The 57,671-nt window shown below is 47.3% G+C and carries 45 protein-coding genes (1 of these 45 running past the window's edge); 9 read left to right on the plus strand and 36 right to left on the minus strand.

Features of this window, described 5'->3' with window-relative positions; all coding sequences use genetic code 11:
- Positions 1–274: 274 nt before the first annotated feature.
- The 13 genes from AC3WRW_RS14235 to AC3WRW_RS14295 form a co-directional block, all read right to left on the minus strand.
- A complete protein-coding gene (locus AC3WRW_RS14235; RefSeq protein ID WP_492546966.1) occupies positions 275–847 on the minus strand; it encodes a DJ-1/PfpI family protein in 573 nt (190 codons plus the stop codon).
- Between the two features lie 171 nt (positions 848–1,018).
- Positions 1,019–1,954, minus strand: a complete 936-nt coding sequence (locus tag AC3WRW_RS14240; RefSeq protein ID WP_492546967.1) for a C40 family peptidase — start codon at positions 1,952–1,954, stop codon at positions 1,019–1,021.
- Between the two features lie 2 nt (positions 1,955–1,956).
- Positions 1,957–3,060 carry a dipeptide epimerase gene (locus AC3WRW_RS14245; RefSeq protein ID WP_492546968.1) on the minus strand — a complete coding sequence of 368 codons (1,104 nt, stop codon included), beginning with the start codon at positions 3,058–3,060 and terminating at the stop codon, positions 1,957–1,959.
- An 87-nt stretch (positions 3,061–3,147) separates the two neighbouring features.
- Positions 3,148–4,080: a S66 peptidase family protein gene (locus AC3WRW_RS14250; RefSeq protein WP_492546969.1), complete on the minus strand. Its 933-nt coding sequence runs from the start codon at positions 4,078–4,080 to the stop codon at positions 3,148–3,150.
- A 69-nt stretch (positions 4,081–4,149) separates the two neighbouring features.
- Positions 4,150–5,793 (minus strand): peptide ABC transporter substrate-binding protein, encoded by a 1,644-nt coding sequence (locus AC3WRW_RS14255; protein ID WP_492546970.1) that lies wholly within the window; start codon positions 5,791–5,793, stop codon positions 4,150–4,152.
- 31 nt (positions 5,794–5,824) lie between these two features.
- Positions 5,825–6,871 carry an ABC transporter ATP-binding protein gene (locus AC3WRW_RS14260; protein WP_492546971.1) on the minus strand — a complete coding sequence of 349 codons (1,047 nt, stop codon included), beginning with the start codon at positions 6,869–6,871 and terminating at the stop codon, positions 5,825–5,827.
- A 5-nt stretch (positions 6,872–6,876) separates the two neighbouring features.
- Complete coding sequence (locus tag AC3WRW_RS14265; RefSeq protein ID WP_492546972.1) at positions 6,877–7,794, minus strand: ABC transporter permease; 918 nt, start codon at positions 7,792–7,794, stop codon at positions 6,877–6,879.
- A gap of 3 nt (positions 7,795–7,797) precedes the next feature.
- Positions 7,798–8,730 (minus strand): ABC transporter permease, encoded by a 933-nt coding sequence (locus AC3WRW_RS14270; RefSeq protein ID WP_492546973.1) that lies wholly within the window; start codon positions 8,728–8,730, stop codon positions 7,798–7,800.
- 21 nt (positions 8,731–8,751) lie between these two features.
- On the minus strand, positions 8,752–9,576 hold the full coding sequence (dppA, locus tag AC3WRW_RS14275; RefSeq protein WP_492546974.1) for a D-aminopeptidase DppA: 825 nt from the start codon (positions 9,574–9,576) through the stop codon (positions 8,752–8,754).
- 123 nt (positions 9,577–9,699) lie between these two features.
- A complete protein-coding gene (locus AC3WRW_RS14280; protein ID WP_492546975.1) occupies positions 9,700–10,056 on the minus strand; it encodes a DUF3870 domain-containing protein in 357 nt (118 codons plus the stop codon).
- Positions 10,057–10,554: 498 nt separating this feature from the next.
- Entirely contained in the window at positions 10,555–13,419 is a 2,865-nt protein-coding gene (locus AC3WRW_RS14285) for an RCC1 domain-containing protein (RefSeq protein WP_492546976.1), read from the minus strand.
- Positions 13,420–13,466: 47 nt separating this feature from the next.
- Positions 13,467–16,616: an efflux RND transporter permease subunit gene (locus tag AC3WRW_RS14290; protein WP_492546977.1), complete on the minus strand. Its 3,150-nt coding sequence runs from the start codon at positions 16,614–16,616 to the stop codon at positions 13,467–13,469.
- Positions 16,613–18,613 carry an efflux RND transporter periplasmic adaptor subunit gene (locus AC3WRW_RS14295; RefSeq protein ID WP_492546978.1) on the minus strand — a complete coding sequence of 667 codons (2,001 nt, stop codon included), beginning with the start codon at positions 18,611–18,613 and terminating at the stop codon, positions 16,613–16,615. Before AC3WRW_RS14295 ends, AC3WRW_RS14290 begins: the two co-directional genes overlap by 4 nt.
- Before the next feature lie 220 nt (positions 18,614–18,833).
- Between AC3WRW_RS14295 and AC3WRW_RS14300 the strand changes: the two genes are divergently transcribed.
- From AC3WRW_RS14300 to AC3WRW_RS14315, 4 genes are all read left to right on the plus strand, one after another.
- A complete protein-coding gene (locus tag AC3WRW_RS14300) occupies positions 18,834–19,331 on the plus strand; it encodes a MerR family transcriptional regulator (protein WP_492546979.1) in 498 nt (165 codons plus the stop codon).
- 5 nt (positions 19,332–19,336) lie between these two features.
- Positions 19,337–19,777: an SRPBCC family protein gene (locus AC3WRW_RS14305; RefSeq protein WP_492546980.1), complete on the plus strand. Its 441-nt coding sequence runs from the start codon at positions 19,337–19,339 to the stop codon at positions 19,775–19,777.
- A gap of 36 nt (positions 19,778–19,813) precedes the next feature.
- Positions 19,814–20,284, plus strand: a complete 471-nt coding sequence (locus AC3WRW_RS14310; RefSeq protein WP_492546981.1) for an SRPBCC family protein — start codon at positions 19,814–19,816, stop codon at positions 20,282–20,284.
- Between the two features lie 529 nt (positions 20,285–20,813).
- Positions 20,814–21,041: a hypothetical protein gene (locus tag AC3WRW_RS14315; RefSeq protein WP_492546982.1), complete on the plus strand. Its 228-nt coding sequence runs from the start codon at positions 20,814–20,816 to the stop codon at positions 21,039–21,041.
- A 72-nt stretch (positions 21,042–21,113) separates the two neighbouring features.
- On the opposite strand, the gene AC3WRW_RS14320 is transcribed toward AC3WRW_RS14315, so the two are convergent.
- Complete coding sequence (locus AC3WRW_RS14320) at positions 21,114–21,872, minus strand: SDR family oxidoreductase (RefSeq protein WP_492546983.1); 759 nt, start codon at positions 21,870–21,872, stop codon at positions 21,114–21,116.
- 172 nt (positions 21,873–22,044) lie between these two features.
- Here AC3WRW_RS14320 and AC3WRW_RS14325 point away from each other — a divergent pair, with 172 nt between their 5' ends.
- Positions 22,045–22,647, plus strand: coding sequence for a TetR/AcrR family transcriptional regulator (locus AC3WRW_RS14325; protein ID WP_492546984.1), 603 nt, complete (start codon positions 22,045–22,047; stop codon positions 22,645–22,647).
- A 45-nt stretch (positions 22,648–22,692) separates the two neighbouring features.
- Here the strand turns inward: AC3WRW_RS14325 and AC3WRW_RS14330 are convergent, their stop codons facing one another.
- From AC3WRW_RS14330 to AC3WRW_RS14370, 9 genes are all read right to left on the minus strand, one after another.
- The gene (locus tag AC3WRW_RS14330) at positions 22,693–24,435 is read right to left on the minus strand and encodes a methyl-accepting chemotaxis protein (RefSeq protein WP_492546985.1); all 1,743 of its coding nucleotides are present in this window, start codon (positions 24,433–24,435) and stop codon (positions 22,693–22,695) included.
- 204 nt (positions 24,436–24,639) lie between these two features.
- Complete coding sequence (locus AC3WRW_RS14335; RefSeq protein ID WP_492546986.1) at positions 24,640–25,659, minus strand: LacI family DNA-binding transcriptional regulator; 1,020 nt, start codon at positions 25,657–25,659, stop codon at positions 24,640–24,642.
- Positions 25,660–25,733: 74 nt separating this feature from the next.
- Positions 25,734–27,341 carry a DUF3502 domain-containing protein gene (locus AC3WRW_RS14340; RefSeq protein ID WP_492546987.1) on the minus strand — a complete coding sequence of 536 codons (1,608 nt, stop codon included), beginning with the start codon at positions 27,339–27,341 and terminating at the stop codon, positions 25,734–25,736.
- 42 nt (positions 27,342–27,383) lie between these two features.
- A complete protein-coding gene (locus AC3WRW_RS14345) occupies positions 27,384–28,292 on the minus strand; it encodes a carbohydrate ABC transporter permease (RefSeq protein ID WP_492546988.1) in 909 nt (302 codons plus the stop codon).
- Positions 28,293–28,339: 47 nt separating this feature from the next.
- The gene (locus AC3WRW_RS14350; protein WP_492547035.1) at positions 28,340–29,272 is read right to left on the minus strand and encodes an ABC transporter permease; all 933 of its coding nucleotides are present in this window, start codon (positions 29,270–29,272) and stop codon (positions 28,340–28,342) included.
- A 60-nt stretch (positions 29,273–29,332) separates the two neighbouring features.
- The gene (locus tag AC3WRW_RS14355; protein WP_492546989.1) at positions 29,333–32,113 is read right to left on the minus strand and encodes a beta-galactosidase; all 2,781 of its coding nucleotides are present in this window, start codon (positions 32,111–32,113) and stop codon (positions 29,333–29,335) included.
- A gap of 274 nt (positions 32,114–32,387) precedes the next feature.
- On the minus strand, positions 32,388–33,920 hold the full coding sequence (locus AC3WRW_RS14360; RefSeq protein ID WP_492546990.1) for a response regulator transcription factor: 1,533 nt from the start codon (positions 33,918–33,920) through the stop codon (positions 32,388–32,390).
- 4 nt (positions 33,921–33,924) lie between these two features.
- A complete protein-coding gene (locus AC3WRW_RS14365; RefSeq protein WP_492546991.1) occupies positions 33,925–35,733 on the minus strand; it encodes a sensor histidine kinase in 1,809 nt (602 codons plus the stop codon).
- 20 nt (positions 35,734–35,753) lie between these two features.
- Positions 35,754–37,049, minus strand: a complete 1,296-nt coding sequence (locus tag AC3WRW_RS14370) for an ABC transporter substrate-binding protein (RefSeq protein ID WP_492546992.1) — start codon at positions 37,047–37,049, stop codon at positions 35,754–35,756.
- 171 nt (positions 37,050–37,220) lie between these two features.
- Here AC3WRW_RS14370 and AC3WRW_RS14375 point away from each other — a divergent pair, with 171 nt between their 5' ends.
- The 4 genes from AC3WRW_RS14375 to AC3WRW_RS14390 are packed head-to-tail and all read left to right on the plus strand — an operon-like array spanning position 37,221 to position 41,308.
- Positions 37,221–38,723, plus strand: coding sequence for a spore germination protein (locus AC3WRW_RS14375; protein WP_492546993.1), 1,503 nt, complete (start codon positions 37,221–37,223; stop codon positions 38,721–38,723).
- A gap of 13 nt (positions 38,724–38,736) precedes the next feature.
- Entirely contained in the window at positions 38,737–39,939 is a 1,203-nt protein-coding gene (locus AC3WRW_RS14380) for a Ger(x)C family spore germination protein (protein ID WP_492546994.1), read from the plus strand.
- A gap of 10 nt (positions 39,940–39,949) precedes the next feature.
- On the plus strand, positions 39,950–40,183 hold the full coding sequence (locus AC3WRW_RS14385; protein WP_492546995.1) for a hypothetical protein: 234 nt from the start codon (positions 39,950–39,952) through the stop codon (positions 40,181–40,183).
- Positions 40,184–40,198: 15 nt separating this feature from the next.
- Positions 40,199–41,308, plus strand: a complete 1,110-nt coding sequence (locus AC3WRW_RS14390; protein ID WP_492546996.1) for a GerAB/ArcD/ProY family transporter — start codon at positions 40,199–40,201, stop codon at positions 41,306–41,308.
- Here the strand turns inward: AC3WRW_RS14390 and AC3WRW_RS14395 are convergent.
- The 13 genes from AC3WRW_RS14395 to AC3WRW_RS14455 form a co-directional block, all read right to left on the minus strand.
- Positions 41,234–42,022 (minus strand): RnfABCDGE type electron transport complex subunit D, encoded by a 789-nt coding sequence (locus AC3WRW_RS14395; RefSeq protein WP_492546997.1) that lies wholly within the window; start codon positions 42,020–42,022, stop codon positions 41,234–41,236. The genes AC3WRW_RS14390 and AC3WRW_RS14395 overlap by 75 nt on opposite strands.
- A 1-nt stretch (position 42,023) precedes the next feature.
- Positions 42,024–42,905 carry an FAD:protein FMN transferase gene (locus tag AC3WRW_RS14400; protein WP_492546998.1) on the minus strand — a complete coding sequence of 294 codons (882 nt, stop codon included), beginning with the start codon at positions 42,903–42,905 and terminating at the stop codon, positions 42,024–42,026.
- Between the two features lie 11 nt (positions 42,906–42,916).
- Positions 42,917–43,351 (minus strand): FMN-binding protein, encoded by a 435-nt coding sequence (locus AC3WRW_RS14405; protein WP_492546999.1) that lies wholly within the window; start codon positions 43,349–43,351, stop codon positions 42,917–42,919.
- An 88-nt stretch (positions 43,352–43,439) separates the two neighbouring features.
- Complete coding sequence (locus tag AC3WRW_RS14410) at positions 43,440–44,699, minus strand: sensor histidine kinase (RefSeq protein WP_492547000.1); 1,260 nt, start codon at positions 44,697–44,699, stop codon at positions 43,440–43,442.
- On the minus strand, positions 44,689–45,375 hold the full coding sequence (locus AC3WRW_RS14415; protein WP_492547036.1) for a response regulator transcription factor: 687 nt from the start codon (positions 45,373–45,375) through the stop codon (positions 44,689–44,691). The genes AC3WRW_RS14410 and AC3WRW_RS14415 overlap by 11 nt, the downstream gene beginning before the upstream one ends.
- Before the next feature lie 147 nt (positions 45,376–45,522).
- On the minus strand, positions 45,523–46,563 hold the full coding sequence (locus tag AC3WRW_RS14420; protein WP_492547001.1) for a LacI family DNA-binding transcriptional regulator: 1,041 nt from the start codon (positions 46,561–46,563) through the stop codon (positions 45,523–45,525).
- A gap of 196 nt (positions 46,564–46,759) precedes the next feature.
- Positions 46,760–48,457, minus strand: coding sequence for a methyl-accepting chemotaxis protein (locus AC3WRW_RS14425; protein ID WP_492547002.1), 1,698 nt, complete (start codon positions 48,455–48,457; stop codon positions 46,760–46,762).
- 122 nt (positions 48,458–48,579) lie between these two features.
- Positions 48,580–49,653 (minus strand): Gfo/Idh/MocA family protein, encoded by a 1,074-nt coding sequence (locus AC3WRW_RS14430; RefSeq protein WP_492547003.1) that lies wholly within the window; start codon positions 49,651–49,653, stop codon positions 48,580–48,582.
- A gap of 80 nt (positions 49,654–49,733) precedes the next feature.
- Complete coding sequence (locus AC3WRW_RS14435; protein ID WP_492547004.1) at positions 49,734–51,248, minus strand: tripartite tricarboxylate transporter permease; 1,515 nt, start codon at positions 51,246–51,248, stop codon at positions 49,734–49,736.
- A gap of 18 nt (positions 51,249–51,266) precedes the next feature.
- A complete protein-coding gene (locus tag AC3WRW_RS14440) occupies positions 51,267–51,770 on the minus strand; it encodes a tripartite tricarboxylate transporter TctB family protein (protein ID WP_492547005.1) in 504 nt (167 codons plus the stop codon).
- Between the two features lie 27 nt (positions 51,771–51,797).
- Positions 51,798–52,841 carry a Bug family tripartite tricarboxylate transporter substrate binding protein gene (locus AC3WRW_RS14445; protein ID WP_492547006.1) on the minus strand — a complete coding sequence of 348 codons (1,044 nt, stop codon included), beginning with the start codon at positions 52,839–52,841 and terminating at the stop codon, positions 51,798–51,800.
- Between the two features lie 414 nt (positions 52,842–53,255).
- Complete coding sequence (locus AC3WRW_RS14450) at positions 53,256–56,552, minus strand: leucine-rich repeat protein (RefSeq protein WP_492547007.1); 3,297 nt, start codon at positions 56,550–56,552, stop codon at positions 53,256–53,258.
- Between the two features lie 461 nt (positions 56,553–57,013).
- Positions 57,014–57,671, minus strand: the end of a protein-coding gene (locus AC3WRW_RS14455) for an immunoglobulin-like domain-containing protein (RefSeq protein ID WP_492547008.1). It continues 8,006 nt past the right edge of the window; the window shows 658 of its 8,664 coding nt (coding positions 8,007–8,664); its start codon lies off the right edge, out of view; its stop codon occupies positions 57,014–57,016.

Consider the following 57,671-nt stretch of genomic DNA (forward strand, 5'->3'; position numbering starts at 1 on the left):
GTAATCCCGAGAATACCCTACTTTTTTGTCGTTTGCCTATACTCCAAATGTTGGTACACAAATTATTTTACTTCATCTGTCAGATTCATTTAACAGGAAAAACTCCCACTATTTGCGCCGATTTCATCAGAATTCTCGGAATCCGGTCTAATCAAAGGGAGTTTTTCCTTCTATTTCCCTGCGAGGTCATCTTTCGAGCCATTTAGAGGGAGAATTTCCCGTTATTTTCCTATTCCTTCTTCTTAATGCTGGGATTTGAAAACTACTTAATGCGTCATCTGTCCATAATATCTTTAAATAATTGTTCGCTTTCCTCATACTGATCTTGATAAACCCCAAGATAATCAAATATCTCAAAAGAGAAATCAACAAAGGCACGACCAATGGCCGTAATGACATGACCGTCCCGGACAACACGCTTATTTAAATAATTTTCACGCGGAAAAGGATCTATCACACCTAATTTGTTTATTCTTTCTATCGAGCATGAAGTGGTAAAATTTCTTGTATTTAAAATACCAGCTCTACCTAGATATTGAGGACCATGACATATGGCTGCTAGCATTTTCTCTTTTTGATCCAGTTTTATGATGAGTTCGGTTAACTCATTCTGTTGATTTCGAATCGGTCCGCCAGGGATGATCAATCCCTCTATGTCGTCCAGTTCCAACGCATCAGAAACTGTCAAATTAGGCTTATAATATAGACCAGACTCACTAATTACAGACTCCAGATTGTATCCCATCGATAATACTTCTTTTTTGCCAACATTTTTAATCTTATGGAATGCTAAAGTAATCTCAAAATCAGCAAAATCTTCTGATATAAAACAAATGATCTTCCCCATTTATTACACCTCAATGCATCAGTTTCGATGGGCTCTTGTGCCCCGTTAGACCAACGGCACTCCCAGTATGGTATATTATACCACCAATAACGGCAGCCTTGGACAAGAAGAAGTCCCAGACTGCCGCTATGAGTGAGCTATCATGGCGCCTTGCGCGCTTTTCCAATACCGTTACTTCCAATAACGCCTTGATACGCAATGCTCCTTGGCCAGCTTCATCGTGCTCAAATCCACAATTTCAATACTTTTTATAGTTTCAGGGGAATGGATCATGAGATTGTCTCCGGCGTAAATCCCAACATGGTGAATAGCTCCCTTTCCTTCTTCATGAGCGAAAAAGAGCAAATCCCCCGGCTCCAGCTGATCCTTCTCAACGAAAGTCCCCTGCATCGCTTGATCCGAGGCGTCTCTAGGAATCAAAATCCCAAAATATTTGTGCATGGCATAAGCAAAACCGGAACAGTCATAGCCGAAGGAGGACATTCCTCCCCACAGATAGGGCAGATCGAGGAACCTCTTCCCCTGATCTACAATCCCCCGTCCGATATGGACTTCTCCAACTCCGGATGCCAGGAGGCCATCGACCAAGCGAACGTCATCCGCGCTTAGATACCCGGCTCCCTCTGGAGTCTGCACGATCACCCATCGTTCCGTTACCTTCAACACAGGCAAACAAGTCAGATAGCTCAATTCGATCGACCGCTCGGTCGGATGCTTATACAGCCATGCTTTATCGGCGATTACTTCGGCTCGCTTGGAGCCGGCAGGAGCTTCCTCCGCAGCAGCTAACTGGCAGCTTGGCACCCAACCAGGGTAGCCCAAGGCCTCCTTGCGCGTTCCCTGCTGTGGGATAAGCACCTTGCTCCAACCCTCGCCTTCTTTCATAACCTCTTCGACGACAAGTACTACGGAGCCATAAAGAATTTGTGTTTGAACCCGGTTCGCTATGCACAAGTCCAGCTTGTCATTCAGCGTCATTTGCCCAAGCCATTCTCTTATTCGGGCCGGATACTTCAAGGCAGGCTTATCCATTGGCCTTGGAGATTCCGGCTTCGTCCATACCGTGGCGACAGAAACAACGACCGTCATTCGTTTCGGCATGCTCATGCTCATGACCCCACTACACTTTGGCTGTGAATCACGTCGATAATGCCAAGTCCCGCTGTTTTGGGGAAGGTCATGACCCTTCCGTCATACTGCACGCCGCCAACCACAATATCTTGGAGCATTAACAGCGGCGCATCGAAATCGCAGCGCGTAATATTTTTCTTGCTGGCAGCTAAATGCGCCGCGGCTGTTACGGCCACACGGGATTCGATCATGCTGCCCACCATGCATTCGACACCGAATTCTTCCGCGATCTGATTAATGATTTGCGCTTTGTAAATACCGCCGGATTTCATCAATTTGATATTAATCAGGTCGGCTGCGCGGTTTTTCAGCACCTCAAACGCTTGAACGGGCGTAAACACGCTCTCATCCGCCATAATGGGAGTTTCCACGTGATCGGTAACCATTTTCAACCCTTCGATATCTCCTGCTTTCACGGGCTGTTCAACCAGCTCAATATCAAGCCCTAAGTCCTCCATGCGGCGGATCGCGCGAATAGCATCCTTTACCTGCCATCCCTGATTCGCATCGATGCGAATTTTCACGCTGCTGCCCACGCACCTGCGGATTTCCTTCATCCGTTCGATATCCTCTTGCAAATCATCCTTACCGACTTTAATCTTCAGTACATTGAAGCCTTCCTGCACAGAACGAATCGCATCTTCTCCCATTTCCTTAGCCGAATTGACGCTGACCGTAAAATCAGTTTCAATCTGATCCTTATATCCCCCAAGGAACTGGTACAAGGGCAAACCGCAATTCTGTGCGACAAGATCGTAGACAGCCATATCCACAGCCGCTTTAGCGCTGCTGCTTCCGATCATCGCTTGATGAACTTCCTGCAGAATGCGTTCGTAAGCCAGTAAGCTTTTGCCAATTAATAAAGGAGTGAACGTATTGACGATAGCCGAATGAATGCTATCCAAGCTGTCGCCTGTGATGACGATGGTCGCCGGTGCCTCCCCCCAACCCGCTCTGCCGTCGTCCGTCCCAATTCGAACAATGATGGATTCCGTGCTGTACACGGTACGCAGTGCTGTTTTGAACGGCTTCTTAAGCGGAGTCGACTGCCGCATGACTTCAACACTTTGAATAATGTTCATATTTGTTGCCTCCTGAAAGTTTTGTGCAGTTATGCAGACGAATCGGACTTATGCCACAAAACTACTTCGGAAGCATAAGCTTGGAGCCTATGCCTCTACACCGGGTTCCATACACTCCAGCAGCTTCTCGCGGGTGCTCATTCTTGCCTCAATACCGAGTGGAACCGCAATATTCGGAGAGCAGTGGCCGATTTTGAATCCCGAGAGCGTCGGCTTCCCGGCGGAAACGATGTGAGCGTGAAAAATCTCTTCTAAAGTAAGCGACACTTTCCGTTTGCTCGGCACACAATTATGAAAGTCACAGAGCAGAATGCCGGCAGCATCCGCAAATTTTCCAGCCAGTCTGAGCTGATTCAACATCCGGTCCAACCTGTAGGGCTCCTCATCGATATCTTCAATAAAAAATAGCTTCCCGCACGTATCCAGCTCATAAGCCGTTCCCAGTGTACTTACGATTAAAGAAAGGTTCCCTCCCACAAGCGGTCCGAAGGCTTCCCCTTCCACCAACGTTTGCAGAGGGGAAATCTCTTCTGTGTAGCGGAGTACGGCTGGATGAAGCAGCGACTCATAATTTTGAAGGGTTAGCGGGTGAACCTCATCTTTTCCCAGATCAACCAACATAGGTCCATGAAAAGTAACCAAACCCGCAAATCGTCTCATCGCCGCATGCAAAAAGGTAATATCGCTATAGCCCCAAAAAATTTTCGGATTCGCGCGAATAAGGTCATAGTCCAGAAGATCGGCTATTCGCCCCGTACCGTATCCGCCGCGCGCACAAATGATCGCTTTAACCGCAGGATCGGCGAACATGGCGTTCAACTCCCCGGCCCGCGCCTCATCCGTTCCCGCAAGATAGCCGTATTGCATGGATAAGGTATCTCCAAATCGAACATGCAGCCCCATTTTTTGCAAAAAGATTGAATCCGCTTTCACCTGTTCCGTGTCTACCCAACTTGCCGGGGCCGTAATCGCTACCGTATCGCCAGGGCTTAACCGCCGAGGCTTAATAAGCTCAACCATGGAAAATCTCCTTTCCGGCAGGCCAAAAGGGAGAGGCACCCCTGACAGGTGCTTCCCTCGCCCTTCTTTTTATTTCAAATCCGCCCACTTAAAGTCCAAGAAGCCGAAAGCGTGTCTAACGACGCCTTCCAATTTATCGCTTTGCAGGTAAGTAGAGTTATAGAAGTAAAGCGGCAGAATAGGAGCTTCGTCCATCAAAATCTTTTCCGCATCATGCATCAATTTGTATCGTTTGGCCTCATCCGATTCTGCATAGGCATCTTTGATCAATTTATCATAGGAAGCGTTCACCCAACCTGTGCGGCTGAACGGATTCGTCGATTGGAAACCGTCCAGGAAGTTGATCGGATCGGCGAAGTCCGGAAGGAACGAAGAACGCGACAATTGCAGCTGCAGCGCTTTTTGTTCGGTCGTCAACACTTTGCCTTCTTTGTTGGCCAGCTTCACATCGATGCCCAAGTTGTCTTTGAGCATAGCTTGCAGCGTTTGGGCAATGCGTTGAGAGACATCATTCGTGTTATAAGTCAAAGTTACTTCCGGCAGCGTCGTATAGCCGGCTTCCTGCATCCCTTTGGCCAAAAGCTGCTTCGCTTCCGCCGCATCAAACTTAATCAGACTGCCGCCAACCTGGCGGAAATCTCCCCCGGCAGCATCCTTAAGACCTGGCGATACATAGCCGTCTGCTGGCTTCTGCTTTTGCTTCAGAACCAAATCCACAAGCTTCTGTCTGTCTACCGCTGCAACGAAAGCTTTGCGGATGTTTACGTTATTGAATGGCGCCATTTTTACATTAAAGCGGTAAAATGCCGATCCTGCGGCGTCCTCCACTTTCACTTTGTTTTCTGCGAACAATTTATCGCTCATGTCGGCCGGAATGGAACCGGTTGTGTGCAGCTCGCCGGTAGTAAAGAGTTGATACGCGGTGTTCGTATCATTGATCATTTTGAACGTAACGCCCGTCAATTTTACGTTTGCGGCATCCCAGTACTGATCGTTCTTCACCATTTTCAGCTCGCTGTCATGCTTCCATTCCGTAATTTTGAACGGCCCGTTGCTTACAATCGTGGATGCTTCGCCGGCCCATTTGGCATTGCCTTCCACAGTAGCCTTATGCACGGGGAAGAAGGCCGGGCTCGAAACCATGCCGACAAGCCAAGAAGCCGGCTGTATCAAAGTGACCTCTAAGGTCTTGTCGTCCAAAGCCTTAATTTTCACACCATCCGCTGTTCCCTTGCCGGAGTTGAAAGCTTCCGCTCCCTCAATAGGATATGCGAGAAAAGCCGCATCAGAAGCTGTTTTTGGATCTAACAGACGCTTCCAGGCATACTCAAAATCGGCCGCTTTGACCGGGTCTCCGTTGGACCACTTAATGCCGTCCCGAAGCGTAAACGTGTACTTTTTCCCATCAGGAGTAACTTTCCACTCTTTGGCCATCGCCGGCTCCGGCGCCTGATTCTTGCCAAGGCGCGTCAATCCCTCAAACGCATTGTTGACAACGTCATAAGAAACTTGGTCAAATCCTTTCGGAGGATCGAGGGAAGTCGGTTCTTTCAAATTGTTGTAAAGGAGGATTTTGGATTTCGTTTCTTTGGCTGCTTCCGTCTGCTTGGCTCCGGACTCTGAGGTTCCGGCCCCTGGATCTTTGCTGCATCCGGCTAGTAACGTACCGATGACCAATACGGAGCTGATTAGCAATGCTGAAACTTTTTTCATGAGCATTTCTCCCCTTCGTTCATTGTCTTATTTATCCTAGAGCCGTCATGATATTTCGCTTGATCGGCGGCTGGAATACAAGTTGTGATCGCGGATCCTGAAGCCAGCAGGACACGGAATGGCTGCTCGATACGGCCGTCTGCTCCGGCTGGTAGGCCCCGCATACTTCCATGGCATACCTGCATCGCGCTGCAAAAGCGCAGCCTGCCGGCGGAGCAAACAGATCCGGCGGCGTTCCCGCAATCGGCGTAAGCGGCAGCGACTTGTCTGTGTCCAAGCGCGGCATGGAAGCCAGCAGCCCTTTGGTGTAGGGGTGCTGCGGATGGCGGAACAGCTCGTCCACCGTCCCGGCTTCGACGATTTTGCCGGCATACATCACATGGATCCGGTCGGCCATATTCGCAACAACACCAAGGTCATGCGTGATGATGATGATGGAAACGCCGGTTTTCTTCTGCAGCATTTTGAACAGCTCGATGATTTGCGCTTGGATGGTCACATCCAGCGCCGTAGTCGGCTCATCGGCAATCAGCACCGAAGGCTTGCACACCGCTGCGATGGCAATCATGATCCGTTGTCTCATGCCTCCGCTGCATTCGTGCAAATATTGCTTCAAGCGCGTCTCAGGATTGGAAATGCCAACCAGCTCAAGCATTTCCATTGCTTGCTTGCGTGCTTCCGCACGCGATATTTTCTGATGGCGAATGATCCCTTCCATAATCTGCTCTCCGATGGAGATGGTGGGATTCAGTGCCGTCATGGCATCTTGGAAAATCATTGACAGCTCCGAGCCTCTCAGCTCCCGCAGCTGTTTTTCGCTAAGCTGGGTCAGTTCCCTGCCCTTGTAACGGATGCTGCCTTGGCTGATTTTCGAACTGTGCTCGGGCAGAAGACGCATCATGCTGCGTGCTGTTACACTTTTGCCACAGCCGGATTCACCGACGATCGCCAGTGTCTCTCCTTTGCCTAACGTAAAGCTGACTCCGCGAACCGCCTTCACTTCTCCGCCGTGCGTGGCAAATGAGACATGAAGATTGTCCACTTCCAAAATAACATCAGACGGGTTCGTTGCTTTCACCTCGGCTACCTCCTCCTTTTCGGATTAAAAGCGTCCTGCAAGCCATCCCCGACCAGGTTAAAGGCAAGCATCGTCATCGATATGAAAAATGCCGGATAAAATAACCGCCACCACTGGCCCGACAAAATGGTCGACAGACCGTCATTGGCCATAACGCCCCAGCTCGCCAAAGGCGGCTGAATACCTAGCCCAAGAAAGCTTAAGAACGCTTCTGCGAAAATAGCGGATGGCACCGAGAACGTCACCTGCACGATAATGACGCCTATCGCATTAGGCAGCAAATGCTTGCGGATAATGTAACCCGCTCCTGCGCCTAACGTTCTTGCCGCCAACACGTACTCCGACGACTTTAAACTTAGCACTTGTCCGCGTACAATTCGCGCCATCCCGATCCAACCTGTGGCGCTTAAGGCTACAATGATCGTTACGAGGCCCGGGCCCATCACGACCATCAGCAGAATGACGACAAGCAGATACGGAATCCCGTACAAAAGATCCACGAATCTCATCATGAGATTATCGAGTCGTCCCCCGAAGTAACCGGCAATGCCGCCATAAATAATGCCGATGACCAAATCGATCAAAGCCGCCATGAGGCCGATAAATAGCGAGATGCGCGCTCCGTAGAGAATACGGGCATACACGTCGCGTCCAAGCTCATCCGTGCCGAACCAGTGGGCTGCCGACGGCTTTTGATTGGCGTCCAGCAGCACCTGCTTCGAGTAGCTTTGGTCCGTCAACATCGGCCCAAACAGGGCAAGCATCGCCATCAGCACAACGATGATCAGCCCCGCCATGGCCAATTTGTTTGCACGCAGTCTGATCCATGCTTCCTGCCAGAACGACAGCCGTACGCGAACAATGGCTTCCGCCGTCCCTGCACTTTTGGACATAGGGACAAATAAAGAATCCGGAACGTTCATCGGTTACCCCTCCTTCCTGTGCAGCTTGATGCGGGGATCAATGAACCCATAGGCGATATCCACCAGGAACATCATCATGACCAGCAGAGCGCTATAAAATACGGTCGTACCCATAATGAGCGAGTAATCGCGATTATTAATGCCATCGACGAAATATTTGCCCATGCCCGGAATGGCGAAAATCTTCTCGATCACGAAGCTCCCCGTAAGTACGTTGGCCACCAATGCGCCGAGCAAAGTAATGACCGGAAGCACCGCATTGCGAAGCGCATGCTTGATGACGATCGTGGCTGGCGACAAGCCTTTGGCCCTTGCGGTTTCGATGTAGTCGGCTGTCAGCACCTCCAACATGCTTGCTCTGGTTAGTCTGGCTATAATGGCCAGAGGTCCTGTTGACAGCGCAAGTGCGGGAAGGACGACATGCTTCCAGGTTCCCCATGTGGCTACGGGAAGGAGCTTCCACTCGACGGCGACGTATTTGATCAGCAAGGTTGCTACAATGAAGTTAGGTACCGCAATGCCGATAACCGCAAAAATCATGGCGAGGTAATCGATGATTCGGTTCTGCCGGAGTGCGGCGACCGTTCCGAGCGCGATACCCGTAACGATTGAAATCAGGATGGACGCCATGCCAAGCTGGAACGAAACCGGAAATCCACGGCTGATCATGGCATTCACGGTATCGGGAAAGTGGCCGATAGAAGGCCCGAGGTCCAACGAAAGCAGCGATTTTAAATAAAGAAAGTACTGCGTCGTAATGGGTTGGTCCAAATGGTAAAATTCCATCATGTTCTGAACCGCCGTCGGATTCGAAGTTTTGCCTTCTTTCTCGAATGGCGACCCCGGAACCGTATGCATCAGTGCAAAAGTAACCGTGATAATTAGCCACAGTGTGACAATCATGGAGATAAATCTGCGAAGAATATATTGTGTCACGCTATCACCCGCTCCCGCTTTTTAGCAAAATGCCGTTCTCATCGCCAATTCCGTCATAACTAACATAGCTTGATAAGCTTCTAGTATATTTTTCGCCTGATAGGTAACCGTAGGGCTGTTATCGTCTATCGTCGTACCCGGCATCAGGTGCGCCCACTCCGCTTGGCCATAATTGGCAAATTCAATCTTCAAGACCGGATGCGGGGGAGGTACGAGCGGTTTTACCCGGCTGCGGTTAGCCAGTGCCTCCTTCGTTTTTTCCCGGAGCAGCTGCCCGCTTTTTTCAGGGGTTAAGCACACGGCAGACGTTCGCGATATTCGCTTCTTTACAATCGCTGTCGTAATGCCCGGAATGAGCTCTTCCGCTTCAATTGCGGTTTCATCGTCCCCAGCCACTAATAAAACAGGCACACCGTAATGACCGGCAACATAAGCGTTAAAACCGAGCTCGCCTATTGCTCTATCGTTGATGTACATATTTCGAACGCCGAAAATCATCGTATGACTAAGCACACCTTTGGTGGCTGCTCTCGTGTGATAACCTAGAAATGCCGCACCTGCGAAGGAAGCATCCAGCCCCTGTACCATGGAAAAAGGCTTTACGTCCCCCGAGATCAGCTGGGTTTCGGGATGCAGCTTCTCGATTAAGAGATTGTTCATTTTGGAATGACTGTCATTCACGATAACTTCCTTGCAGCCTTCGTCAAAAGCAGTTCCTATGACATGATTGGCTTCATCCGTCATCATGTGCTGCCCGCGTGTGTAATTGTACTGTCTGGAATCGACAAACGTGTTATCCACTAGTCCGGTAATCCCTTCCATATCAATGGAAATATAAAGTTTCATAGGTTGTCCTCCCTATAGTAAGATAACAAAAACCCAGCAAACAGCCCCGGGAGCATTCATCCCAAGTAACCATTTGCTGGGTTTTATTTACGGGTATGTTGCCATACGGATAAATAAAGCAGCTTACACTGTACCGAAAGTTTGGAAACCCATCTCTTCCCGGCCGTTAAGTGCTAGTTTGTATTTTTTTTGTGCGTCTTTATACGCTACGACCAATGCCTTCTGGGATGATCCATGATATCTCCGGCGAATTTCTTCCGTTACCACATCAAGGAGCAGCATATTGTGCCCGATGAAGATAGAGCGGACAAAATCCGATGTGAGCGGTATCGTGGACGAACATCCTGCATCAACGATTTTGTGGCTTGTCGTATCCACGACAAGTCCAATGAAAAATGCGTTGTACTGCTGCGTAATAGGATTGTTCACGGAAGCTTGCGCATCGCCGATAATATAAATCGTGTCTTTGTCGTATAACAAACGAGCACTCTCCTACTTAGCATTCTGTTCGATTTCTGAGCGGGATGTGGGAAGAGATTGAGTCTTCCTACGACCGCCAGAACCAGACCGCCAATAATGTAATATATTCTAACATCGAATTCACATGTTGTAAATAACGAATCTCTCCCTAATGCGTATGCGCTTACAAATGCCATGCCAAGTTATCGATGAAAGTGCGAAGTCCGCTCTGAGGACTGAATTACGCTTCATTGGCGCCCGGTTCATCCAATGAATTCAAGGCGATCCTCCTTCGTCCTGATTTGTAAAAGAATTGTTCCTTATATTTACATTATAATAAAGTCTGTTCGTACTGTGTAGCATTTTTTTGTCGGGGGATTATCGGTATAAAAAACCTCCCGCTATTTGCACCGGTTCCGTGAGAATCTACGAAATCCGGTCAGATTAGCGGGAGGTCCAGTTTTCCTTTTATTTCCCTGCAAAATCATTTACCGAGCAATTTAGAGGGAGCTTTTCCCGTTAGCTGCCTTGCTTGGCTTGCTCTACAGCCAGCGGATCAACCGGAAGCGTCATGCCTTGCAGAACGTTACCGATGCGCTCGATGACAATTACCGCTTGAGCTCGCGTTGTTGCCTCATCCGGCGCCAGCTTTCCATCGCTCAAACCTTGTAACAGGCCTTTGTTAACCGCCCCGCTCATCACAAAGTTCGGTGCAAGAGCGGTATTTGCTCTTTCCAAATCCGGGCTTACCGCGCGAAGGGCAACTGCTGCAATCTCCTGACGTGTAACGGGAAGATCCCAGCCCTGCTGCAAATCCCCGATTTGGAGAATTCCCGCCTTTTGTACAGCATCTATATAAGGTTGATACCAGGCTTCGCCTGCGTTCACTGAAGCGATAGGCAAATGCATGGCCGTAGCGGCAAGCTTCACAAATTCGCCTCTTGTAATCACGCGGTCAGGCAGAAAGCTGCCGTCGCTAAAGCCGTTCACAATCCCTTTTTCCGCCGCTTGAACAATATTTTCCTTCGCCCAGTGTCCTTCCAAATCGTTGAAAGAAACGCCAAGACCCGTAACGACAGACGGCTGATAGCTATTGGTCAAAGTATTGTTCCCAAGTTGGCCCGTGTAGTTGCCTCCCCAGGCCCAAATGACGCCATCCTTATCTTTCACCACGCTATGAGTCCCGCCTGCGGCCGCGGCAGCTGCATTGGAAATCCCTTTTACTTGTTCCGGCTTATTCTGATTGATCTTGGTTCCATCGCCTAACTGACCGAACAGGTTCTGGCCCCAAGCCCACACAGTCCCGTCATTGGCAATCGCCAAGCTGTGGTAAGAGCCTGCATAAACAGATTTCATAGAGGGCAGTCCTGTCACTTGAACAGGCTTCGTTTGATTAGCCGTTGTACCGTTGCCTAATTGTCCGAAGGCATTGTACCCCCACGCCCACACGGTGCCATCATTCTTTACGGCAAGTGCAAAGTTTTTACCCGCAGCAATGGCGATAACGCCGGTTACATCAGGAATTTGCACGGGCTGCTGCTTGCCGGCAAGCGTCCCGTCTCCCAACTGTCCGTTCGTATTATCTCCCCAAGCCCAAATTTTCCCGGTATTCTCTAAAGCCAAGTTAAAATTGGCTCCTGAAGCGATAGCAACAATATTAGATAGCTGGATGATTTGATTTGACGCTGCCGTTTTATCATGACCCAGCTGACCGTACGTATTGTCGCCAAAGCTCCATACGGAACCATTATTCAGCAGAGCCAGCGTATGGTTGCTGCCTGCCGCCGCGGATACGACGCCGTTCAAAGCTTTCACTTGAACAGGCGAAGAGCTTGGTGTCGTAGTTCCATCGCCTAATTGACCGGAGAAGTTCTGTCCCCACGCCCAGAGGGTTTCATCCTGCTTGACGGCAACCGTGTGAGAATCGCCGCTTTCAATGGTCGCGATCCCGTCCAGACTTATCGCTTCCGGTGCAATGGCAGAGGTATGAGTGCCGTCACCCAATTGACCGAACGCATTGCTTCCCCAACCGTACAGCTGTTTATTTTTGATAACAAATGTATCGCTTTCACTGGCTGTAAGGGTTTGCTCTCTAGGAGCTTTGATGATGACCGTTCCTTCACCGGGATTTAGCACCGGAGGATTCAGCCATTCGTTCACCCGCGTTTGAATCGGGGCGGATTGGTTGTTCAGCGTCTTGTCGCCAAGCTGGCTGTAGCTGTTGTTCCCCCAGGCCCAGAGTTTGTCATCTTTATCGATAGCAAAAGTAAAATTAGAACCCGCACCTATTCCCGTTATTTCGGGCAGACCATTGACATGATCGGGAAATGACCGGTTCCAGGTTTTCCCGTCAAAGGCGGTTCCTATGCCGAGCTGACCTGAAGTATTAACCCCCCATGTATAGACGCTGCCATCGTCCTTTAACACAACTGCGTGCGAACCCCCGGCCGTGATTTGAGCGACGTGATCCAATCCGGTCACAAGAACGGGAAATTTATTTTCATCCTGCGTGTGGGTAGTTACCGCATTATACATAGTGCTTGGATCTGAGTCGATCAGTCCCCATGTTAACACGGTACCGTCGTCCTTGAGAGCTAATGAGTAGTCGAACCCGGCAGCGATCTGTGTGATATGCCAGTTCGAACTTGTAGTCACAATTGGCGTATTCAATCGGTTCTGATCGTAGCCATAGCCGAGCTCGCCAAAGTAATTATCGCCCCAGGCCCATACAACGCCGTCTTGGTCAATCGCCAAAGTGTGGTAAGCGCCGCTCGCTATCGCTTTAACCGAGACTATATTGCCTTTTACTTGTACGGGTTTATTCTGGCCTGTATTCGTACTGTCGCCGAGTTGGCCGTACGTATTGTCTCCCCAGCTCCAAGCCGTTCCATCGTCTTTGATCGCAACAGAGTGGAAATTGCCCGCGGAAATCGCAGTCACATGGGTAAGATTAGCAACTTGAACAGGTGTTGACCGGTCAATCGTTGAGCCATCGCCTAATTGTCCAAATGTATTTTCTCCCCAAGACCATACGGTGCCATCCGATTTGAGCGCTAAGGAGTGGGCTTGACCAACCGCAATTGCGGTTATTCCTGACAACCCGCTGATGGGCGTCGCTTGATCGCGGTTGTTCAACCCTGAGCCTAGCTTGCCGCGGAGATTATTTCCCCATGTCCAAACCGTTCCGTCTTTCTTCAAAATAACCGTGAAACCTTTGCCGCCGCTAATTTGCTTGATCAAAGCAGGCTTTATATCTGATGTTCCGGCCGCAGGGCTGTTCGTTTCCGCAAAAACTTTCCCGGGAAATAACGGGAAAGCCGTGAAGGAACTAACAAGCAGAAAACCCAGCAGCCAGAGAGTAACATTACGTTTCACTGTTTTCATGTTCCTTCTCCTTAAGAAAGCTATGTTGGCTATATTGGCACTTTCTATCATGTGGCTGTCGTACCTTGTTCCTGAACGATTGCAGGCTTGCGTTTAAATCTTCTCGCAATGCCGTTTTTCCAGCTGTCCAGCAATGTGTAAACAACAGGAATCAATACCAAGGTAATTAGTGTGGATAAGGTTAAGCCAAATGCTACAACGGTTGCCATGGAAGCTTGTGTCTCCGCACCCTCCCCGAATCCAATGACAAGCGGCACCATCGCAAGTACAGTAGTCGCTGTTGTCATCAAAATTGGCCGCAATCGTACTTTGCCCGCTTCAATCAAAGCATCGAATAACGGCATGCCTTTCGCTCGCAATTGATTCGTATAATCGATTAAAACAATGGCATTATTCACGACAATCCCGACCAGCATAATCATTCCGATGATGGAGTTCATATTAATGGTTCGATGGGTCACCAGAAGTCCCAAGATAGCTCCAATGAACGTCGGAGGCAGCGAGAACATGATGATAAAAGGCCCGTATAGCGATTCAAATTGACTAGCCATGACCATGTACACTAAGGCAACGGATAGTATAAGAATCAAGTATAAGCTTTTGAAGGAATCATTCTGGCTTTGCTGCTGACCGCCCATCGTAACCTGGTAGCCATCCGGTGGTTGTATTGCATCAATTTTCTGTTGGACCAGCGCCGATACCTCCCCGACAGAAGCTCCAAATACGGAAGCTTGCACCGTTGCCACACGGTTCTGATCCTGCCTGCGAATTTGCGCAGGGCCTGTTCCCGGTTCGACTTTGGCAATGAGACTGACCGGCACGACCGTACCGCTTGACGTCGTAATCGTCACATTATTGAAGTTCTCCAGCTTGTTCGTAAAATCGTTCGGATACTTCACAAGAACAGAAATTTGCGAGCTGGCTGTTTTAAACTGCGTCGCCACGCTTCCCTGATAAGCTGTTCGCAATGCCGTCATCACGTCTCTCAACGATACGCCGTAATGTGCCGCTGCATCGCGATCGATCGTTAAATTAAATTGCGGAATCGAACGGTCTAACGTATTTTGCACATTGCGTGTGCCATCTACGGATGAAATTTCCTGTACGACGAGATCGCCCAGCTTTTGCAAAATCGCTAAATCCGGCCCGGATAGATTAACTTGAATGTCGCCGCCGCCGAAGTTGCCGCCACCGCCAAGTCCCGGAAGACGCACGCCCGATGGAACGCTCACGCTAATTTGCGCTCCCGCGAAGCCCGTTGTAAGCGTCCGGATTTGTTCCGCAACTTGATCGGTGCTTTTCTTTCTTTCGCTGAGCGGTTTCAGCCTAATTTGAATGCTGCCCGTATTGGTTGACGCCGATTGAAACGCTCCGCCGCCAGCCGATCCGACAGATGTAAAGACCGTGTCTATTTCCGGCACATCTTTCAATCTCGTTTCCAGCGTTGCAGCGACTTGATTCGTCACGGCGAAATCCGTCCCCTGCGGGAGATTAATATTTAGATTGACTTGTCCTTGATCGGTTTTGGGCGTTAATTCACTGCCTACAAAACGAACCGCGTACACACTGCCAGCGAACAAGATAACGGTAATAGCGATAATGACCCAACGGTGAAGCATGGACCACCGGAGCAGCCTGCTGTACCAATGTGTGACATGCTCCATGCCCCGGCCGAACCACACGAAAGGATTGAGGGATCTGCCGGTCGGCAGCTCTTCATCGACCTTCTTGCGCAAAATTTTCGCCGCGAGCATTGGGACCAAAGTGACCGCCGCAAACCATGCCGCGATATGAGAGAAACAAACCACAAGCGCCATCGGCCAGAAAAATTGTTTCACTAAACCGCTAATGAAAGCCGTCGGCGCAAACACCGCAATTTGGGCCAACGCCGAAGCCATAACCGCTGTTCCCACTTCGGCCGTTCCCACTTTGGCGGCTTCTTCAGGAGACAGGCCTTCATGTCGTTTACGGAAAATACTTTCCAATACAACGACGGCGAAGTCTACAAGCGAACCGAGACCAAGTGCCAAGCCGCCAAGCGTAATCGTATTAATCGTCTGATGACCGAAATACATCATACTGAATGTACTGATAATGGAAATCGGGATCACGAGACCGATAATGAGCGTCGCCCTTACGCTGCGCAGGAAGAACAACAGGATGATGACCGAGAACACGCCCCCGAGCAGCGTATGCTCAACGACGGTACGCAAGGAATCGCGAATAAACTTCGCGGAATCGTTCAATACCGCAATATGCATGCCTTCCGGCAGCTTGGATTGAATATCTTGAAGCGAATTCTGGATGTTGCTGGATACGGAAACCGTATTTCCATCGGATTGTTTAAGTACAGAGAGCGAGACGCTGGCTTCTCCGTCTTTACGCGCTTCAAGCGTAACATCTTGATAGGTATCTATAATGGTGCCGAGTTCGCTTAGTGCAATCGTTTGTCCACGCCCCAGCTGTACTTGTACTTTGCCGATATCTGCCGTTGATTTAAATTCCCCATCAATATGCAGGGGCACCAGTTGACTCCCTTTATTGACAAGTCCGGCGTCGGTGGAAGAATTATCATTCCCGAGAGCTGACACCAATGTACTGAAAGAAATATTGTATTGCTGCAAGCGGCTTGGCTCTACGAGAATTTGAATTTGTCTGACACGTCCGCCGGTAACGCCAACCGAGGCGACACCGTCCGAACGCTGAACATCGGGACTTACAATATTGTCAGCAATGTCGCGCAGTGTGACAAGATCGGTTTTGCCATACAAAGCCAATGTCATGATCGGCGTGCTGTTCGGATCGACACGTGAAACGACTGGAGCATCTGCATCGGACGGAAGCTGCCTTCGGACACGATCCAATTTATCCCTCATCGTTAATGTTGCCTGATCAATATTCGTTCCGTAATTAAATTGCAGGGTAACGTTGCTTGAACCTGTACGGGAGCTGGAGGAAATACTCGTTACTCCTGTGACGGTTGCCATCGCATTCTCAATCGGCTTCGTAATTTGCTGCTCGATCTGTCCTGGCGATGCGCCGCTCCAAGAAACCGATACGGTTGCCGATGGAATTTCCAGATTCGGGTAAAGATCCACCGGTAGAAGAGGAATCGCAATCGAGCCCACAATGACGAGCGAGATCATGATCATTAAGATCGTGACAGGGCGATGAACGGAGAAATTAGCTAATTTCACTGTCCAGCCCCCGCTTTCGGAGCCGCTGCGTCAGGGCCATTCCCGCTCGGCCTTGTCCCTGACGGGGCAGGTCCCTTACCTTCCGTGCCTTGCCCGTTTCGGCCTTGGCCTCCTTGTCCTTGGCCTTGGCCTTGTCCTTGGCCCTGGCCACCTTGACCTTGGCCTCTGCCTTGGCCGCCCTGGCCACCTTGACCTCCCTGGCCTTGACCGCCTTGTCCTTGGCCTTGGCCTCTGCCTTGCCCCTGGCCTTTGCCTGCTCCGTTCTCTTGCCCCGGTTGATTAATCTGTACCGGCACGTTATCGGAAAGCAGCTCTTGCCCTTTTACAACCAGCTCGTCTCCAACCTTCAGACCGCTTGTGATTTCAAAGGATGAGCTCGTCATCACGCCTACTTTTACAAGCACTTTCGACGCTTTGCCGTCTTTAACGATGTATACCGCATTGCCACTCGGTTGGCTGAGAACGGCATCTGCTGGCACAACAATAGATTGTTTGCCTTCGCTTTTGAGCGAGGATTCCGCAAACATCCCGGGCAATACTTCATGCTTCTCATCATTAATTTTAATGTCTACCAGAAAAGATTTGGAGGTAGGATCCATCGTCGGATGAACGGCATATACCGTTCCATCGAATGTTTTGTTCAACGTAGGGATTTTTACCGCCATCGATGAACCCATTTTGATTTTGCCAATGGATGCTTCCGATATGTTCACCGTTGCCAACAAGGGATCTACGGAAGCAATCGACATGACGGCAGATTGCCCCGCATTCTGTCCGACCGGCACTAGAATTCCGCTTACAATCCCTGCAACCGGACTCGTCAACACACCATCTTGAAGCTGCTCGCTTAAAATCTTCAATTTGGTTTGAGTTTGCTGAAGCTGGGCTGCGCTTACTTGCAAGGAATCCGTAGACTGCGCTGCTTTCAACGATTGCTTAGATTGCTCGAGCGTTGCCTCCGCACTATTTTTGGAGATATCCTGAGTGGATTGTGATTGTGCCAGCTGTGTACGACTGAGCTCAAGTTGAGCTGCAGCGCTTGCTTGCGTGTTGGATAGCGATAAAAGCGCGGAGTTTAAAGTCTCCTGTGCAACTTGTACCGCTTGCGAGCTTTGTGCCGTCAACAACGCATTTTGCAAGTTGGTCAACGATTGCTGTGCCGACTGTGTATCTTTATATTGAGCCTGCTGCGCCTGCTGCAAGGCAAGCTGCGTAGTTTGCAGCTTGGCAAATGCGTTGTCCATGTCTTTTCCGGTCTGAGCAGCTGTATTATAGGCAGCAACAGCTTGTTGTACGTTCAACTGAGAGGTATCTATATTATTGTTCTGTGTTGTTAATAAGCTGTCCAACTGTGAGTTTAAGTTGGTTTGGGCGACAGTTACAGCGGTAGCCGCATCCGATTGCGCTTTGTTGAATCCAACCTGGGCTGTAGAAACTCCTTGCTTAGCCGTTTCAATCGAATTTTGCTGTGTCGTCATCGCATTATTCAATTGCATTTGCGCCAGAGCTACTGCGTTCTTCTGATCATTTATCGTTTTCTCATAAGCGGCTTGCTGAACGGCAAGCGATTTCTGTGCCGAGGCCAAACTATTCGCTTGATCGTTCACGACTTTGTTGTACTGCACTTGACTTAAAGCAAAATCACTCTGGGTCTGTTCGTAGGATTGCTGAAGCGTGGTCGTATCAATGTGCGCTAAAGCTTGTCCCACTTTCACTGTATCCCCGATGTTCACATCCAGGGAAGTAATGCGGCCATTTACTTTGGAAGAAAGATTTGTGGTGAAAGCCGGCGTGATCGAGCCCGTAAATATTTGTCCGCCGCCAATGTCCGACAATTTCACGATTTGTGTTTCTACGGTCATCTGGCGTGTTCCCGATCGGCCGTTTGCCCCTGGTTTAGCGGTGCTTGCTGGCGCGCTGCAGCCCGCTATGGTGACGGTTATCGCGGTAACGACTGCGATGATTGTGGTGCTCTTGAGTGAACTGAACTTCCTCATGGGATGGAAACCTCCGTCTTATTCGTTTGGGCAAATGCTCTTTCTCACCATATTTGACATTGATGATAAAAGTGTGATCTACGTGTAAAAAATTTGTAAATTTATGGGTCACCCATGATACCCAACGTCAGCCACTGCATTTTAACGCTTGCACATGACGTAACGTCATGTTTTATAGTATAGTTACCGGTAAAACGATGCGCAGTAAAAAGAGGTGGTTATGAAGCAGCTTTGGAAGGTGGGAGAGCTGGCTAAGCTCACGGGACTCACGATACGAACATTGAGGTTTTACGATCAGATCGGCTTGTTTGCTCCGTCGGCGCATTCCGATTCGGGGCACAGGCTGTATAACGAGGCCGACCTGTCGAGATTGCAGCAAATACTGTCGTTAAAAGAGCTCGGCTTATCGCTGGAGGAGATCAAATCCGTCGTAACCGGCGGGCAATTCAGTCCGCTGGAAATCGTGTCGCTGCAAATTACCCGTCTGAAAGAAACGATCGCGACGCAGCAAAAGCTTTTGGCCGGATTGGAATACGTTTCCAACCTGATGCATTTGAAACAGCCTGTGACAGTCGAAGATTTTACAAAACTATTGGAAATAATGAAAAAGAGCAATGAGAAAATGATCCTCGAACGCCGGATGACTTGGGAACACCGTCTGGACCTGCTGGGCGACATCCTCGAGAAGGATGCCGGCGAATCGAATCAAGGGAGCTGAAAATCATGAACAAATCATCTGCCGTTCATCATACATTCGTCGTCGAACGAGTATACAAAGCCTCGCCGGCAAAGGCTTTTACCTACTGGGCGGACCCCCGCCTGAAAGAGCAGTGGTTTTCGAAAGCGGATGCGTTTGACTTCCGTGTCGGCGGTGGAGAAAGCAGTCAAGGGGGGCCTCCCGGAGGACCGGTATTTACCTTCGATGCCCGGTACCACGATATTGTGCAGGACGAGCGCATCATCTACACCTATACGTTGGATATGGACGAGACGCGGATGTCCGTTTCCGCAACGACCGTCGAATTCAAGGCGGAGGGTGATGGCACCAAGCTGATTTTCACCGAGCAAGGCGTCTTCCTCGACGGCCACGATACGCCAGCTCAGCGTGAGCACGGCACGAAGGAAATGCTGGATAAGCTGGGTGTGCTGCTGGAGATCGGCTAACTGATTTTAGACAGGCAGAGGAGGAAACGAACGGATATGACGGAGAACGGAACGCCAAACAACGAAATCAGCGCTGCGGAGGAGTATGAATTGGTATCAACTCGGGTGATAGATGCATCCCCCGCTCTCGTTTACGAAGCCTGGACAAATCCCGAGCATTTGGCCCGTTGGTGGGGGCCGAACGGGTTTACGAACACTTTTCACGAGTTCGATTTACGGCCGGGAGGGATATGGGAGTTCGTGATGCACGGACCGAACGGAGTCGATTATCCCAACAAAAGCGAATTCGTCGAAGTTGGGCCCGAACGGATCGTGCTGAGGCACCTTTACGCGCCCCATTTTCAGCTCACGGCAACGTTCGAGGATCTTGGTGGCCAAACCAGACTGACTTGGCGCCAGCTTTTCGAAACCGCCGCTATCTTCAACGCCATCAAGAGCTTCGCATTACCAGGCAACGAGCAAAATCTTGACCGGCTCGAGGTGCATTTGCAGAGCATGTCCGTCTGAGAACTTGTGGCCGCTTGAGGGAGGGAAACTGCAGGACGCTATTTGGCTGGAAACAGCCCTTTCGGCAAGTCGGAGGGAACTAGGGGCCTCTATTTCACCATTCCGCGCTGATCGTTCGATCATCGCGGCGAAATAAGCCCCTGCAGTTCCCCTCGCGCGCCCGAAATTCCTGCTTTTCACCGAAATAAGGAACAAAGTTCCCGCAATCGGGCGGGTCTCAAGTTGAGCCGAAGACAGATGAATTAATTGGAAAATTTCCCGCTAAATGGATCGGATAATGACCTTGCAGGCAATTTTGAAGGAAAACCTCCCGTTAATTAGAGCGGATTTACTCGATTCTGACGGAATCCATCCAAATAGAGGGAGGTTTTCCCACTAAATGGATCTGACAAGCATCTGCAGTCCATTTAGTGGGAACTTTTCCCTTTATTCAAATGACTGGGGATAGCCTCAAGAGGATATATGTGGTGATTGACACCCTCCCCATGGTAAAATAATCCACACAACCCAAATGGAGAGGGGATACGGAATGAGCAAAATTATCATCCACGAAACCCAGCTTGAGAAAATGAAAATATGTCAAAACGATCATTTTGTTGATGAGCATCTTCGTTCTATTCAAAATATCGAGGGTGGACCAATCAAAAAAATTGATTTGAATGCTATGCCGCGTCCTCTGAAGTTGTTCGGATACTTCGCTTTCTCACTTTTAATGGTCTTCGGCGCGGCAACAGTGGTAATCAGTTTTTTACGCTAAATGAATGGCTTCACCGCTCCGACGAACGCGAAAAAACCCTATGATAATTCATAGGGCTTTCTGCAATGAGTTCTAGTAAGCTGTCCAGCCGGCATCCGCTGTAACAACTGTACCGTTAACAAAGCTTGCTTCATCCGAAGCCAAGAACAAAGCAATCTTCGCAATTTCCTCCGGATCGCCTACACGCGGGTTAATTCCCATCCCAATAGTTGCACGTTCCATACCGAATGGATTTGGAGCTGTAATCGATGAGCCGATGTTGGTGTTCACGCCACCCGGTGCCACAGCATTACAGCGAATACCTAAGTTTGCGTATTGGAAGCCAACGTTTTTGGTGAAACCGACCACTGCATGCTTTGCTGCCGTATACGCGGCACCTGCCCTCGAACCGTACAAGCCCCCCGCCGAGGCAATATTCACAATGACACCGCTCTTTTTCTCAGTAAAAATCGGAAGTACTTTCCGCGTTGTTCGCATAGGCCCCGTTGTATTAATCGCAAAAACTTTCTCCCACAATTCATCGGTTAATTCTGCTGCTGGAACGAAGTTATCCATGATACCTGCGTTATTGATCAATATGTCAACTGTGCCAAATTGTTTTACCGTGCTATCTATTAACTGTTGGACGTCCTCTTCGATTGCCACATTGGCTGCGAGCGCAATGGCTGCACCGCCGCTTGATTCAATGCCGGATGCTACGGTCTGAGCCGCTTCAAGACGCAAATCAGAGACAACGACCTTTGCTCCTTCAGCTGCAAAAAGTTCAGCGATTGCTTTTCCCATCCCCGAAGCAGCACCTGTAACGACAGCTACTTTTCCTGAAAGCCTCATTTTAGGATACCTCCACTTTATAAAAAAATGAACAAATGTTGAATACAAAACATCTGTTAAAACAAGTATAATCAATAGATGAAAGGGATTTCAATCAGCAATAATGTTGTATCTGTTCTCTAACGAACAGAATCGGGGACTTTGTTGAATATTACATGAGGAAGTGAATGGAATGAGCGAATCTTCTCCTAAAACGGACCGCCGGATCCTTCGAAGTAAACATGCTTTAAAAACCGCCTTATTGACTCTTATGTCCAAAAAGCCGTTTACTTCCATTTCAATAACCGAAATTGTTGAGGAGGCGAATTATAATCGCGGTACGTTTTATTCCAACTATGAAAGCAAGGAAGATCTGCTCGATGACATCCTTACGGAGCTGATTCAAAAATTACTGCTTGCATTTCGAGCGCCTTACGAAAAGAATGAGGTATTTCGCATTCATGAATTGCCGGCAAATTCCGTAATGATCTTCGAGCATATGTTTGAGCATTCATCCACATATACCGTTCTGATGAAGAGTGACGTTCTCCCTAGCCTGCGGGAAAAAATGTTCACGGCCTTAAAAAAGATCACGCAGGAAGAATTGATCCATGCAGACAACCAAATTGACCAAGAACTTCTCTCGATTTACTCCATCCATGCTTTGCTTGGGCTTGTTTTGCACTGGGTCGAAAGCGGATTCAAGCATACGCCCGCTTATATGCAGGAACAGCTTATTAAAATCATTAATTGGCGCCCTACGGTCGTTCATACCGTTCTTCCCCATAAAAAATAAACAAGGAGCCCGCTCTTTAACGAGGGCTCCTTGTTTGTGAATAAATTAAGCGATGCGGAAACGCGCTAAAATTTGCTGCATTTCCTCGGCCATGTCGGATAAGGTTTGAGCAGCGACTTTGACTTCGCCGGTCGTTTCGAGTTGATTCACTGCTGAGTGTGAAACGTCCTGAGAAGAGTCGGCGGTTTTTCTGGCGATGGAAGCTACTTCTTGAACAGACGCCGTAACCTCTTGAGCGCCTGCCGACATTTGTTCGGAAGTTGCCGCCATTTCCTGAATTTGCGAAGCCACTTGATTCGTGGACTGCACAATTTCACCGAAATTTTGCTCCGTTTTCTGAACGAGCTCAATGCCTGTCTGCACTTCCTCTTTGACTTGACTCAACGCTTCGTTCGAGTCTTGGACGGTGGATTGTATTTCACCGAGCAAGATGGAGATTTCTGCCGAGAATTGGCTGGACTGCTCAGCCAGCTTACGGACCTCGCCGGATACGACGGCAAAGCCGCGCCCCTGCTCGCCAGCGCGCGCCGCTTCAATCGCGGCATTCAGGGCAAGAAGATTCGTTTGCTTGGAAATATCCTGAATCGCTTGTAAAATATGTCCGATCTCTTGGGATTTTTGCTCCAATAAGGACATAACTTTATCGGTTTGATGAACGGATTCATGAATCGATTCCATTTGCTGAACGGTGCTCTGCACATACGTTCCACCGGATTCGGCCTGCTGTTTGGTCCACTCGATAGACTCGGCAATAGAGGAGGCGCTTTCGGCCATACGGTAGATACCGGCGCCGACTTCCTCCATAGAACGCGTAGTTTCTTCCATCGCCAGCGTTTGTTGATCCGCACCGGTCGCCACTTCTTTCACCGTCTGAGTGATGTGATGCGACACTTCCTGCATATCGATGGAGCTTGTGCGAAGCTGCTCCGCAGAGGAGGAGACGCTTTGGGCGTGCCCATTCACGGCTTCGATCATACTGCGCATATGCTCCGTCATTTGAGCAAAAGAGGCTTGCAGATCCCCAATCTCATCCCGACGTTTCATAACCGTAGAGGTTACGGAAAGATCCCCCTCGGAAATGCGTTTGGCGGCAGCACTCATGAAGGAAATCGGTTTGGAAACGTGACGGGCGATCAGGAACGAGATGATCAATCCCAAGAGCACGGCAATCACACTGAGTACAATATTCCACGTTACACCGCTCTGGTAGGAATGCTCTACCTGTGCGGCCCATCCTTCCGCGTCATCCTGTATGCGTTGGGTGAACATCTCAATCAACAAGGAGCAGCTGCCCAGACTGCTGTCTGAGACTTGGATGAGCGCCATGCCTTCAGCTCCATGCTGCTGCGCGGCAGCGAGCGTTGCCGGGAAGGAGCTGGCGTATTGGGTCCATTGCTCTTTAAAGACATTGAGCATTTGGACGTCTTTTTCGTTCTGGAAAATCCCTTCCAGAAGACTGACTTTCTTTTGAATACCATTAAACAAAGTTTGAATCCTCTCTACTGGAGTAGTCGTGCTTTCATCCCCCAATATCCCGGTTCCGCTTAAATTTTGTTTCGTTTTATCCTCCATATTGAATTGGAGGCGCAGCATTTGATCGTCGAGACTTTTCAAATCGTAATTTAAATTGCCAAGCAAAATGACAGAGGGAAGTCCCTTATCCGTCGTTTGCTTGGCGGTTTCACCCATTGATTTCATCTTAACTTGGGACGTCAGACTAATTGCCGTTAGAAGCAGTAAAACGATGACAAAGCTAAAAAGCAGTTTCTTATAAAGCGTAAGTTTCATTCTGTCCAGCCTCCGAAGTTTTTTTATAAGGGGACGTGTTTTCCCTTTTTGACATGGATAAATTATCCTATGTTTAATTTCGGCGCGACTCACTGAATTTTGAATAGCTAAAAAAAATCGGACAAAGATCTTCCGATTATGAAATTCCTACATTTTTACTTTTTATCAATAAAAGCATAAATCTTCAACATACATCCAGATTCCCTATGTACTCTGCCTTACGATAAGCAGCGGCGCTAGAACCGTCAGTTTCTTTACTTTTTCCTTCTGAATTAGCTTGTGCAAAATCGCCATAGCTTGCCTGCCCAATTGTTCGCTGTGCTGTGAAACGGTCGTCAATTCTGGATTCATAGCCGATGAAAGCTGTGTATCGTCGAATCCGGCAATCGCCATCTCCTCAGGAATACGCAAACCCCGAGATATTGCGGCTTTCATCGCCCCGATAGCCACATAATCGTTAATACACATAACAGCCGTAGGCGGGTTCCTGAGCTCCAATATCTGACTCATCAACTCATAACCGCAGGCGATTGAAAAATCCCCCAGACGTACCCAATCTTTACGAACCGGGAGCCGATTCGCATGCATCATGCGCCGGAACGCCTGCAGCTTCTCAAACGTGGTCGTGGTTTCCCCGCTTCCGCCCAAAAAACCGATATGCCGGTGTCCGTGATCGATCAAATGCTGCATGATCAGCTCTGTCCCCAAATATTCGTTCGTTTTCACACGGTGGCATGGATGTCCAGGCAGTGATCCGTTAATGAGAACCACTGGAATTTTCTTCTGAATATCCAGTACTTCCTGCACAAGTGCATCTGGACAATGCCGTGAATTGATGCGGCCGCCCATGAAAATAAGTCCTTCTACCTGCCTTTCGCGAAGCAAGGTCAAATACTCGGACTCTCTGCTGAAATCGCTAAACGTATTACATAGAAAAAGCGTATACCCCAACTTTTGCGCAGCTCTCTCCGCCCCTCCGAATACTTCAGGGAAGAACATGTTGCTGCTATCCGGAAACAAAACACCGATCATACCTGTTTTTTTGTTCACCAGGCTGCGCGCCAAAGCATTAGGCTGAAACTTATGTTTTTCAATAATAGCCATAATCTTCTGTCTCGTTGACGTGCGAACAGGAGCCGTGTCATTAAGCACACGGGAAACTGTTGCGACGGAAACGTTAGCTTCCCTAGCGATATCGTAGACGGTAATGGATTCCAGGGGCATACACTCTCCGTTACTTGAGTGATAAAGATCGAAGGCCTGTTCGGAAACAGACCTTCGACCTCTTCTATTTGCTTCTATTTACTGCTCTCTACAGTTGTTTTAAAAGCATCCAGCTGCTTCTGCACTTCCGCCTGCAGTTTATCGAACCCGGCCGCTTTCAGCTTCGTACGGAAATCATTCACGGCCTTCTCCGGGTCACCGGCTTTGCCGTATAGAATAGCAGGCGCCATTTGCCCTACAATTTGTGTAATAGCCGTCAGCTCATTGGATACAGCAGCTTTGTCGAAAACAAAACGGCCGTATGGAAATGGCTTTTTGATCTTGTCATAGGAGGCGTATAGGGCTCCCTTGCCCACCCAATCGGTGCCGTCAGGAATTTCATTTTTGTCTATACGTCCACCCCAGAAATTGCTGTAGAAATCGTCGCGTTGTACGTCGTAGCCATCCGGACGGAAACGTTTGCCATCCTTAATGACATATTGAACCCCTTCGAGGCCATAGTTCATCAAATGATACACTTCAGGATCCTGGCGAATGAGCTCATACACCATCAGAGCGCGTTCCGGATGTTTGCTCTTCGCACCGATAGAGGTTCCTCCATGCGTAATGGACATGGAAACGAGATTGTTGCGCGTAGCGGAAAAAGGGAAGAATTGAAGATCGGAACCAGGCTGCAGCTTATCCATCTTGGTGCGCTCACCAAGGAACGTTTGCGTATGATGCTGATCCACGGAGGATTTGCCTGCCTCAAGCTCGGCACGGTTATCTCCCTTATAATTCAGCACATCCTCACGCCAGAAGCCTTTATCGCCCCAATCTTTCATTAGTTTGGCAAAATCAACGAAAGTGCTATCGAAAATCGGACTGTAGGCTGTATATTTCTGATCGTACGATTTGCCGTAAATCAGATTGAATAAGCCTGTATTAACAGGAAGTTCAATCGCATCCGTGTAGGAATTAATGTAGCCTCCAATGTTGCCGGCAGCGGTTCCATTCGCATCCCAAGGCACGACGCCAGGCTTCTTATCTTTGACGCCCTGGAAGTATTTGCCCATCGTTTCCCAATCTTTAATGGGTGTTGTTATGCCGAATTCCTTGGCCCAATCGCCACGATACAAGAATCCATGATTCACCCACTGCGTATAGTGATCTTCCGGAATCAGCATGATCTGATTCTTGTATTTCGTCTCTGCCCAGTTCTCAGGCGGTACTTCGTTCCATGTTAACGGCGCGTATGTCGGAAGCAGCTTATCGAGAGGCATGAAAGCGCCTTTTTGTGCATTTTGCCATGTATCCAGCCAATCCGTTGCAACGGTAATCAGATCCACAGGCTCCCCGGAAGCGAGCAGCAAATTATATTTGGTTTGCCAATCCGCCCACTCCACCCACTTGATCTCCAGCTTGGCATTTACCTTTTGCTTCAAAATGGCATTAACCTTTTCCATCACTTTTTCAAATTGACCGTTTTTCGGTTTGTCACCCAGCATGACGTATGAAATGGTTTGAAATTCCGAAGTATCGATTTTACTGGGTGAAGCACTTGCTCCCGTAGCGGTTGCCGTTGTTGCAGCAGTGCCGGCCGGGCTTGTTGTCGTGTTCGAAGATGATGTGCATGCGGTTAGACTGAAAGCAAGTGTTGCTGTTAAGGCTACGCCAAGCGTTTTCTTCTTTCTATTATCCATACGAAAGTGCCTCCCCATTAATATGTTGGTATATGCTTTGCGTCAGCCTTTCACTGCGCCAACGGTAATACCCTTGATGAAATATTTCTGAATCATCGGAAAAAATAGAATGACAGGTCCTGTTGCAACGACCGCAGTTGCCATTTTCATAGACTCTAAAGGCATATCTCTGGGCTGAACATTCGATGAGACAGAGGAGTTTTTAATAAAATCAGCACTGGTCACGACGTTATAGAGGAACAATTGCAGCGGTCTATATTTTAAATCCGGTGAGAGGAACAGCATGGCATTGTACCATTCATTCCAATAACCAAGTGCAATGAACAGGCCGATTGTTGCTAAGGCCGGTGTTGTCATCGGCAGGATGAGCTTGGTGAAAATTTTGAAGTCACCCGCCCCATCCATTTTGGCTGATTCCGTGATTGCATGCGGGATCGAGGTGACGAAGCTTTTCATCATAATGATCAGGAACGGGCTCATCAATCCCGGCAGAAGCACCGCCAAGTAGTTATCCTTCAAGTGCAGCCACTGAGTCATTATCAGATAAAAGGGAACAACTCCGCCTTGGAACAACGTTGTAAAGTAGATGAAGAAAGAAATGCGGTTTCGATACGGAAAATCAGGGCGCTGCAAGGAATATCCGGTCATGGCGACGATAAATAATCCGATTGTCGTTCCGACCAAGGTAATCCCCATCGTTACCCCATAGGAGCCGATGATCAATCCCGGATTTTCGAAAACAATTTTATAAGCAAATGTACTGAACTCCTTGGGCCATAGATTATAGCCATGCAGCGTAATGGATTTCTCTGCGGTGAACGAGGTACCTAGAACGAGCAGGAATGGAAGTAGACAGCATAGCGCGAATAAACCAATAAACCCATAACCAAATACGCGGATGGCCACCGAAGAAAAATCAGTTCCCCTTTGCCGTGCGATGACTTGCTCCACTGTTTGTACCTCCTAAGCTACTATTTTGACTGGCTGGCGCGCTTGGTTTAGAAGAGAGAATTCTCAGGCGAAGTCTTTTTAACGAGCCAGTTAGCCGTGATGACGATGAAGAATCCAAAAACAGACTGATACAAGCTGACAGCGCTTCCTAACGAGAAATTAAAATTGTTCATTAATGAACGGAACACGAAAGTCTCAATAATGTCCGTCGCATCGAATAAGGCTGTATTGTTGGCCCCAACCAAGTTATAAAACAATCCAAAATTTCCTCTGAGAATACCGCCTAAGGAGAACAGCAGCAAAATAATAAAAGTAGGCTTCAGCCAAGGCAGCACGATATAGCGAATACGTTGAAGTGCGTTGGCACCATCAATTTCGGCTGCTTCTACAATCTCCGAATCCAATCCCATAATGGCTGCGAAGTAGACGATCGACCCATATCCGGTAGACTGCCACAAATAAGTAATGACAATAATGAATGGCCAAATTCCGGGATTGGAGTATGTCTTCACCGGGTCCCAACCGAGGGATTTCAGAATGCCGTTCAGCAAACCGTAATCATAGCTGAGAATATTGTAGGCAATCAGGCCCACCAGAACGAAGGAGATGAAAAAGGGCAAAAACATGAGCGATTGGGCCATTTTCTTGAACCATTTTTTTCGAAGCTCATTCAGCAAAATGGCGATGCTAATCTGCAAAATGTTTCCTATCAGGATAAACGCAAGATTATAGGCAATCGTATTAAAGGTGAGCTTCCACAATGCCCCTGAGGTGACCAGGAAGTTAAAGTTGTCAAATCCAACGAACTGGCTTCCAAACAACCCGCTGCTATAATTGTAGTTAATAAATGCGAGGTATAACCCCGGCATAGGCAGATACGACATAACCAAGAAAAATAAAATAGCAGGCACACACATCAACAGTAAGGTGCGGTGTGACCAAAATCTGCGCAGCCTGTTTGAGCGCTTTTTGATTATCATACGCTCCTCTTCCAAGCTGCTTGAGGTGATGGCAGTTCTCATCGGTACGCTCCTTTCTATCTAATTGGCGGTTACAGGTACAAAACTAAGAAGCTCTAACAAAGCATCCCCTGCCACCGATACCGCTTCTAACAAAATAACGATCTCGTTGCTTTCATCTTCTTTGCGGAACCAGGGCCCGGGCACATAAACGGAGTCATCACTGCCTCCACGGAAAACCGGCCTGTTCGCACCGCCTTGCGTCCATAAACGTCCGATCAAATGACCGTTGAAAAAGATCGTCAGCTTCAAATCCTTGCCTTTCGCGCACACTCTCCAGCCCAGCCCTTGATTATCGTCCTTTAACTCGCCGTATAACCATGAGACTGTCCCCGGCCTGAGTGATAAGGAGGCTTCAACCGCATGCGCAGCTAATTTAGACTTAGCGGCATGCCGCAGCAGACCGGCCTCCTGACATGCGCTCAACGTCCATTCTTTGGCTGCTACCCCTTCATAGAGGGAAATTTGTCCGCTTAGTGAACCGTACGTTTTATCCAGAAATAACGTTATGGTTGCTGTTTCTCCGGCCTTCACAAATGGGGTTAAATCCACATAGGGATTCAACGGATTCAACTGTCCGAGTGCATGACCGTTCACATAAGCATAGGCATAAGTGAAATTCCCCACTGTATGCAGCATCCAGGTATCCGCTTCTTCTGTCAGCCTCACCTGTTTGCGGTAACACTGATGAGCAGGCTGCTCTGTGGATAACCATCCGCCAATGCTGACAATCGGCCAATGCTGGTGATTTACATCTACATCTGCGTAATCTTCCTTGTTCTCACCCGAACTCATTCGTTTGTATCTCCAATTTTGATTTAGATCCTGAACTGAAAGAATACCGGCAATCCCCTTTAGTCCTTTAAGGCTGCTTAGATGCAAAGCCGGCAAATTCGTATCATGGAAATTCGTGTGTCCCCAGATTTCCACTCGGGCAGTCAATGATTCATGAAATGGAGCATCAGTTGGGATATAGTGGCTGGTTCCGCCGGGCGTTACCGTACCTAGAAAGGAATCACCGCTATACAAGGAAATGACATCGCTCGCCTGCTGCAGCATATAACCCAGATAATTGCTCTCCTTCGGTCGCTTGAGTCGTGCTTTATACCATGCAAAACCGCGATATATCCCCTTTTTCTCTAAAAAGTCGGCTGTGTCACCGAGCGCCACTTCCTCAGATCCCAGGGAAACGACCGGACTAACATGGCTTTGCGCCCATGTAATAGGGAGATCGGCACTTTCTGTTATTCGCTCCGGATAAGCACCAATTATCAGGCTGCCGGTCTCATCGACATTTTCAAAGAGCAAGGCCTGCGTACGACTCAATCCTATCATTTCTATAACATGATGCTCAGACACATGAATCCTTGCTCTGGCTTCTTTATCAGAGGATCGATAAGAGATAACCACTTGACCCGCAGCCTCCTCATGCGCCTGCATATCTCCGCCTTCCAATCGCACCTCCGTATCAAATGTAAAACAGAGCTCTCCTTCGCCATCGGTATGAAACACCAACAATGTGCGGTCAGCAAGGCGCTTGACAGCGAAAAGCTCAGCCGTCGCATACGCCAGAGTGCCGCTCACTGGAATGTCCCATGTTTGCAGGGGGATCTGCACAGGCAGGGCCGGGCAGTGTCCGCCGGCTGCGACAAGGGTTGTATAACGCGGAATTTCTTCATCCGAGTATTGAATGTATGCGCCTTCATTTGTATCTTTCACATTCGTTAGAAACAAGAGTTCCCCGCCCTGCTTTAAAGCTAATCTAAGGGGGCCAGTCAAACTCTCAACCGGCGCTGCTTCGGCCAATGAACGGCCAAAGGTTTGAATAAGCCGGGCCAGCAGTTTGCCTTCGTAGGCTTCCTCCCGAAGATGTCCTTCCGGAGTCAGCATGCCATTGAAATCGTAGTCCGATGTGAGGAAAGATAGCGGATTGCCCCAATTATTGGCCGCATTCGTAAACCCGAAGTTCGTGCCGGAAGCTTGCAGATAAGGTCCGAGCATCTTCGCTCCGGCCGACAGCAATCTGCGAAGCAGAAAGTGCGAACGATTCGTTTCTGTGACAAGCAAGGGATACCCGTACCGGGCTAATTCTTCCCTATACGAGAGCACTTTATCTTCAAAGAACGGATCACGGTCGTTTGGATAAAAGTTGCACGTTGGCACCACATCTTCAGTGAAGCCTGAAGCCTCCTGCAATCCCCCTTGACCTGCACATGCCAGCATAGGTACAGAAATGCCATGCTGGAGAGCCATATCCCGTAAAGCGGAGATATAACCCTTAGGATCCGAGCAAGGGTAGAAATCCAGCTCATTCTCCAGCTGAACGGCGATGACCGTCCCCCCTTGCCCTTTCTCATAGTTGCGGATAATGGGCAGAATCTGACCATACCATCTAGCTACATGCTGCAGATAATGAGGGTCGTTCTCTCTGATACGGAGATCTTCTTTGACAAATAAATAGGCAGGCAGTGCGCCGCCGTCCCATTCGGAGCAGATGTAAGGTCCCGGCCTGGCTATTACCCAAAGACCGGCATCAGAAGCCTCCCTCAGAAACTCAGCAACATCTTTTTCCCCTGTAAAATCCCAAACGCCCTCTTGAGTCTCATGGTGGTTCCAAGGAAAGTAGACGTCAATCGTGTTATAGCCGACACTTTTCACCTTAAGCAGCCGCTCTTTCCACACGCCCTGCGGGAGTCGAAAGTAAAATAAGGAGGCACAAAGTATGATTTCCGGGTTCCCGTTTATTCTCAGTGCTTCCGGTGACAGATGGATGACAGCTTCATTATTTTCGGATGGTTGCAATGGTTGCCCTCCTTCGAATCTATCCAATCGTTCGTTATGAAACCCATTTCATTAACTGGAGATCTACAATTTTTATCAGTGAAGTTAGTATAAACTTTTGATTAAGCGCTTTCATTATAGGAAACATTCAAATTTATAATAAAACGATGATATTTTCTCACGATCGGCATACAAAAAAGCTGCGAATTCTATCTGAATTCACAGCTTTTTTCCTTCAATAATTCACAGATTTCTTGTATATTTCACAGAGCTTTCCGAGGGCAAAGCCGCTGCATTAACTTTCACATCTGAATTCTTTCACCGTCTTCCCTTCGATCTCTTTAAATACTTTGCAGAAGTAAGAAGTTTCTTGAAACCCTGTTTTTGCTGCAACCTCATACACTTTTAAAGCCGGGTCCCGAAGCAGCAGCTTGGCTCTGCGGATCCGGCATCGGTTCATGTATTCAACAATCCGCATGCCGGTCTCATTTTTAAATAAATTGGATAAGTAATTGCTGCTGAGATGGAGAACGTCGGCCATCTTCGCAACCGTGATATCTTCGGCATAATGCTCTTCTATGTAAGCAATCGCCGCTTGAATCTCCTTCCTTATCTGGGTATTCCCGGAACGGTTTCCGAGCATCGATCGGGTCAAGCTCAACAGAGAATTTCTTACTTCATCCAAGAGCGGAAGGGCCTCAATGGTTTGGCTCAGCTGTTTAAGAGAATTTTCCACAGGCTCAGAAAACACATTTTTTTCCAATGCAGTGGTTTTGATTAGCAGGATGACCTCCATAAGGAGTGATCTTAATTCCACAAGAGGCCGTTTTCTTTCACGCAGAGACTGAAAAAAGAAGTCTATCTGAGCTTCGACTTCCGCCCAAACGCCCCTTTTCACAGCTGCGGCCAGCGCTTGTATCGCCAAATTGGTTTTAGCCGGTTCACCGTCCATGACGCTAGTACTTGCATAGCTATACGTTTTCCCGGCGCCTTCGTATACGGATTGTTCCAATGCTGACTTTGCCTGCTGATACAAGGCGGACCAGTCTTTTAATCCGTAGCCGATGGAGCTTATACCTGCCGTTACCGTATCGTTTTGTTTTACTGCAAGCGAAGCAAGGCGAAGTGCTTCCTCTTTGCATTTACGCTCGCTCTTTTCATAGGGACAAGAAATGATTGCCGCGTTTCTCCGGTTCTTAATAGGGATAACCATTGTGATCAGTTCCTGCTGCGGCTCCTTCGTGTCCTTAGGAAGAATATTCGGCAGCTCCCCCTCCATGACAATAACCGCAGTAGGTCCGTTCTGGAACGGAAAACGAACCGCCGATGCTTGGCTCTCCATTTCTACAGCCGTTTGCCATTCCCCAAGCAGCAGCTTGCGCCCCACTAGCAGCTGCATCTCGCGCAAATTCGCATCTCGGTAATCGGCTTGCTTCCGCCGCTCGTAATCTTCCAAAATTTTGACATGCATATGCTGCAACAGCTGCTGAAGGGTATCCGGCTCCAGGTCATGCTTTAATAAATAATCTTCAGCGCCAAGTTTCAAAGCCTCCTTCACATAACGGAAATCATCGAAAGAGCTTAGAGCTACGATTTTGATGCTTGAATCCCATTGTTTCACCTGCTGAATTAAATCGATACCGTTCATTTCCGGCATCGAAATATCGGTCACAATTAAATCAACACGCTGATCCTGCAGCAGCTGAAGGGCATGCACGCCATTTAGCGCTTCACTTACAATTTGGAACCCGTAATCCTCCCAACGGAGAATCGATTTAATGGCATACCGGTAAATGGCATTGTCCTCTACAATCATAGCGTTCAACATAGCCTTACCTCCTCTGGCGATATGTCTTGTGTGGTATGCATATCATTGCTTTCGTGCCCACGCCAAGCGCACTCTCATAACGAAGCCCGAATTGCTGTCCATAATAGAGCTGAACGCGTTCATGCACATTATGAATTCCGATACTTGTCACGCCAGGCACCCTTTCCTCTTTGGCAACGGTATTTAACAAATCCGCAGTCCGTTTCTCCGACATGCCGACACCGTTGTCCTCGACAATCAAGATCAGCCGGTTCTCCGCCTGCTTGGCTGAAACGCAAATTCGTCCGTTTCCTTTCGACATTTCAATGCCGTGAAGAATGGCATTCTCCACCAGAGGCTGCAAAATAAAATAAGGCACCTCGCACCCAAGCAGCTGCTCGTCAACCTCGTATTCAACCTGGAAAGCGTCCCCGTACCCGATCTTCTGAATGTAAATATAATTTTTTAATTGGACAATTTCCTGCTCAAGACTGTGGAACTCTCCGACTCGCCGGACGGAAGATTTCAAAAGATCAATAACAGCGGTAACCATTCGTTCAATCTCCGGCTGCTGTTTCAAACGGGCATACCATTTTACAGTCCCTAACGTGTTATACAAGAAATGCGGATTAATCTGGCTCATTAAAACGGTGAATTCCGCCTGCTGCTTGGCTATCTGCTCTTTATACACCGTATTGATCAACTCGTTGATCCTGGAAAGCATGAAATTAAAACGAACGGTGAGGCTGCCAATCTCATCCTTCCCCAGCGGCTCAATTCGAACGTCAAAGTTGCCCTCCTCCACCTTTCTCATGGTTTGCTCCAGAGTCTTGATATTGCGGGTCGACGAATTGGAGAGCAGGGCGGCAATACCTGTCGAGATCAGAACTGCCAGCAGCGAAACCAGCAGGATGACTAAAATTAATAAGCGCGTATCCGACAGCAAAGCTGTCATAGGAATAAAACATAAGATCCGCCATCCAAGCTTTGGGGTTCGCTCTTGCACGAATAAATAACTCCCTGTTCCTGCATGCTCTACCATGGCCATGGATGAATCTGGTTCGCTAAGGGCAATGCCCGAACTTTTTTTAATGAAATTCGCTGTATCAGGATCGCTGCCACCGGCTAACAGCTCGTTGAAAGGACTAAGAATAGCCACATTATTTGGCTTAATTATCGAACTCCCGCTTCCCAGCGAAAGGAAATAGTCGGAATCGATACAAAACACGATCGTACCTAAACTGCGGTCAATTTGATTCAAATCGGTGAAATCTCTAACGAGCATTACTTCATTTTGCTTTCGGATGGGAGGGGACCAGCCCATATTCAGTCCATGCTCGTTTAAATAAGAGGCTCCCATCTCGGTTATGGCTTTCGCAGCGTCAAGATTTAAAGTATGATCCAACCCCTTCTTATTTTCCCACCAATACACTTGTCCTTTCCCGGTTTGAATCATAATCGCATTCATATAGGGATTGCCGTTTCCGTATTGCGCAAGCAGGAATTCCATGCGACTGCGAAATGCCGGATAATTATCGCTAGTTACCTGTTCCCCCTGTTCGGCAACAATTTGCCTGATATTATTGTCGCTTAGAACATAGACCGATGAATTGAATACATCCTTGGCTTTGCTCTCAATATTATCCGAGGCTTGATGAATGACTTGCATGGAAAGGTCTCTTGTATTCGATTCAATAAATTTAGTTGAAGCGTAGATCGCAGCTCCGCCTATTGCCGCCGAAATGAATAAAATAATGATCATATTAGATAAAAATATTTTCGTACGGATGCGATAATCTTTGATCCGCTTTTGTCGCCATATCGGAACTGCCACTCTGCACCGCTCCTTGCCGTCTATCCTTTGATGGGTTTGCGAAATCGATCGAAGGCTTGATCAAGCTCTTGAATACATGACTCAACATTGTGATTGCGATCGAGTACAAATTTCGTCAAAGCATCCACAAACACCTTATGCAAATCCTGATTAACGAAATCCGTCGGCAAGCTGGACCAATCATACGTTTTCCCCTTTTGAATATAGGTTTCATCCAAATCTACATAAGTGGGATCAAAGTCATTTGGCAATCCCTTAATGACAGACAATGCCTTTTTATTGTTCTGGAAGACGGTGCCCAATTCTTTGGAAGCAAACAGGTTCAGCAGTTGTAAGGCGACTTCTTTGTTGGGGGATTTCGGATTGACGACAATGCCGCCTGTTGATTTTAATCCGAACTTGGCATCTTGAGGATCGTTGGAGTAAGGAAAAGCGAACAATCCCAGATTGCTGGCCGGATTTTTCGACTTTACCCCGTCAACCGTCCATGTTCCGTTAATAATCATTCCCGCTTTCCCCTCAGCCAGTAAGAACTGCGCCTGATTCCAATCCGTTTCAAATGGCTTTGACACATATTTCAAGCGTTCGCCGAATCTTTTCAGCACGGCTTTGAAATGAACGCGATCTTCAGCGAATGTCGTGCGACCTGCTTCAATTTCGGAAAACCAATTTATATTCTCTGCATGCTGATTGGCTAACAGATCGGCCGTTATATCCCAGATGATGGTCCAGCTATCCTTATAACCCGCTGCGATGGGCGTCAGGCCAGCATTTCTAAGCGCTTCACAGGCTTCTATAAACTGATCCCACGTTTTCGGAGGACTGTGAATACCGGCTTTTGCGAAAGCGTCTTTATTGTAAATAACACCGGCCCCATTGACATCAATAGGCAGCGCCCAAATTCGTCCATCAGCCGATTTCACGCCATTCAAATATCGCTCGTCAATCTGAGACAGGAAGGGCTGGCCGGTCAAATCCATCGCGTAGCCGGTGCGGATTAAGTCCTCTGCGGACTCCAAGTTATCCATCATATAGATGTCAGGCATATTATTGGAGATGACCTTTGTACGAAGCAAACTCATGTAGTTGCCTCCATCTACTCCCGTCAGCGTGAACGTATACATCGGATTCTTTTGGGTAAATTGCTGTGTTCCCATCTCCAGCCATTTACGCGCGCCTTCCTCATCAAAATGATGAATCCAGGTAAGGGTCTGCTCTGCCGGGTGCTTTTTTGCGACCGAAGTCACCTCCCCCTGCTGACAAGCAGCCAAGAGCGCGGACATAGCTATTCCAAGTGCGATAAAACGCAGCTGCATTCCTTCCCCGCCTTTCCATGTTACCGCTTACATAAATCTGTTTGCCTTTTATTTTACTATAAGATCTTCGTAAAGCAACGGTGCGTTTCAAACAATGCATAAATTTGGAATTTATATCAATACTATGCTCAAACAGATCTTGCCCGAATAGCGCTTATGCAGGAGGCTTTCATGAAACATGACGAGAACGGATTGGACATGGAGTTGGCCGATAGTCTGACAGATAACTTGCTGGAGATCACACAAGAGCTGGGAAACAGCAGCGACATTGCCATCCGGGAAATCCAGATTAATCTCGGCGATCATCGTTCCATCGAAGGAGCGGTTGTCTATATGGCTGGCCTCTCCAACTTGTACTCGATGATCGACACCCTGCTTGCCTGCTGCAAGGACGGCGCACAACAACACTTGAATCCCGAAGATCTGCTGAGCTATTTGGAAAATGTGGTGGTCTCCTCGGGCACAGTTGAGCATATTGACACCCTGAACAATCTTTTTGAAAAGCTATTGTCCGGTCAAAGCATTCTGCTGCTGGACGGATGCAAGCGGGCATTGGCGATTGGCACCAAGGAGCTGATCGGGCGCCAGGTCGAAGAACCCAATGTGCAGTCGGTTGTCCGCGGCCCCCGGGAAGGCTTTACAGAGGTGCTGCAATGGAATACAGCCATGCTCCGCCGCAAAATCAAAGACCGCAATCTCTGGATGGAAACAATGAGCATTGGCAGAGTGACCAAAACAGACGTGGTAGTGGCCTACGTCAAAAACATTGTGTCCGAAGAGGTGCTCGAAGAAGTAAAGACCAGACTATCCCTCATTGATATAGACGCTATCCTGGAGAGCAACTACATTGAGGAGCTGATTGAAGATAAACAGAACACACCCTTTTCAACCATTTTCAACACTGAGCGTCCGGATGTCATTGCAGCCGATTTATTGGAAGGACGCGTTGCCATTCTTGTGGACGGGACGCCGTTTGCCCTGCTTGTTCCGGCATTGTTCACCCAATTTTTCCAATCCAGCGAGGACTATTACCAGCCGGCGAATTTCTCCTCCTTAATCCGTCTGCTTCGCTTATTGTCTTTTGGATTGGCACTATTAACCCCTTCTTTTTACATTGCGGTTACAACTTTTCATCAGGAAATGCTGCCGACCACGCTGCTTTATAATTTAGCAAGCCAGCGCGAGGGCGTTCCTTTCCCGGCCTTTATCGAAGCGATTATGATGGAGATTACGTTCGAAATATTGCGTGAAGCCAGTGTACGTATGCCTAGAACCGTTGGGCAGTCCATTTCTATTGTGGGCACGCTAGTAATCGGTCAAGCTGCCGTGGAAGCAGGTCTCGTAAGTGCCGCGATGGTTATCGTCGTATCGATTACGGCGATGTCCAACTTCGTTCTGCCCGCCTTCAACCTCGGCATTACGATTCGCATCATCCGGTTTTTGCTTATGATGCTGGCCGCCACATTTGGTCTTTTTGGCATCTTTGTAGGGATCATCGCATTGGTCGTCCATTTGTGCGGGATTTCCTCCTTTGGCGTTCCTTTTATGTCGCCTTTTGCTCCGTTCCATTTATCAGATCAGAAAGATACGATCGTCCGGTTTACTTTTCCGAATATGATTACTCGCCCTAAGGTCTTCCGTCAAAAAAATCTCGTTCGTCAGAAGCGCAGATGAGGAGGCTCATCCTTTGAATCGTGCCATATCCGCCGGTTTATGCTTCATTACGTTCCTTTGCTTATTAACGGGTTGTTGGAGCAGTCATGAATTGAATAGTATAAGCATCGTCGTAGGAATGGGAATTGATAAAATCGGGGAGCGCTATAAAGTTACGATCCAAATTGTCAATCCAAGTCAAGTGTCCGCCAAAAAAGCAAGCTCCAGCAACGCGAACGCCGTAGTCGCCTACGAAGAAACCGGCATGACGGTTCCTGAAGCCTTATCGCGCATGAGTGTTAAAGCATCCCGGTTTTTGCACTACTCCCATCTGCGGATGGTTGTATTCGGTGAGGATGCGGCCCGCGCAGGCATTAGCAAACCGCTGGATTTCCTGTCCCGCAATATGGATATGCGAACTGACTTTTATTTCATCGTCGCCAAAGAGGCCAAAGCTTCCGAAGTTCTAAACGTCATTAGCGCTTTGGATCCGATTCCCGCCAACAACATGTATACGATGCTTGAAACATCCGATAGATATTGGTCTGCAACGGGAAGCATGAATCTTAACCGTCTGCTTCAAGAAATAGGGACTCCGGGCAAGAGTCCCGCCATGACCGGGATCGAAATTATAGGCAATAAAGAAATCGGGAAGCAGTCGGCCAATACAAAATATGTGAAACCACCTGCCCTGTTTAAATATTCAGGCATGGCTGTTTTCAATATGGACCAATTTGTCGGCTGGTTGGATGAGAACGATACGAAAGCTTTAAATTATGTGCAAAATTCAGTTTCGCAAAGCACAGGGTATATTCCATGTCCGGGATCTCAAGGACACATTACGCTGCAGGCGATTCGTTCCAATACCGTCATCCGCCCGCACCTTGTCAATGGCGCTCCCGAATTCGACGTCAACATCGGAATCGATGGCGATATTGCCGATGTCGAATGCACAGTCGACCTTTCTCAATCCTCGGTGGTCGACGAGATTGAGCAGCTAAACAACAACAAATTGGAAACTCTTATTCAGCAATCCATCGCGAAAATACAGAAAAAATTCGGGGCGGATATTTATGGTTTCGGCAAATCATTTCACAAGAAATACCCCCAATCCTGGCATCAAATCAAGAATTGGAGCGATGTTTTTCAAACGGTTCAAATACGGGTTCATGTCAAGTCGACCCTTCGCCGGATAGGAACAATTATGCAGCCTATCGAAAAAATAACGACAGAATAAGGTGCAACTTATGCTGCTCTTAATTGGGGTAGTTCTCACACTCATCTGGACAGCCTGGAAAGAAATCCATCCGTTGTGGAAGAAGGACAAGCGCAAAGAAGCTTGGATATTGGCTCTTGCTACAGTGTGCATCAGTGTGCTCGGCATCGCAAAAAGTTTGAACGCCCCTTTGCCGAATCCGCTGATTGTGTTGTCGGCGATACTAGGACCCTATCCTCAAGCGGTTTATTCCATTTTGCAATGAAAGGGGGACGGCTCCATGGAGAAGCAACAAATCATAAGCAGAAGCTCTTTCACGATACTCGTTACTTTTTTCATGATCGGCACGTCCATCCTGATTACGCCTTCAGGGCTTGCTCTCGAGGCAAAGCAGGACGCATGGCTGGCATGCCTCACAGGCGTTGCTTTCAATGCTTTGAACGCCGTGTTATATGCTCGATTAGGAGAACGCTTTGCCGGGCAAACCTTGGTCCAATATTGCGAAACTGTGCTTGGCAAATGGGCGGGTAAAGCCGTATCGCTGGCTTTTGTCTTGTTTTTTTATTTGCTGGCTTCGCTGATGATCGGGGATCTGGGTTATTTCGTAACTTCCCAGATCATGCAGGAAACGCCGATAGAGGCGCTGCAAATGCTGTTTATTCTTGTTGTCGTGTTGGCCGTCCGGTCCGGTTTTGTCGTGTATTCGAGGGCGGCCGTCGTCTTCTTCCCATGGCTGATTCTCCTATTTTTGCTGCTCATTGTGCCGCTGCTGCCCAGATTCGATATGAGAAATTTCATGCCGGTTATGGAGTTTGGCATAAGGCCGGTTCTGCGGGGCGGATTTACCTTCTACGGATTGCAGGAGATGATTGTGCTGCTCATGTTCTATCCGTTCGTTGCCAAACAGAAAGGCCGTCAAATCAGCTTTATTTGGGGAATTGGAATCGGGGGCGCTATCCTGCTTTTAACGACGGTCGGGAGCATAGCCGTGCTGAGTTCGGAGCTCACATCCAACCAATTGTTTCCGGCCTACACGCTTGCCAAAAATATTAGTATTGGCCACTTCCTCGAACGGGTCGAAGGCATTTTGATCTCCATTTGGGTGCTGTCCATTTTCCTCAAAATCGTACTCACCTTCCACGCTTCTCTGCTGGGGTTCGCTCAAATCGTGAACATCCGGGATGAGAAGCCGCTGGTCGTTCCTTTCGCATTGGGAATGATCGTTCTCTCCCTGATGTGCTACCCCAATACGATCTTCATCAATGATTTTCTGGGGAAAAATTGGGCGCCTTTCGCACTTATTTTCACCCTTTTTTTACCGCTTCTGCTTCTTCTCGGATCTTGGTTTCAAAAAATGATAAAGGTTTCCTACAAGCAATCCAATAAATAAGTACATTAACCCTCCAAAACAACCATAAACAGCCGCTCCGACTACCGCGGTAAGAATACCGAAGATGACTTGATCCTTATCCTTGGCAGGTGAAGTAGGCGGATCTGTAAGCATAAATAAAGCAAAGAACAGGGATGCATTGATAAAAGGCGACCGAAGCGCGTCAGCAGCGTCTCCCATATTTAAAACACCCATAATAAACAATAAAATGAAATATGTCCCAAGAAATGAAAAAACCTGAGGGAATTTGTTTACTCTGTTCGTTACCATGTATCCGCCAACCAAGAGAAACACGATTGACCATGCAGGAAGATCCCCAAATGCCCCCCACCAGCTTTGTCCGGTTCGAAACAAAAGGATGGACAGCAGCAGTCCGAAGGCAGCTGGATTAAAGATTGGTTTTTTGTTTTGGACAAGTACATGTTTAGACAAAATAGCCATAACGGACGTTGCCGCAACAATATACCATGAGGAAGTGGTGCTCAGGATCAAAGCAATAATTAACCCTGTGATCACGGCCCCATCCGGCAGCACTCGCTTTCTGTTGGCTATCCGTGAACAAAGAATATCGATGGCTAAACAAACACCTACCGCAATAAGGCCATTAACAATGCCTTTGATGTCGTGTGACCAACTAGCAGCTATGAGTAAAAAAGCCACCATGGAAATGATGACGTATCCCTTTGGCGTTTTGACCCAACGATTCGTAGTCAATTTAGATCCCCCCGACTTGATAGATTTGCAGACCGGAAGTAATGAAAATTCCCTGGAGTCCAGCTTGCTCAATAAACGTTCTTCCGTTGTCCCAATCCAGTAAGAAAGAGACTGTCGAGAAAGCATCCGCCAGCATGGCGTAGGGGGCGATGACGCTGCAACTGACCCATTCACCTGGAGACTGTTTGGTCACGGGGTCGATGATGTGATGCAGACCTGCTCTTAATGCACTCTTGCGCTCGTAGCTTCCCGAGGTACAGACAGCCTCATTGGAGATTTCAATCGTTTGGATGACTTCTCCTTGGCGCTCGGGATGCTGAATGCCAATTTTCCACTTGCTGCCGGTTTCATCCACACCTCCCGCATAGAGGTCTCCGCCGGCATTGATGACGAAGCCTTCAAATTCTTTGAGCTCTTGAGCGGCCAAATCGATGGCGAATCCTTTGGCTGCTCCCCCTAAATCAATGACCAGCGGCTTACGCAAATAGAGCGTACGATCCTGTTCATTTAAGATGATATCTCTGAAGGTAGCCGAATCTGACGATAAGCTGTGGATCGTTTCTCCCGTTAAATAATGCTGATTGAAGCCATGATCCTCCATCGCTTTTCCTACGGCAGGATCGAATAGGCCATTCGTCCATTCCGCCATCTCCAAAGCAAACTTCAGAGGTTCAAATAATAGCGGACTGATTTTGACGGGAGTTCGAATTTGCCGGCACGCCTCCATCATTTCGCTGTCAAGGCTGAAACGGCTGCAGGCATGTTCGACTTTCCGAAAGGCTTCGAAGGCCCGGTCAATGGCAGCTTCGATCCGATCCTTTGGTTGCTGTGTGACGACCTTAATATCTACAACGGTATCCATAAATAATTTTGTTTTCTTCATAATTGTGACCATCAGGCGTTTCGCGCCTGGGAAAGCGCATCTTGTATGGCGTCTTTAAATGCTTGGGTACTATACGTTGCGCCCGATACATTTTGTACTTGCGCACTTTGTTTCTGCATCACTTCTTGCGGCAGCCCTGCAACGTCATCAATGGTATAATGCATCGCAAAATGACTGATTTCGACATCCGTAATCCGATCGTTTTTTATCGTTACTGTGGCCTGGATCGATCCGCGTCGATTACTTCCTGTGCCCGTATAGGTACCCTCTTTATACATCCGATTCGGTTGAGCGCTTTTGACCTGTGCAACTTGGGACTGTAGTTGTTGTATCGGTTGCGGTTGCTGTACGGTAGCTTGGGTCTCGGTTGCAAAATATCCAGCGGCATACACAGCTCCAATAGCCGTTGAACACAAGGCGACCCATTTTTTGTTCATTTTCGCCATGTGAATCCTCCCTACAACTTCATCGATATTTTGATTATAAGGAGCAAACATTTAAATTTTATTAAAACACACCTGCATGCACGGTCGCCTAATTTTTCTTTGGAAAATTGATCTGAACTTCGGTCCCGCCGGAAATCTGGGACGTTACGCGAATGCTGCCTTTATGCGCATGCACGATCCACTCGGCGATCGAAAGTCCGAGCCCTGTTCCGCCCTCTGTGCGGGAACGTGACTTATCCGCTCTGTAGAAACGCTCGAAAATATGCGGAAGATCGGTTTCATCGATCCCGCAACCGCTGTCTTTCACGATAACCTGTATAGAATGTGACAAGCTGTGACAGGTTATCTCAATGGTCCCGTATGGCGGCGTATACTTTAGAGCATTATCCAATAAAATAATAAACAATTGCCGAAGGCGGCTTTCGTCCCCCCATATCACGGCAGGTTGGAAATGCGAGCGGATGCGGATAGATTTGGTTTCCGCCAGCAGCTCAAATTGCTCGGCAAGATCTTCGAGAATAGGGTGAAGCGGTATTGTCGCGGCATTAATTTGCAGTTGGTTGGAATCCGTTCTTGCGAGTGTCAACAGATCGTCGATCAGCTTCCCCATTCGCTTGCTTTCCTTCAAAATGAGGGCAATGTTCTGACTTTCCTGCTCGATCGTATGCTGAGGATGCCGAAACAAAAGCTCGGCGCGAGTATGGATAACGGAGGTTGGCGTACGCAGCTCATGGGAGGCGTCGGCAACGAATTGCTGTTGTTTATTCCATGACCTCCGAATCGGCACAAGTGAGCGTCCTGCCAGGTAGAATCCGGCCATGATCGAGAACAGCACACCTGCTGCGCCGGCCAGGCCAAGATCCGTACGAAGCGTCTGAAGCATGCCATTCTCAGCTTCTAAGCTTCTAACGACAACTACGTACGAAGCATGGGATAAGGAAGCTGAATCGACCGTTTCGTTCATTGGATTATGGAATCCCAATATCCGGTATTCGTGCCCACGTGCATACACATTCTGCATATCCCCATTGCTGCTAATACGCTTGAAGCGAAAAGCGTCATCCAGAGAGAACGCTTGCTTCGGATATTGATTGATTAATTGCCCTTGATCGTCCCAGAAAAAATAAGAAGTTCTCCTGTCGGCATCAGGCTCCGGATGATCGGCTTGCAGCATTTGATCGATGGAGCTCGCTTGCATGGATCTGGAAATATTGACAATCGCCTCATCAACTTGATGAAATAAGCGAAAAGACAAATGAATATACAAAATAATTCCAGATACTAACAAAATCAATACAACGACCACAGAATTTAACAGCACCAATTGAGTTCGCGTTTTATTGAACATTGGAATCTCCCTTAAACAAATACCCTACCCCGCGAATTGTTTTTAAATAGATCTCTCCGCCATAAGGCGCAAGTTTTTTGCGCAAATGATGAACATAGACATCGACCGCTGTTGAAGCAGATTCCGATTCAAACCCCCAGATCCGTTCGAAGATTTGATCTCTGGATAAAATTTGTTCCTTGTTGCACAGGAAAAATTCCAATAGCTCATACTCCTTAGGCGTTAATCGCAAAGGCTCTTCCCCGGCATAAGCATCCCTTAAGCCAGGTACCAGCTGAATTTGCCCGCACGACATTTTTCCATCTAGATCAATGGTCCCGCGTCTTCGCAATACCGCCCTTGCTCGAGCGAGCAGTACACTGACAGCAAAAGGTTTCGTCACATAGTCGTCAGCCCCGGCATCCAGCCCCCTCACACAATCTTCCACACTGTCTTTCGCAGTCAGCATGATGATCGGCGTTGAAATTTGATGGCCACGCAAATGCTTTACAATGTCCAGTCCGTTCATTCCCGGCAGCATCACGTCAAGGAGAATAAGGTCGTAACTTCCTTGCTCCGCCAAGAAGCACCCTTCATCTCCCATCGAAGTCCCCGTCGTGTCGAAGGACTCATTTTCAAATATTTCCTTAATCGCCTCAAGCAGCGGTAAGTCGTCCTCAACGATTAGTATTTTCAACTGCATCCACCTCATGCCTAATTATTCCTTCATTTTACCAGAAAAAAAGAGAAACCCAACGTTATAAAAACGGGGCTTCCCTGCAATCTGACCGTCACCAGCCACCAACGTTCAACCAAAGTGCTTTGCTAATCGCTCACTCATACGTTAGTTTAATTTTTTTACCGATTCTCCAGGCAAAATTTCGCAAGCTATTTTTAGCGTTTGCCAAGACTTACTCTTATTTTCCTCAAAAACATTACTAAGCAAGACGTCAGCGGCCGTTTCTCCAATAAGACGTTCTGATTGGTCAATACATGTAAATTTGGGTGCATTCAACTGCGTCCAATTTGGAGTACCAATAATAACAACGGACAGATCTTCAGGTATGCGTATCCCTTGTTCTCTTAGTAGTTGAACGCCCCCCTCAGCCAAAGCATGGTGGCCAAACACAACTGCAGTTACTTTAGAATCCAGCAGATGCGGCATAAACCGATAACCTGATTCAGCACCAAGGCCGCCTAATTGAATCCACTCAGGCTTGACCTCAATGCCATGCTCTTTCATAGCGGCGAGAAAACCCAGTTTCCTCTCTTGAACATTAATAAACGTATCCCATCCAATAAATCCAATCTCGGTATGTCCATGCTCAAGCAAATGCTTTGCCGCGGTATATCCACAGCTCCAATTATCGCAACCAACAAAATCATATTGATCGACGCCGACTAATGGCCTTTCCAAAATAACATAGGGTATGCCTAAGCTGCGCAGATGGTCCGTATTTTCTGTCCCTTGAATGGTTGGGCTTATAATGAGTCCATCCACACGCTGTTCAATCATCTTTTTAATAATTTCCCGTTCTCTCTCCATATCATCCACGGTTGTACTAATTGAAACAAAGTATCCTCGACTGCGGGCTACTTCCTCAATGACAACGACGATTCGGGTAAAGAAAGGATTATCGAACTGCGGAATTAGTACGGAAAGGATGCCGCGTTCTTTGCCTTTTAAGGAGCTGGCTACGGCACTTTTCATATAATTAAGTTCCTTAGCCGCTTGAATTACCCGTTCCTTTAACTCTGAACTTACATACCGTTTGTTGGAATCATTGAGAATATATGATACAGTGGCAATTGAAGTTTCCGCCAACTTGGCTACATCATTAAGAGTTGCATATTTCTTTTTTTTCGGTTTATCTATAATAGTCACGATTTCCCCTCCTCAACATAAGGTAAACGTTTACTTTCTAATATAAAATTTCCCCAAGAATTTATAAAAAAAACACAAACCTATTTCACTAATTTTAGGTATCTTTCCATTTGAAGTCAAGGTCTATCTCTACAATTATTAAGGTTAACGGAACATGGACAATGCTCGGGCAGTACCCTTAAGGACCCTTTAGGAGTTATGCTTTAAATTTCCTTACTAAAGTTTGAAGTTCTTCCGCCATATTAGCCAGATACACTGCTGAAGAAGAGAGTTCCTCCATAGAGGCTAGTTGTTCCTCAGATGCGCTTGAAACGGTTTGTGTCCCTGACGCAGTTTCCCGCGATAACAGTGAAACGGCGTTTATCATATTCACAACCTCTTCTGAGTTGGCCGACATCTGTTCAACCGCCGAAGAGACGGCCTCAACTTGCATCGATACGCCACTTACTGATAATTGTATTCTCCCAAAAGATTCACCTGCCTCATTCATAACCGTCGTACCAGCATTTACCTCGATTAACGTCTTTTCCATAAAATGAACAGCTTTATCAGTTTCAATATGAATGGTTTGGATGAGTTCAGCAATTTTTTGGGCCGAGCTGTCTGATTGCATGGAAAGTTTCTTTACTTCATTTGCGACAACCGCAAATCCCTTGCCATAATCACCGGCACGCGCGGATTCAATCGCCGCATTTAGTGCCAATAAATTTGTTTGTGTTGCCAGCTCCGTAATTACAGTGGCAAATTGATCAATTTCTAAGAGCTGTTCACCAAGATGATGTACAATTTCCGCTAAGCTATGGATGGTTATCTTAACAGAATTCATTTGATCTATTCCCATTTTTACAGCTTGATTGCCTGCATGTGCAACCTCAGATGAGATTGCGGACGTTCTCGACATTTCCTGCGTGTTAGTGGCAATTTGCTGAATTCCCAACGACATTGTGATTATCTTTGCAACACTTTCATTCAAACTTAGTACTTGCATATCGGATCTAGAAGCCATTTCCTGCATGCTATATGCAATATGTTCAGTTGCTTGACCTGTTTGTTGGGAACAAGCATTTAAATGGTCAGAAGAGGATGCTATCTGTTGCGCCGTTAAGCTTATCTGCTGCACCATACCCCGAAGGTTATGTATCATCTGATTAAAATAAAAAGCTAAATCACCGATTTCATCCTTGGTTTTTACATGAATTTGTTTTGTCAGATCTCCTTCTCCCTCCGCAATTTCCTTCAATTGTCTATTAACTAGAAGCACAGGTTTTACTATTCTTCCCGAGATGATCAATGCAAGAGCTATTCCAATTAATAAAGTAAGCGCTATGATGATTATATTAAATCTTTTGACAAAAGACTTGAACGTGACGATAGCCGCATCTTGCCTTAGAATCAATGTTGATAATCCATCATTATATGTAATTAATGAGTTAATTACGGGATCAAACGGAACCTGCGTATACATCAATTGAGCTGACCCGGTTCCCTTGCTTTGTACTGCCCTAAATGATGCGTCAATTCCTTGAAGGTATTTATTCCATTCATAATCGAAAGCTGTAATTGATTGCAATTGCTCGTTATCATGGAAATGACCTTTAATAATCAGCTTCAATTGTTCAGAGACATCTTCTATGTCTTTATTCATCATGGACATATATTTTTCCTTACCATCGGCAGTTGCACTCATTAGATACCTGCCGCCATCATCGTTCGCAGAGCGGACTAAGCAAGTAATTTTTTGCAGTACGGATTGTTCGTTTTTACTATTCATAATGTCATTCGTTAATGTGTCTACCTTTGCATGAATCCATATATTGCATGAGATTGCAATCGAAAATAATAACAAAAGTGCCAGAAATCCTGATATAAGCTTAAATCGAATGGTAAATCGCAAGTTAAGCCCCCCTTTTATTCAATATACCTTGAAAAAAAAGCCGATAACTCACTACAATACATAGTGTGTTGTCGGCCTCAATTGACGCTAGGTAAACGTTTACTTAAGACTTAAAAATTTCATTAGACCACAGTAGCTTGGTTTAACAGTGTCACAGTCTGACCTGTACGAGCTGATTCGTAAATCGCCAAAATAATCTCCAGTGGTTTATACCCTTCCTCGCCATTGATAACAGGCTCGCGATCTTCTTCAATCGCTGCAATCATGTCATTCATTTGTTTAATATGCCCCGTTCCATCAACTGCACCCGGGTTTCCGGCAGTTGTTGATCCTCCTTTTGTCACGGACATGGTCGTTTTAACGTTAGCATCGTCTTCCCCCGTTTCAGATTTTGATTTTCTAAATACGAGCTCATCGCCATCTATAACAGCACTTCCGTCTTTTCCGAATATTTCAATACGCGCAGTAAGCCCCGGATAGGCGCAGGTGGTAGCTACTAGTGTACCAATAGCTCCGTTGCGAAAACGTAAAGTGGCTACGGCTGCGTCTTCAACTTCAATTCTATCGTGCCCTAATGTTTCACAGTGCGCATAAACGCTTTCGACGGGCCCCATTAAATACTGCAAGACATCAACTGTATGTACTCCTTGGTTCATTAATGCCCCGCCCCCGTCAAATGCCCAGGTTCCACGCCAAGCTCCACTATCATAATATTCTTGTGAACGGTACCAGTTAATCGCAGCAGATCCCAGAACTAATTTTCCAAATTTACCTTCTTCAATGTCCTGCTTAACTTGCTGGGTAGAAGGCTGTAACCGATGCTGTGAAATAACGGCTAACTTGACTCCCGCTTGACGGCATTCTTTAATCATTTCCAGAGCATTCTCTGCGGTAATATCGATTGGCTTCTCCGTAATAATATGTTTTCCTGCACGGGCAGCAGCGATCGTGAACTTTGCGTGCATACCGCTCGGCAAGCATATATTTACGATGTCTACATCAGGGCGAGCAAGCACTTCCTCTAAATTGCAGGACCACTCACAACCATATTTTTCACCGAAACCGCGTGCTTTTTCTTCACTCTGATCACAGATTACGACTAATTTCCCTTTCTCAACTTCTAACAATCGTTGGGCATGAGTATGGCCAATTACGCCTGCACCAATGATCGCGAACCCGTACTGTTCTTTGCTCATCTCTCTACTCCTCCATGAAGAATAATTGACTCTGCCGTTTTCTCATTAGGATAACAGGCAGAATCCTTATTCTCTTTCTATTATTTCGCTGCAATGTTGTTCTTGCTTGGAAAAAGTCCTTTTAACTTCTTAAACGCATTAAACTGCGATAATACGACAAACAGAATGAAGATTACTAAGATTAAGCACAAAGGTCTTGTAAATAACGGCTCAAGACTGCCGCCAGATAGAACCAGAGCACGTCTTAAGTTCGTATCTGCCATCGGCCCAAGAACAACTCCAAGCAAAAACGGTGAAGCTGGAAATTTCATTTTGGACATCAGCAGCCCAACAATACCGAAAATAAACATGATATAGATACTTGAAATTTTGTTATCAATGACATACGAACCTACGGCACAAATAACAAAGATAACGGGCATCAGGATTCTTTTATCTATCCGAAGTACCTTTACCGTAAATTTGGAGATTAACAGTCCCAAGATCAGCATTACAAAGGCACTTGCTGTCAAATACAAGCTCATTGAGTAAATAAATCCTGGTGATTCGCTCATCATTAACGGTCCTGGTCTTAGACCATGAAGCCACATAGCTGCAAGCAATACGGCCGAAGAAGTACTTCCCGGAATGGCCAGAGTCAATAGCGGAATGATATGTCCGCCGATGGTGGAATTGATTCCTGTTTCTGCAGCGATGACACCTTCATAGGAGCCTTTGCCGAATTCTTCTTTCTTTTTGCTGCGGACTTTTGCCGCCCAATAGGACAACCAGCCTGCAACATCCTCGCCAACTCCCGGAACAAGCCCGATAAGAACTCCGATCACACCCGAGCGAAATACTGTCGGCGTATTGCCTTTCATGATTTTCAAGCCCTTTTTGACTCGTAAATCAAGGACCTCCGTAGGAACCTTAATCTGCTGCTTCTTAAATGAATTTACAATTTCAGGGAATCCAAACAAACCAATCATGATGGGTACCAGTGAAATTCCAGCCATCAATTCCACGCTGCCGAAGGAAAAACGCGGGTATGAATTTATGCCGTCTAACCCGATTTGGGAAACGAACAAACCAAGCGCGCCGGCAATCCATCCTTTAACTGCGTCCCCACCCGAAGTCAAGCTGCCGCACATGATAACTCCAAACAAGGCCAGCAAGAAAAATTCCCACGAACCGAACTTCAGGGAGATCGTCGACAGCAGCGGACTGAGCACCAGGACGCAAACAGCGCCGAAAAGTGTCCCGAGAAAAGCAGAGAAATTCCCGACAAAAATACCTAACCCGCCTTCCCCTCTCTGACCGATCTTATAACCGTCAAGCGCCGTTGCCGCTGAAGCGGGTGTGCCCGGTATGTTCAACAAAATGGCGGTTTGGACGCCACCCGATATCGCGCCAACATACACGCCGACAAGGGATAAAATAGCTGTTTCTGCGGAAACGCTATATGTTAAACCAGTTAAAAGAGCAATCGCCATCGTTGAGGTCAAGCCCGGTAATACCCCTACAATCAATCCAAAGAATACAGATAGAACGAGTGTAATTAAATTGACCGGGGACATTAGAGAGGATAAAGCCTCTAGTGTATAGTGCAATGTCATTTTGTTTGCCTTCTCTCCTTAGAATAAAGGAACTTTGAATATAATTTCAAAAAGAACGTATAAGAAAATGCTAACGGCAACAGCTGTCAAAATAATTTTTAAATACGATCCCGCATTCATTACTTTCATCAGAAATACCATAAAAATAACCGATGATAATAAAAATGGAAGCCTTGGCACGAGGATAAAGCAATACGCAGCAATAATGACAATCCCTGTAAGCATACCACGTGTATCTGTATCCTTGATAAACGGGCCAAACCACTCGCTTATCGCACGCAAGTTTCCTATAAAACCCACACTCTTTATACTTTTAACAAATAAAACAACAGTACATAGCAACAACATGCTTCCAATGATGATCGGGAGCAGGCCCGGTGATGCATATATCGGGCCTCCGACAGTTTTTACCATCTTCATGCTATCCACTAAAATATAAACGGAAACTAGAAACAAACAGATTGACGTTATAAAATCCAGATGTTTAGGCGTTCCTGCCGCTGTGCCTGAGTTCTTCTCCATCTGCCGCTCACCTTATTTCTATCAAATTTATTTTGTTGGCTTTTTAATGTTAAATTTCTCAGGAGAAATTTTGGCTACTCCACCGTCATACAATGCCCAATCCACTGTCGAAGCAAGTTTCTCAACATATTGCTGCGCCTGATCACCACTGTAACCTAAGATCTCTACACCTTTTTCTTTAGCAAATTTCTTGACGCTATCACTAGCAATTGCTTTTTTGAATGCTTCATCAATTTTCTTTACCACATCAGCCGGCGTATCTTTAGGTACACCGATACCAAACGCTTCACCAAGTGGGACAACCGATTTCAATTCTGGAGCAGCTTGCGTTATGGAAGGTATCGGGTCAGCGCCATCGATAGTGAGTGGTTTATCTGTCAGCGCAGCAAGCCCTTTTAATTTTTTGCCTCGAATCATATCAACCATTTCCATGGACAATTGAGGCACAACTTCTACTTCTCCTGAAATTGTTGCTATGATGGCAGGGTTGCCTCCTGCATATGGTACGTGCTTGTAAGTAAAACCAAGGTTAGATTTAAGCACTTCGCTGGCGATATGCCCGCCTGTTCCAACACCTGCTGTTCCTATCGAAACGTTCCCAGGATTGTCTTTTAAACCTTTAATTAATTGACTTATATCCTGATATTTGGAGTCCGGCTTCACAGCCACAACATTCGGAGAAAATGATGTAATCCAAAGGTTCCAATCGCGGAATGTTTGTTCTGTGTAACCCATAACCGGATAGCTTGAGAATGACATAAAGCCGTTCCCCATAATGGTATACCCGTCATGCGGAGCGTTCCAAACGTTAATCGTTCCGACTGAACCACTGGCACCAGGTGTGTTGACAACGCTAATGTTTTTACCTAACGCTTTGGACATTTCATCTGCTACGGCCCTAGTGGTAAGATCTGTTCCGCCCCCTGGTGCGTAGGGCACAATTAAAGTAATATCTTTTGAGGGGAACTGCGCTGCCGAACCCTTGAACATTGGCGCAATCTTCGGCCAACCTAAGGCTAGTCCGATAACAGCTACTGCAGCAACACCGATAACGATCTGTTGTTTTTTCATTGTACTTCCTCCTGATGGATTAGTTTATTAGTTAATAACACGACAAAAGCTCACTTGAAAATCTGCTTTCAAAGCTTTCAATGTCCTCGCATATTTCATCGTTAATCTCTCTCTGATATAAATACCTCCCCTTTTAGTTAAACGTTTACTTGCTGAAGGTAAACGTTTACTTAAACAATGTAAGCGTTTCCTGAGTTATATCTTAATCTCCTTTCCCAATTGCTGTCAAGACCTTTTTTGTATTATGCGAATAATCTGAATTCAATCGCAGATACAACTGAATTTACTATTCAAAATTCCAGTAGGAAAAGCAGGTTATTCTAAGGCAGTCTATACGACTGCCTTAGAATGACCCCTTATAGCCATTTAAACGATTTATATTTGCTGTTCTGCTTTCCCCGCTATTCGTAACACTTAATTCTGAAGAATCTGTTTCGCTACGGCCGCCAGGTCGATGATGTCAATCTTGCCATCATTATTAATATCCGCAATTTTGTATTGCTCCCATTTCGGATCCGCAGACGTTTTACCATACCAAGCTGCTACGATAGCCAAATCTCCGATGGTCACCTTGCCGTCACTGTTCAAATCGCCCGGAACTCGAGGGATCACAGTAATTTGCACATTGTGCGAAGCACCGCTAACCGATGTCTCCACGCCATTACCGTTTGCTAGCGTAACGTTCATCAAAGTTACGGTTCCGGTCGCCGTTTGCGCGATCGATTTCGCTTTAAAGCTCAATCTCAGCAAGTTTCCATCTGCATGTACCGCATGGTTCTCGCCTAAGCTGGCAAGAAGAATTCGGACTTGTCCCGGTGCTTTTTCCGAAGTGACCACCGAAAATTGATCCTTCACTAAAGGATCTATAGAGATAAGTTCCAGCTGTGCCGGATCAAACGTAAGGGTCAAATCTTGGGCGTAGAAAGTTTGCGTCACACCAGTTAAGCCAAAGTTCAAATCAAATGACTGACCGGAACCGATACTGTTCGTTCCAGTTAATGTGGCATTTGTTACACGGCTAGCCTCGTTAACCGTTACAGTAAAGGTTGCAGTCTTAGTCGCACTGCCCTCAGTGTAGCTGACAGTGACCGTATTGGTGCCGGTTGTGCTGAGCAGCGTACCGTTTGCTGGAGTTACGGTATAGCCGCTTACGCTTACTTGTTTGCCATCGCTGTAAGTTGCTTCAATCACCAAGCCAGTTGTGTCAAGAGTATCGCCGACTGTGTAGCTTGTTTGATTCGGCAATGATTTTACCGAAATGCCGTTCAGATCAGCAACTGTTTTCTTCGTGACTTCCATCGCTTTTCTCATCGACGCAAGGAACGCTGATGTTTCATCGTATGGCGGTGTTTCCAGTTTGCCCGGATAGCCGTCATCGTTGGGAAGCCATAACAATTCAACCGGAATATAACCACGGTACGGGCTGTTTCTAATAATCCCGAACAATTTGTTCAGGTCCATAAGCTCCGTTGTCTCGGCACCACCGGGCTTCTTCTTAACCTGGAAATTGTTTGAATAAGGCAGGATAAGGGAGATATCCTTGTACCAATCATATTGCGTAGCGTCGGTATTCATAAAATCTCTGTAGTATCCCGTATCGTTCACAATGCCAACGTTGGGTCTATTGATCCATTTCACAGTCTGCAGCACTTGGTTGGCCGTAGCCAGCATATCCCCGTGGTTTTGGAGGCCTATTTGTACCGTCGGATAATTGGCTGCGGCAAAATCCGCAACTTGCTGAATGGCAGGCACAATACGATCGTGCGTGATGGCCGCCCAGCCTGTGCGCGTGATGTCAACTGGCGGAGGGCCGGAAAACACACGAATAACAGGCGCGCCCATTTCAGATGCTATCTGAGTCCAAAACTTAATACGCTCAATATCTAAATCGCGTCTCGCCTGATTCGGGTCGGCAAAGTTATTCTGAATGCCTGTCCCGCTTATCGCAATACCCAAACTTCCGGCCAAATCTTTAATTTGTTTCGCATAGGCATGAATGGCCACTTGCTGCTCAGGTGTCGGCATGGCCGTATTGCTATACCCCGGAATGTAATAGCACGTAACGTCAACAGCGTCAAATCCATGATCGTGCGCCCACTGTATCGCATCCAGCGTCGTCATCGGCACGGGGGACGTCCGCCCTTGCAGCCATGAGTTTAAATTCATGTTAAAGGTGTACATGTTGAGGCTTAATTTGTAATCACCGTTGTAGTACGGCACCGGATGATTCTCGCGCAAATAGTCATAATCAGCGTCAACGTACGGTGCCGCCGGCGTTATGACAGGCAGTGCATCTCCGTTGTCTGCGACAAAAGTCATTGCGCTCCAGTCAATCTGATCGCTGTTCTCAAGCTTGATATACTCATTATATACAGCCAAGCTAGGCACATGTATCGTCATGTTTGTCACGAAATTGAACCACAAGCCTTGTTTGCCTTCTGGCACAGTAAGCGTTGGGGGTACGCTTCCCAAGTACAAATCCGTCAAATTTACACAGAAATAGAATGCTCTTTGTTCAATAACTTGAAGTTTGGGAAATCTTGCTGTAGTCAACTTGCTGGCGCTTGAGCCCTTTGTTTGTGCAAATGCTTGCGAGCTAATCGTTGTCACATTCGGAAAGTCAACTTCGTTCAAGCTTTCAAATAAATTAAAAGCTTTCACTCCAATTGTCGTTACGTTATCCGCTTTAACTTTTTTCAGGAATCTGTTGCCTTCAAAGGCGTTTTTCGGAATGGTCCCATTTGCAAAATTAGATGTTCCAATAATATAAAGTTCTTCAAGCTTCTTTAGACTGGTTGCAATAAACGTACAGTCAGTAGGATCTAGAATGCCTGCTTTAATCGTGAGAACTTTAATATCCCCGTAGTCGGTGCCCTTAAAATTGGAGCTGTCGATGGCGCTCTTCAAAGATTTCGTCGTAAAATTATCAATTATAACATTTTGCGTTGCAGGCGCTCCGGCATCGGCATCTTTCGGTGTGTTGTCGCCATTGGACATCATGTTGCCAAAACCGCTCCAATCCTCATCGGCTTGGAAAGCGTCAACCGCATCTGTGGGCACATAAATGTTTAGGTTGTCCGTGTCAACGCCATGAAACCAGTCGCCCGGTGCTGGAGGCGGCCCAACATAATCGTCAAGCCCGATCGGTAGATAGGTTTTATTAAAAGTAAGCGATTTAAGACTGGTAGCTCCTTTGAAAGCATATGGACCCAGCGTGCGGGTCAGCCCAAACTCAGCAGTTTCCAGCGAGGTACACCCCTCAAATGCCGATGATCCGATGTAGGAAGTATCAATCCCTATTTTCACTTGTTTCAGATTCACAAGACCTTTAAAGGCGTTATTAGGTACTTTGTTCCCGTTCCATGTCAGATAGGTAGGATCATCCGGTTTTTCGATTATAAAAGAGACGAGGTTTATGTAATTGCTTAAAGATTTAGTCCCCGAGTTAAAATCGGCATTCGCAAACACTTTCTTTGCGCTCCCTGCTTTAATGACAACCGATTTCAAGGCAGCTGCTTGCGTGGGAATCGTGGAGTCATATCCGGCTGCCGCCAATAGGTCGAGAATATTGTCCTTGGTGTTTTTAAACGTGATAACAGCCTCTCCGGCTGTAGCGGCTTGAGCTTTTGTGCCCATAGTAAATTGAAGCGATGTCAATGCAATAAGGATTGCCAAAGCGAAACTTAGCACTTTCCGGGCTTTTTTATACATGTCCTCACTCCTCCAAAACTCATTTTAGGATTGGTTTTTGTCGCTTTTTCCTGTTAATTTATTTTCTCATGACCGTCTTCCTTTATAATTCCCATTCAACCACCCCCTAAAAAAATAAAATACATGATTCATGCAGATATTCGGATAAACAACATGTAACCGTTTACATATCTGGATTAAAAATGTTCAGCAGCTCGTACCATTCGATATTCAAATAAATCGTTTGAGTAAACGTTTACCTATCTAATATATCTGAAAAATGCATAAGTAAACGTTTACATACATACATTATAACCCCTTTGTCCAAAAAGTCAAGAACTTCACTGCTCCTAAGGGTACATAAATTCGATTCATTCAAAGGGTTCTTTCTGAAGATCAACTGTGTTCGTATTGCGATCTTTCGATATCTACCAAAGAAAAACGGAGGAAGGCCGTCCTGCCTTCCCCGCTCTTCATAACACTTAATTCTGCAGTATCCTGTTCGCCACGGCCGCAAGGTCGGCGATGTCAATCTTGCCATCATTATTCATATCCGCAATTTTGTACTGCTCCCAGTTTGGATCTGCAGACGTTTTCCCATACCAAGCGGCTGCGATAGCCAAGTCTCCGATGGACACTTTGCCGTCACTGTTCATATCGCCCGGAACTCGAGGGATCACGGTAATTTGAACATTATGCGAAGCGCCGCTGACCGATGTCTCCACACCATGATCGTTTGCTAGCGTAACGTTCATCAAAGTTACGGTTCCGGCCGCCGATTGCGCGATCGCTTTCGCCTTAAAGCTTAATCTCAGCAAGTCGCCATCTGCATGTACCGCATAATTCTCCCCTAAGCTGGCCAGAAGAATTCGGACTTGTCCCGGTGCTTTTTCCGAAGCGACCACCGAGAATTGATCCTTCACTAAAGGATCTATAGAGATAAGCTCCAGCAGTGCCGGATTATACGTAAGAGTCAGATCCTGGGCGTAGAAAGCTTGCGTCACACCGGTTAAGCCAAAGCTCAAATCGAATCTCTGACCGGCACCGATGCTGCTCGTTCCAGTTAAGGTGGCATTTGTCACACGGATAGCCTCACCAACTGTCACGCTAAAGCCTGCAGTCTTGCTCACGCCGTCTTCT

It is taken from the genome of Paenibacillus sp. FW126-R14 (assembly GCF_058789495.1).

What these genes read in the sequence shown, in the direction of transcription:
- AC3WRW_RS14335 (WP_492546986.1), bottom strand. Translation starts at nt 25,659, where the DNA reads ATGCCCCTGGAATCCATTACCGTCTACGATATCGCTAGGGAAGCTAAC.
- AC3WRW_RS14320 (WP_492546983.1), bottom strand. Translation starts at nt 21,872, where the DNA reads ATGAGGCTTTCAGGAAAAGTAGCTGTCGTTACAGGTGCTGCTTCGGGG.
- AC3WRW_RS14350 (WP_492547035.1), bottom strand. Translation starts at nt 29,272, where the DNA reads ATGATAATCAAAAAGCGCTCAAACAGGCTGCGCAGATTTTGGTCACAC.
- AC3WRW_RS14325 (WP_492546984.1), top strand. Translation starts at nt 22,045, where the DNA reads ATGAGCGAATCTTCTCCTAAAACGGACCGCCGGATCCTTCGAAGTAAA.
- dppA (WP_492546974.1), bottom strand. Translation starts at nt 9,576, where the DNA reads ATGAAACTTTATATTTCCATTGATATGGAAGGGATTACCGGACTAGTG.
- AC3WRW_RS14330 (WP_492546985.1), bottom strand. Translation starts at nt 24,435, where the DNA reads ATGAAACTTACGCTTTATAAGAAACTGCTTTTTAGCTTTGTCATCGTT.
- AC3WRW_RS14315 (WP_492546982.1), top strand. Translation starts at nt 20,814, where the DNA reads ATGAGCAAAATTATCATCCACGAAACCCAGCTTGAGAAAATGAAAATA.
- AC3WRW_RS14390 (WP_492546996.1), top strand. Translation starts at nt 40,199, where the DNA reads ATGGAGAAGCAACAAATCATAAGCAGAAGCTCTTTCACGATACTCGTT.
- AC3WRW_RS14430 (WP_492547003.1), bottom strand. Translation starts at nt 49,653, where the DNA reads ATGAGCAAAGAACAGTACGGGTTCGCGATCATTGGTGCAGGCGTAATT.
- AC3WRW_RS14245 (WP_492546968.1), bottom strand. Translation starts at nt 3,060, where the DNA reads ATGAACATTATTCAAAGTGTTGAAGTCATGCGGCAGTCGACTCCGCTT.
- AC3WRW_RS14445 (WP_492547006.1), bottom strand. Translation starts at nt 52,841, where the DNA reads ATGAAAAAACAACAGATCGTTATCGGTGTTGCTGCAGTAGCTGTTATC.
- AC3WRW_RS14265 (WP_492546972.1), bottom strand. Translation starts at nt 7,794, where the DNA reads ATGAACGTTCCGGATTCTTTATTTGTCCCTATGTCCAAAAGTGCAGGG.
- AC3WRW_RS14405 (WP_492546999.1), bottom strand. Translation starts at nt 43,351, where the DNA reads ATGGCGAAAATGAACAAAAAATGGGTCGCCTTGTGTTCAACGGCTATT.
- AC3WRW_RS14235 (WP_492546966.1), bottom strand. Translation starts at nt 847, where the DNA reads ATGGGGAAGATCATTTGTTTTATATCAGAAGATTTTGCTGATTTTGAG.
- AC3WRW_RS14295 (WP_492546978.1), bottom strand. Translation starts at nt 18,613, where the DNA reads ATGAGGAAGTTCAGTTCACTCAAGAGCACCACAATCATCGCAGTCGTT.
- AC3WRW_RS14310 (WP_492546981.1), top strand. Translation starts at nt 19,814, where the DNA reads ATGACGGAGAACGGAACGCCAAACAACGAAATCAGCGCTGCGGAGGAG.
- AC3WRW_RS14255 (WP_492546970.1), bottom strand. Translation starts at nt 5,793, where the DNA reads ATGAAAAAAGTTTCAGCATTGCTAATCAGCTCCGTATTGGTCATCGGT.
- AC3WRW_RS14385 (WP_492546995.1), top strand. Translation starts at nt 39,950, where the DNA reads ATGCTGCTCTTAATTGGGGTAGTTCTCACACTCATCTGGACAGCCTGG.
- AC3WRW_RS14285 (WP_492546976.1), bottom strand. Translation starts at nt 13,419, where the DNA reads ATGAAAACAGTGAAACGTAATGTTACTCTCTGGCTGCTGGGTTTTCTG.
- AC3WRW_RS14340 (WP_492546987.1), bottom strand. Translation starts at nt 27,341, where the DNA reads ATGGATAATAGAAAGAAGAAAACGCTTGGCGTAGCCTTAACAGCAACA.
- AC3WRW_RS14370 (WP_492546992.1), bottom strand. Translation starts at nt 37,049, where the DNA reads ATGCAGCTGCGTTTTATCGCACTTGGAATAGCTATGTCCGCGCTCTTG.
- AC3WRW_RS14360 (WP_492546990.1), bottom strand. Translation starts at nt 33,920, where the DNA reads ATGTTGAACGCTATGATTGTAGAGGACAATGCCATTTACCGGTATGCC.
- AC3WRW_RS14440 (WP_492547005.1), bottom strand. Translation starts at nt 51,770, where the DNA reads ATGGAGAAGAACTCAGGCACAGCGGCAGGAACGCCTAAACATCTGGAT.
- AC3WRW_RS14300 (WP_492546979.1), top strand. Translation starts at nt 18,834, where the DNA reads ATGAAGCAGCTTTGGAAGGTGGGAGAGCTGGCTAAGCTCACGGGACTC.
- AC3WRW_RS14435 (WP_492547004.1), bottom strand. Translation starts at nt 51,248, where the DNA reads ATGACATTGCACTATACACTAGAGGCTTTATCCTCTCTAATGTCCCCG.
- AC3WRW_RS14250 (WP_492546969.1), bottom strand. Translation starts at nt 4,080, where the DNA reads ATGGTTGAGCTTATTAAGCCTCGGCGGTTAAGCCCTGGCGATACGGTA.
- AC3WRW_RS14305 (WP_492546980.1), top strand. Translation starts at nt 19,337, where the DNA reads ATGAACAAATCATCTGCCGTTCATCATACATTCGTCGTCGAACGAGTA.
- AC3WRW_RS14240 (WP_492546967.1), bottom strand. Translation starts at nt 1,954, where the DNA reads ATGAGCATGCCGAAACGAATGACGGTCGTTGTTTCTGTCGCCACGGTA.
- AC3WRW_RS14410 (WP_492547000.1), bottom strand. Translation starts at nt 44,699, where the DNA reads ATGTTCAATAAAACGCGAACTCAATTGGTGCTGTTAAATTCTGTGGTC.
- AC3WRW_RS14400 (WP_492546998.1), bottom strand. Translation starts at nt 42,905, where the DNA reads ATGAAGAAAACAAAATTATTTATGGATACCGTTGTAGATATTAAGGTC.
- AC3WRW_RS14450 (WP_492547007.1), bottom strand. Translation starts at nt 56,552, where the DNA reads ATGTATAAAAAAGCCCGGAAAGTGCTAAGTTTCGCTTTGGCAATCCTT.
- AC3WRW_RS14375 (WP_492546993.1), top strand. Translation starts at nt 37,221, where the DNA reads ATGAAACATGACGAGAACGGATTGGACATGGAGTTGGCCGATAGTCTG.